Source organism: Kineococcus sp. NPDC059986 (assembly GCF_040702905.1).
Taxonomy (GTDB): Bacteria; Actinomycetota; Actinomycetes; order Actinomycetales; family Kineococcaceae; genus Kineococcus.
Genome location: NZ_JBFBND010000037.1, coordinates 1 through 44,601, shown reverse-complemented (window position 1 = coordinate 44,601; position 44,601 = coordinate 1). Strand labels below are relative to the sequence as shown.

Below are 44,601 nucleotides of genomic sequence, written 5' to 3'. Positions count from 1 at the left end.
ACCCTCGTCCCTACGTCTGGGTCAAGACCGCCGAGCAGATCCTGGAGTCGCTCGGCGACTACTGCCAACGAATCATCGACTCACGACACTAGCCGCGCACCCCCGCCGCCGCGACGGAGGCGGACTGCTCCAGCAGGACGGCGTTCACGAACTCCGTCGCCCACGAGAGGATCTCCGCGTCCCGCAGCGGTTTGCCGCCGATGTGGGCCGTCATGGGGGCCGGCACGAGCGCGACGTCGAGCGCGGGTTTGAGGATCGTCCCCGGGTAGAGGCGCTTGAGGCGCAGTTCGCGCGACTCGGGCAGGTTCACCGGGGCGAACCGCACCTGCTTGCCCAGGAGCGCGACCTCCCGCAACCCGCCCTGGCGGGCGGCGATGCGGAACTTCGCGACCTCCAGCAGGTTGAGGACGGGCTGCGGCGGGGTGCCGTAGCGGTCGACCAGCTCACCGTGCAGGTCCACGAGGTCCTGGGCGGAGTCGGCGGCCGCCAGTCGCCGGTAGGCCTCGAGGCGCAACCGCTCCGAGGGCACGTAGTCGTGCGGCAGGTGCGCGTCGACGGGCAGCTCGATCTTGACCTCGGTGGGTTCGGGTTCGGCGTCCTCGTTCGCCGCACCGGGCACCTTGTTGCGCACGTCCGCGACGGCGTCGGCGACCATCCGCATGTAGAGGTCGAAACCGACCCCGGCGATGTGCCCCGACTGCTCCCCGCCGAGCATGTTCCCCGCCCCGCGGATCTCGAGGTCCTTCATGGCGACGGCCATGCCGGAGCCGAGGTCGGTGTGCTGGGCGATCGTCGCGAGCCGGTCGTGCGCCGTCTCGGTGAGGGGCTTCTCCGGCGGGAAGAGGAAGTAGGCGTACGCCCGCTCGCGGCCGCGGCCGACCCGGCCGCGCAACTGGTGCAGCTGCGAGAGCCCCATGGTGTCGGCGCGTTCGACGATGAGGGTGTTCGCGTTGGAAATGTCCAGCCCCGTCTCGACGATCGTCGTGCAGACGAGGACATCGAACCGCTTCTCCCAGAAGTCGACGACGACCTGCTCGAGGCGGTGCTCCCCCATCTGTCCGTGCGCCGTCGCGATGCGCGCCTCGGGCACCAGCTCCTTGAGCCGGGCCGCGGTGCGCTCGATCGAGGACACCCGGTTGTGCACGTAGAACACCTGTCCCTCGCGCAGCAGTTCACGTCGGATCGCCGCCGTGATCTGCTTCTCCTCCTGGCCCCCGACGTACGTCAGGACGGGGTGGCGCTCCTCCGGCGGGGTCGCCAGCGTCGACATCTCGCGGATGCCCGTCACGGCCATCTCCAGGGTGCGCGGGATCGGCGTGGCGCTCATGGCGAGCACGTCGACGTTGGTGCGCAACGTCTTCAGCGCCTCCTTGTGCTCCACGCCGAAGCGCTGCTCCTCGTCGACGATGACGAGGCCGAGGTCCTTGAACTTCACCTCCCCGGAGATGAGGCGGTGCGTGCCGATGACGACGTCGACGGACCCGTCGGCCAGGCCCGCCATCGTCTCCTTCGCGTCGCCGCCGGGGGTGAACCGCGAGAGCGGCTTGACCGACACGGGGAACTGCGCGTACCGCTCGGCGAACGTCTTGAAGTGCTGCTGCACGAGCAGCGTCGTGGGCACGAGGACGGCGACCTGCTTGCCGTCCTGGACGGCCTTGAACGCTGCCCGCAGCGCGATCTCCGTCTTGCCGTAGCCGACGTCGCCGCAGATCAGCCGGTCCATGGGGATCGGCTTCATCATGTCGGCCTTGACCTCGTCGATGCTGGCGAGCTGGTCGGGCGTCTCGACGTACGGGAAGGCGTCCTCGAGTTCGCGCTGCCAGGGCGTGTCGTCGCCGAACTGGAACCCCTTGGTCGCCATCCGCGCGGAGTAGAGCCGGATGAGGTCGCCGGCGATCTCCTTGACCGCCTTGCGCGCCTTGCTCTTGGTCTTGGCCCAGTCCGAGCCGCCCATCTTCGACAGCGTCGGCGCCTCGCCCCCGGTGTACCGGGTGACCTGGTCGAGGGTGTCGCTCGGCACGAACAACCGGTCCCCCGGCTGACCGCGCTTGCTGGCGGCGTACTCCAGCACGAGGTACTCGCGCGTGGCGCCCTGGATCGTGCGCTGGACCATCTCGACGAACCGGCCGATGCCGTGCTGCTCGTGCACGACGAAGTCACCCGGACGCAGCGACAACGGGTCGACGGCGTTGCGGCGACGGCGCGGGGCCATGCGCCGCATGTCCTTCGTCGACTGCCCGCCGACGCCGGTGATGTCGGACTCGGTGACGAGGGCCGTCTGGAGCGACTCGGCGACGAACCCGTGCTCGACGCTCGCCGTCGTCACGGTGACGACCGCGGGGGCCGGTTCCTCGACGAGGTCGTCGACCAAGCGCGCCGGGACGTCCTCGCCGGCCAGCATCTCCACGAGCCGCTTGGCGGGTCCGTGGCCCTCGGTCGTGACGACGATGCGCCAGCCCGCCGAGGCGAGGTCGCGCAGTTCGTGCAGCGCCTTCTCGGTCTCGCCGCGGTACCCGGCCACGTCCCGGGCGCCGACGCGCAGGATGCGGACGTCCTCGAGGTCGCGCAGCTCCTCGTCCTCGACGAGGGAGGTGAGGGACCACCACGGCCGGCCGGTCACCTCCGCGTGCGCCCGCACCTCGGCCAGCGTGGCGAAGGAGGAGGCCCCGAGGTCGACGGGCGTCTGCCCGCCGGCGGCCGCGTTCATCCACGCGGCGTCGAGGAACTCCGCGCCCGTGGCGACGAGGTCGTGGGCGCGAGCGCGGACCTTCTCGGGGTCGGCCAGCACGACGTGGGCCCCGGCCGGCAGGACGTCCAGCAGCGGTTCCATGCCGTCGACGAGGGCGGGGGCCAGCGACTCCATCCCCTCGACCGCGATGCCCTCGGCGAGCTTGGCCAGGACGTCGACGGCCCCGGGCAGCGTGGCCTGCAGGGCCCGGGCGCGTTCGCGGACCTCGTCGGTGAGGAGCAGCTCGCGGCAGGGCGGGGCCCACACACCGTCGGGTTCGGTCTCCAGCGAGCGCTGGTCGGCGACGGAGAAGGAGCGGACCTCCTCGACCTCGTCGCCGAAGAACTCCACGCGCAGCGGGTGCGGACGGGTGGGCGGGAAGACGTCGAGGATGCCGCCGCGGACGGCGAACTCCCCGCGCCGCTCCACCATGTCGACGCGGGCGTAGGCCGCGGCGGCCAGGGCCTCGACGGTCGCGTCGAGCCCCACCTCGTCACCGGGGCGCAGGCGGACGGGTTCGAGGTCGGCCAGGCCCTTGACCAGGGGCTGCAGGACGGCCCGGACGGGTGCCACGACGACGCGGACCTCGCCCGTCGTCGGGTCGTCGGACGAGGGGTGGGCCAGCCGGCGCAGCACCGCGAGCCGCTGGGCGACCGTGTCGCTGCGCGGGGAGAGCCGCTCGTGCGGCAGCGTCTCCCACGCCGGGAACTCCGCCACCGCCTCGTGCGGCAGGTAGCAGCGCAACCACGTGACCATGTCCTCGCACTCGCGGCCCGTCGCCGTCACGACGAGCAGGGGACGCTCGGCGGCGAAGGCCGCCAGCAGCGCGGGACGGACACCCGTCGGCGCGACGACGTCCAGGCCGCTGCTGCCGCCCTCGTGGGCGGTCTGGACGGCCGCGCGGACGGCGGGTTCGGTGCGCAGGACGTCGAGCAGGCCGGTGAGGCTCACGAACACTCCGGGGTGAGGGTCGAGCGGGTGGATCGAGGGTGTGCGTCGGGGGGTTGCGCGGTGCGTCCAGCCTACGACCGCCCTCCGACACGGGCCCGGTCGCGGCGAGGCCCCGGGTCCGGGCGGGCCCGCTCGCTACTGTCGCGACGTGTCCGGCACCGCAGAGCAGCCCGCCCTCGAGCCCGCCCGTCGCCGCGGACGGCGGCGCACGGGTGGTCGTCCGCCCGTCCTGCGCATCCTGCTGAGCCTGCTGCTGCTCCTCCTGCTGGCCTGGGCCGCGGCGGTCGCGGTCGCCGGTGTCCAGGCCGGCCGGGCCCTGCAGCGCGTCGCCGCCGAGGCACCGCGCCTCGAGGGCCAGGTGCGCGCCAAGGACTACGCCGGGGCGCGTGAGGGCGCCGCTCGGCTGGCCGACGACTCCGCCGCCGCCGACCGCGCCACGTCCCAGCTGCCCTACCGCCTGGCCACCCACCTGCCCTGGGTCGGCGCCCAGCTGAAGGCCGTGGGCGGCGGCGCGCACGCGGCCGCGCTGCTCACCGAGCCGCTCCCGCAGGCCCTCGGCGTCGTCGACGAGGTGCTCGGCCAGGGACTGGTGTCCGCCGACCGGACGGTCAACGTCGCCGGCGTGCAGGAGCTGACGCCGATCGTCCTGGACTACCAGACCCGGATCGAGGCGGCCCGGACCGCGCTGCACGACGGGGAGGGCCCGGAGGTGCTGTCCGCCATCAGCACGCGCCTGGACCCCGTGACGGCGCAGCTGGACCAGGCCTCGGGGCCGCTGCAGACGGCCTCGCAGGTGCTCCCGCAGCTGCCGGCGCTGCTCGGCGCCGACGGCCCGCGCACCTACCTCGTGGCCTTCACCAACCCCGCCGAGGTCCGGCCCGTGCAGGGCATCGTCGGCGCCTACGCCTACCTCTCCGTCGAGGGCGGGCGCATCGCGCTCACACGGACGGGGACGGACAACGACCTCTACGCGGCGCGCGCCGACGTCTCCCTCGTCGGCCAGGAGTTCCTCGGGCTCTACGGCCAGGACGCCGCGCGCGTCCAGAACGTCACGATGGGCGGCAGCGCCGCCGAGGCCGGGGTGCTCACCTCCTCCCTCGTGACGGTCGCCGGGCTGCCCACCCCGGACGTCGTCGTCTTCGTCGACCCCGTGGGTCTGGGGCAGCTGCTGGGCAGCGCCCACCCGCCGCTGCAGCTCGGGCCCTTCGGCGACGTCGCCACGGCGGACCTGGCCCGCACCCTCATGTACGACGCGTACGTGCGGTTCGGCACCGACCAGGACGCGCGGAAGGCCTTCCTCGCGGTGACCTCGGCCGCGGCCTTCGAGGCCGTCCTGTCCGACGGTCTGTCGACGGCGGCCCTCGACGGCGCCCGGGAGGCCGTGGACAGCGGGCACCTGGCCGTCTGGTCGAGCCGGCCGCAGGAGCAGTCGGCGCTCGTCGCGGCCGGCGTCGCCGGCGTGCTCGGGCCGCCCCGCGACGGCGTCGCCCGCGTCGGCCTGACCGGGGTCGTCCCCTCCAAGCTGGACTACTGGGTCGCACCGACCTTCACGGTGGCGCCGCCGTGCGCGGGGACCGGGACGACGACGAGCTCGATGTCCTTGTCCCTGGCCAACTCCGTGCCGGCCGACGTCCCGGCGTACGTGTCGAACGCCGCGGCGCCGCGGGCCGCGGACCGGCGCACGGCGGTCGAGACGGTGTCACTGTGGGTAGCTCCCTGGGTGGGGTTGGACCAGGTGACCGTCGACGGCCGGCCCGTCGCGGCCGCCGTCGACAGCGAGGGCGGCTGGCGGCTCGTGCGCGTCACGGTGTCCGTGCGCCCCGGGACGTCGACGACGGTGGAGTGGCGCTTCTCCGGCGCGGCCGACGCGCTCCCCCGCACCGTCGACGGGCCGACGACGGCCACCGCACCGAGAGTCACCACGAGCAGCTGTACTCCGTAGGTGTTCACCCGAACGTGTTGAAGTCGTCACTCCTGTCACAGGACGCGCCGCGGATAGGGCCGATCGGCTGGACTCGGGGGTGACGTTCCGTCATCCTGGGGTCCGCCTCGCGATCACAGGGTTCGCTGGGCATTCGAAGTGGGGGGAAACCACCGTGCGCAAGACCACCGTCCGACTGGCTGCTGCCGGGGCTCTGACCGTCGCCGCTCTGGGCGCCACCTCCGGGGCGGCCCTCGCGAGCACCAGCTACGTCCCGTCGACCCCGACGCCCACCGTCTCCGACGTCGTCACCCCGTCGGCCAGCCCGACGACCGGCGGCTCGACCCCGGGCGCGTCCGTCTCCCGCACCACCACCCCGGCCGCCGTCGGCGGGTCGAACGGCGAGCTGGCCTACACCGGCGCCGACGTCCTGCCCTGGGCCGCGGCCGGCACCGTGCTCGTCCTCGGTGGTGCCGCCATGGTCATCGCGGGTCGCCGCAAGCCTGGTCGCTCGCACTGACCTGCTGAACCGCACCGCACGAACGACGAAGGGCCGCCGGGATCCCACCCGGCGGCCCTTCGTCGTTCCGGTGGCCGCGTCCGGTGTTCCCGGAGGGCACGTGGAGTTCCAGCCCAGCGGTCGCCTGGACGAACCGGACGTCACGGTGCACGCAGGCGGTTTCCGGCGGGACGGATCGCGTGTCCGGCGCCGCGCACCGGGAGGCCGGGGTTCTTCTGCGGTGAGGTCCGGAGCTCTCAGCCGGCGGGGGCGTGGAACTTCTGCTGCGCCGCCTCGAGCCCCTCGAGGAGGAGTCTCTCGACGGCGTCGGCGGCGTCCATGAGCAGGAAGGGCAGGTCCTTCTTCTCCGTGCTCGAGAACTCCTTGAGCACGAAGTCGGCGGGGTCCTGCCGACCCGGGGGGCGGCCGATGCCGACCCGCACCCGGGCGTACTCCTTTTCCCCCAACGACTTCGAGATCGAGCGGAGACCGTTGTGGCCCCCCTCGCCGCCGCCGCGCTTGAGGCGGACGGCGCCGAAGTCGATGTCGAGCTCGTCATGCAGGACGACGATCCGCTCGACGGGGACGTCGAAGTAGTTCGCCAGTCCGGCGACGGGGCCACCGGAGACGTTCATGTACGACGTGGGGGCCGCGAGGACGGTCCGCGGCCCGGGGGCACCGCCGGGCAGGACGCCGAGGCGGACCTCGGCGACCCTGGCCCCGGACCGGTGCTTCTTGAAGGAACCCCCCGTGCGCGACGCCAGCTCGTCGAGCACCATCTGGCCGACGTTGTGCCGGGTGCGCTCGTACTCGGCGCCGGGGTTTCCCAGGCCGACGACGAGCCAGGCGTCGCTCACGGGGTGCGGTCCTCCGTCAGGGGTGGGGCTCAGGACTCGTCGGACTCGGACTTCTCCTCGGCCGGGGTCTCGGCGGCCTCGGAGTCGGACTCCTCGCGCACGATGCCGGCCTCGGCCTCGGCGGCCTCGAGCTCGGCCTCGACCTGGGCGGCGGTGGCGGCGGCGCTGACGACGACGACGAGCTGCTCGGGGTCACCGGCGAGGGTGACACCGGAGGGCAGCTGCACGTCCGAGGCGGCGAGCTGGGCGCCGGCCTCGAGGCCCTCGACGGACGCGGTGAGGGAGGCGGGGATGTGCGTGGCCTCGGCCTCGACGGACAGGGTCGTCAGCTCCTGCTGGACGACGGTCTCCGGGCCCGCTTCGCCCTCGACGTGGACGGGCACGTCCACGACGACCTTCTCGCCGCGGCGCACGACGAGCAGGTCGACGTGCTCGATGAAGCCCTTGATCGGGTCGCGCTGGACGTCCTTGGGCAGCGTCAGGTGCGACACGCCGTCGACGTCGATGTCGAGCAGCGCGTTGGAGGCGCGCAGCGCGAGCAGCGTCTCGTGGCCCGGGAGGGTGATGTGCAGCGGCGCCTCACCGTGGCCGTAGACGACCGCGGGGATCTTCGCGGCGCGACGGATGGTGCGGGCGGCGCCCTTGCCGAAGCTGGTGCGCTTCTCGGCGGTGAGCTTGGTCTCGGCCATGGTGGTGGTCTCCTCGATCTCGGGACGGACGGCGTGCAAAGGCCCCGGGAGAGAACGACGACTCATCCACCGCGTCGATCACGGTGTCCGCTCGACCTGGACCGAGCGTCACCCTCGCCGAGGCAACCGGCGGTGAGTCTACCCGCTCCGCCGGTCACCTCCGTGCTCAGGCGGCGGTCAGCTGTGGCCGTCGAAGAGCGAGGTGACCGACCCGTCGTCGAAGACCTCACGGATGGCGCGCGCCAGCAGCGGGGCGATCGAGAGCACCGTCAGCTGCGGGAACTGCTGGGACTCCGAGATGGGCAGCGTGTTGGTCACGACCAGCTCGGAGATCGGCGAGTTCTTCAGGCGGTCGACGGCCGGACCGGACAGCACGGCGTGCGTGGCGGTCGCGATGACGTCGGCGGCGCCGTTGGCCTTGAGCGCCTCGGCGGCCTGGACGATCGTGCCGGCCGTGTCGATGAGGTCGTCGACGAGGACGCACGTGCGGCCCTCGACGTCACCGACGACCTCGTGCACCTTCACCTGGTTCGGCACGTTCGGGTCGCGGCGCTTGTGGATGATCGCCAGCGGGGCACCGAGGCGGTCCGACCACAGGTCGGCGACGCGCACGCGGCCCGCGTCGGGCGAGACGATGGTGATGTTGGAGCGGTCGACGCGCTTGCCGACGTGGTCGGCGAGCAGCGGCAGCGCCCACAGGTGGTCGACGGGACCGTCGAAGAACCCCTGGATCTGGGCGGTGTGCAGGTCGACCGACATGAGGCGGTCGGCCCCGGCCGTCTTGAACATGTCCGCGATGAGGCGGGCCGAGATCGGCTCGCGCCCACGGCCCTTCTTGTCCTGCCGCGCGTAGCCGTAGAACGGCGCGACGACCGTGATCCGCTTGGCGGACGCCCGCTTGAGGGCGTCGACCATGATGAGGTGCTCCATGATCCACTGGTTGACGTTCGCCGTGTGGCTCTGGATGACGAACGCGTCCGAACCGCGGACGCTCTCCTCGAACCGGACGTAGATCTCGGAGTTGGCGAAGTCGTAGGCGCTCGTCGGGACGAGCTCGGCCCCCAGCGCGGAGGAGACCTCCTCCGCCAGTTCCGGGTGCGCACGCCCGGAGATGAGGACCATCCGCTTCTCGCCCGTGGTGGTGATGCCGGTCATCGGTCGGTCTCCTGCCCTTCGGCCTCGCCCACGGTGGGGCCTTCGTCCACGGCCCGCTGCGCCGCCTGGGCCGCGGGAGTTCCTGCACGCTTCTCGACGGTCCAGCCCTCGAGGTTGCGCTGGGGGGCGACGCTGATCGCGAGCGCCCCGGGGGGCACGTCCTTGCGGATCACGGTGCCGGCCCCGGAGTAGGCGCCGTCGCCGACGGTGACCGGCGCGACGTACATGTTGTCGGACCCCATCCGGACGTGGTCGCCGATGGTGGTGTGCGACTTGGTGACGCCGTCGTAGTTCACGAAGACGGAGGCGGCCCCGATGTTGGAGTGCTCCCCGATCGTGGCGTCGCCCACGTAGGACAGGTGCGGCACCTTCGACCCGCGCCCGATGCGGGCGTTCTTGGTCTCCACGAAGGTGCCGATCTTGCCGTCGTCGCCGAGCCGGGTCCCGGGTCGCAGGTACGCGAACGGTCCGACGTGCGCCCCGGCGCCGAGGACGGCCGAGCTGCCGTGGGTGCGTTCGACGACCGCGCCCGCCCCGACCTCGACGTCGGTCAGGGTGGTGTCGGGGCCGACGACCGCCCCGGTCCCGACGCGCGTGGACCCGTGCAGCTGCACCCCGGGCCGCAGGGTCACGTCCTGGGCGAGCTCGACGTCGGCGTCGACCCACGTCGTGGCGGGGTCGAGGACGGTGACGCCGGCCAGCATCCAGCGGCGCAGCGTGCGGCGGTTGGCCTCGGCGGCGAGCTCGGCGAGCTGGGCGCGGTCGTTGACGCCGCGGATCTCCCACTCGTCGCTCAGGGCGAGGGCCTCGACGCGGCCGCCGTCGGCGCGCAGCAGGGCCAGGACGTCCGTCAGGTAGACCTCGCCCGCGGCGTTGTCGCGACCCACCCGGGCCAGGGCGCCCCGCAGCGCGGCCGCCTCGAAGGCGTAGATGCCGGAGTTGACCTCGCGCACGGCGCGCTGGTCCGCCGTCGCGTCCTTCTGCTCGACGATGGCGCTCACGCCGGCGTCGTCGCGCAGGACGCGGCCGTAGCCGGTGGGGTCCTCGAGCTCCGCGGTGAGGACGGTCATCGCGTTGCCGCCCTGCGTGTGGGCCTGCACGAGGCGGCTCAGCGTGGCCCCGGACAGCAGGGGGACGTCGCCGTAGGTGACCAGGACGGTGCCGATCAGGTCGGCGGGCAGGACGTCCAGCCCGCACTGGACGGCGCGGCCCGTCCCGGGGACGTCGTCCTGCAGGGCGGTGGTCACGGCGGGGTCGGTCTCGCGCACGGCGGCGGCGACGACCTCGGCCTGGTGCCGCAGGACGACGACCAGGTGGTCGGGGCCGACCTCGCCGGCCGCGCGCAGCGCGTGGGCGAGGAGGGGGCGGCCCCCGAGGGAGTGCAGCACCTTCGGCGTCGCGGACTTCATCCGGGTGCCCTCACCGGCCGCGAGCACGATGACGGCTGCGGGGGTCGGGGGTGGGAGGGCGGTGGCTGACGGTGCGGTGGTCACGCGGGGCGCGCTCCTCGCGGCTCGTCCAGTCGGCTCGTCCGGCTCCCTCGCGGGATCCCGGGCCTGCGCCGGCCGGTGGCGTCGACGGACAGGGGCGAGGATATCCGCCCCCGCGACCCCGCCGGGACCACCGCTCCCGGGAGAGGATTCGAACCCCTACTGGACGGGACCAAAACCCGCCGTGCTGCCGTTACACCACCCGGGACAGCGTCGTGCCCGACCATCCTGCCAGTTCCGGCGGCGCTCCCCCCGGAGGGGCCGGACCCCCGTCCGGCAGGATGGGACCGTGACCCCCGGCCGCCCCCGCTCCCGCATGACGGGTGGCGAACGCCGTGAGCAGCTCATCGGCGTGGGGCGCTCGCTGTTCGCGTCCAAGGGCGTCGAGGGGACGACCGTGGAGGAGATCGCCGCCGCGGCGGGGGTGTCCAAACCCGTGGTGTACGAGCACTTCGGCGGCAAGGAGGGGCTCTACGCGGTCGTCGTCGACCGGGAGATCGCGGCACTGCTCGGGGCCATCACGCGCTCGCTGTCCGGGCGCGGGTCACCGCGCACCCTGCTGGAGCGGGCCACGATCGCGCTGCTGGACTACATCGAGTTCTCGACCGAGGGGTTCCGCATCCTCGTGCGCGACTCCCCCGTCGCGCAGACGACGGGCACCTTCGCGAGCCTCATCTCCGACATCGCCCGGCAGGTCGAGCACCTGCTCGTCGACGCCTTCGCCGCACGCGGCTACGCCCCGGAGCGGTCCGGCATGTACGCGCAGATGCTCGTCGGGATGGTGGCGATGACGGGCCAGTGGTGGCTGGACACGCGCGAGCCCGCGAAGGAGGAGGTGGCCGCCCACCTCGTGAACCTCGCCTGGAACGGGCTCACCGGCCTCGAGGCCGAACCGCGGCTGTCGACGCGCGCCCGCCCCGCACCCACCGTGGGGCCCGCGCTGTGACCCTCCCCCGCGATGCCCGCGATGCCCGCGATGCCCGCGATGCCCGCGATCCCCTCGAACCGGTCGGGGACGCCCCCACGGACGAGGTCGACCTCATCGTGGCGGCGTGGCGCCGCGAGGCGCCCCAGCTCGACGTCGAGCCGCTCGAGGTCCTGTCCCGCGTCGCCCGCCTGGCCCGGCACCTGGACCGGCTGCGCCGCGGCGCCTTCAGCGCCCACGACCTCGAGACGTGGGAGTTCGACGTCCTCGCCGCCCTGCGCCGCGCCGGCGCGCCGCACGAGCTGTCGCCCGGTCAGCTCCTCGTGGAGACCCTCGTGACGAGCGGGACGATGACCAACCGGGTCGACCGGCTCGTCACGCGCGGGCTCGTGGAGCGCCGCCCGGACCCGGGTGACCGGCGCAGCGTGCGGGTCCGGCTCACGCCCGCGGGCTCCGCCGTCGTCGACGCGGCCCTGGCCGACCTCGTGGAGGCCGAGCACCGGATGCTGGACGTCCTGGGACGCGAAGAGCGCCGAGCACTCGCGACGCTGCTGCGTCGGGTGTCGGCGCCCTTCGAGGGGTGATCCCCGGGTCGTCGGGTGGGGCTCAGTAGGCCCCGCGACCGCGGAGCACGGCCCCGGCGGTCTTCCACAGGATCATGAAGTCGAACGTGAAGGACCAGTTCTCGACGTAGCGGACGTCGAGACGGACCGACTCGTCCCAGTCGAGGTCGCTGCGGCCGTTGATCTGCCACAGCCCGGTGAGACCGGGCTTGACGAGCAGGCGGCGACGCATGTCGTAGCCGTACTCGTCGACCTCCTTCTGCAGCGGCGGCCGCGGGCCGACGAGGGACATCTCGCCGCGGACCACGTTGATGAGCTGCGGCAGCTCGTCGATCGAGTAGCGGCGCAGGATGCGGCCGATGCGCGTGATGCGCGGATCGACCTTCATCTTGAACAGGACGCCGTTGCCGTCGGTGGACTCGCGCAGGTCGATGAGCAGCTTCTCCGCGTCGGTGACCATCGAGCGGAACTTCATCATCGGGAAGGTCTTGCCGTCCTTGCCGACGCGCTGCTGCTGGAAGAAGACGGGGCCCTTGCTGTCGACCTTGATCGCGATCGCCAGGGCCAGGAACAACGGGCTGAGGACCACGAGGGCCAGACCGGCGCTGACGCGGTCGACCGTCGTCTTGGCCAGGCGGCGGACGCCTTCGAGCTCGGGGCGCTCGACGTGCAGCAGCGGCAGACCGCAGACGGGCCGGATCGCCACGCGCGGACCGATGACCTCGGTGAGCGCCGGGGCGACGACGAGGTCGGCGCGGGTGGCCTCCAGCTCCCAGCCGAGCCGGCGCAGGCCGGGGCCGTCGAGCTCGGGGCAGGCGGTGACGGCCACGACGTCGGCGTCCACGCTCGTCACGGCGTGACGGACGTCGTCGAGGCTGCCGATGACGGGGATGCCGAGCTCGCGCAGCTCGGCGTCGTCCTCGGCGCTGCCGCGACCGCCGGGGACGCAGGCCCCGACGATCCGCATGCCGTGGTAGCTGGCGCGGTGCAGCTGGCGGGCCATGCCGGCGACGGCGGCGCGGTGGCCGACGGCGACGACGGTCTGGCTGGCCTCGCCGCGGGTGCGGCGGGCGTGCAGCTGCTGGCGCAGCGCGTACCGGCCGATGAGCGTGAAGAGGATCGCGATCGGGAAGGCGACGACGACGTAGCCGCGGGCGATCTCGAGCCCGAAGGCCCACGAGCTCGTGCCCACGAGGGCGACGACGGCGAGCCCGGCGGTCAGGACGCGGTGGAACTCCTCGGACCCGACCCCGAGGAAGCGCGGCTCGTAGGTGCGCAGGGCGCCCATGGCCACGACCCACAGGACCGGCAGCAGGACGGCGCACGCGACGACCGCGCGGCCGGAGGTGAGGTTGAGGTCGGCGGGCGAGCCGTTGAAGCGGGCGAAGAAGCCCACGAAGGCCGCGAGGGCGGCGGACAGGGCGTCCGTCGCGACGATCTTCTGGACGTAGGTGCGCTGCCACGCCGGGGTGCGCTCGGCGAACCCGAGGCTGCCGCGCTGGCGCGGGACGAGCAGACGTTCGCGACGCACGGCGTCAGCGGTTCCGTCTGCGGGTGAGGTGCCGAGCAGCTGGTCGTCGATCTCGCCTCGGGCCGTTCTGGCCCCAGGCACGTCGCTGATGCTCAAAGTCCCCCCTGGACTGGTGCGTCGCCCACCGGTCACCGGGGGCGGCACCGCGGAGCCGCCCCCACGGGACCAGCGGTGCGTGGCACAGAGTAGGGGAAGGCCACCCGAACGACGCAAGGGGTGACAGCCTCCGTGACCGCAGCCCTGCAGGAATCGACCGGATGGGCTCACCCGTTCGACGCAATGGTCATCGAAGATCGCAGAGAGTGATCGGACCGTTCAGGCGCCTACCCTGGTGGGGTGGCACACCTGCTCGGCGGCGAAGCGCTCCGTCTCGAACACCCCACCCGCGTCGTCTTCGACTCCCTCACCCTCGGCGTCGACGAGGGCGACCGCATCGGCGTCGTGGGCCGCAACGGCGACGGCAAGTCCAGCCTGCTCGGGCTCCTGGCCGGTCGCCAGGCCCCCGACGCCGGACGGGTGACCCGCCGCGGCGGTGTGCGGGTGGGGGTCCTGGACCAGACCGACGACCTCGACTCCGACGCGACCGTCGGCCACAGCGTCGTCGCCGACACCGACGAGCACGTCTGGGCCGGTGACCCGAAGGTCCGCGACGTCATCAGCGGCCTCGTCAGCGACATCGCGTGGGACGCCCGCGTCGGCGACCTCTCCGGTGGTCAGCGCCGTCGCGTGGCCCTCGCGGCCGTCCTCGTCGGCGACTGGGACGTCCTGCTGCTCGACGAGCCCACCAACCACCTCGACGTCGAGGGCATCGCCTGGCTCGCCGGGCACCTGAAGACCCGCTGGAGCCCGACCGACGGCGCCCTGCTCGTCGTGACGCACGACCGCTGGTTCCTCGACGAGGTGTGCACGACGACGTGGGAGGTCCACGACCGGATCGTCGAACCGTTCGAGGGCGGGTACGCCGCCTACGTCCTGCAGCGCGTCGAACGCGACCGGCAGGCCGCCTCGGCCGAGGCCAAGCGGCAGAACCTCATGACCAAGGAGCTGGCCTGGCTCCGCCGCGGTGCCCCGGCGCGCACGTCGAAGCCGAAGTTCCGCATCGACGCCGCCAACGCCCTCATCGCCGACGTCCCCCCGCCGCGCGACCGCGTGCAGCTGTCCCGCCTGGCCACCGCCCGCCTCGGCAAGGACGTCGTCGACCTGCTCGACGTGTCGGTCTCGTTCGGGGACAAGCACGTGCTGCGCGACGTCGAGTGGCGCATCGCCCCCGGCGAGCGGACGGGGATCCTGGGCGCCAACGGGTCCGGCAAGTCCACCCTGCTGTCGCTGGTCGCGGGTCTGCGGCAGCCGACGGAGGGCCGGGTCAAGACCGGGTCGACCGTGCGCATCGGCATCCTCGACCAGCAGTTCCGGGAACTGGCCGACATCGCCGACGATCGCGTCCGCGAGGTCCTCGCCCGGACGCAGACGACGTTCCAGGTCGACGGCAAGGAGATGACACCCGCGCAGCTGCTGGAGCGGCTCGGGTTCGCCCGCGAGCACCTGTCCGCCCGCGTCGGGGAGCTGTCCGGTGGCCAGGCGCGGCGCCTGCACCTGCTGCTCGTGCTGCTGTCCGAGCCGAACGTGCTCATCCTCGACGAACCCACCAACGACCTCGACGTCGACATGCTCGCCGCCATGGAGGACGTGCTCGACACCTGGCCGGGCACCCTCCTCGTCGTCTCGCACGACCGGTACTTCGTCGACCGGGTCACCGACCAGCAGTACGCCGTCCTCGAGGGCCGGCTGCGGCACCTCCCGGGCGGGTTCGAGGAGTACCTGCGGCTGCGCGCGGCGGGGGTGGGCGCGGCACCGACGGCGACCCCGGCGAGCGCGGCTCCCGCGTCCGAGCCGACCGCGGGTCTGAGCGGAGCGGACCTGCGCGCCGCGCAGAAGGAGATGACGGCCGCCGAACGCCGCCTCGACAAGCTCACGGGCCAGATCGCGGCGCTGCACGAGAAGATGGCCGCCGCCGACCCCTCCGACTACGCGGGGACCATGGAACTCGACGGCAAGCTCAAGGAGCTCGAGGCCGAGGTCGCGACGCTCGAGGAGCGCTGGCTGGAGCTGTCCGAACTCGTCGCCTGAGCGGGCGGTCGCCCGCCGGTGCGTTGCGGTTCAGCACCTCCTGGCGCCGGGGGCGTGTCGGAACGGCGCACACCGGATCGAGGGCTGGACCGGTACGTTCCGACCCGGTCCCGGCACACGAGCGGATCGGAACGTACCGGTCCAGCGCCGCTCGCCCACGACGCGAGCACGAGGTCACGCGTCCTGCCGAGGGCCTGACAACCCGCGCCCTCAGGCCACGGCCTCCAGGACGCGGGCGCCGACGGCGGGCCCGGAGGCGGTCCGCAGCCGCCCCTGGCCCACGGCCGGTGCCAGCGCGGCGGCGACGTCCCGCGCGGCGGTGGCCGACTCCGCGAGCAGCGCCACGGTCGGCCCGGAGCCCGACACGACGGCGCCGAGGGCCCCGGCGGCCCGACCGGCGTCCAGGGTGCGGGTCAGCTGCGGGGCGAGGGTGCAGGCGGCGTCGGCGAGGTCGTTCGACAGGGCGGCCGCGAGGACGGCCGGGTCGCCGTCGCGCAGCGCCGCCTCGACGGCCTCCAGCCGCCCGTCGGCCCCCGGCCCGGACCAGCCCGGTCCGCGCTGCCGGTCGCACTCGGCGAAGACGCGGGGCGTGGACAGACCGGTCGGGTCGAGGACGAACACCCAGTGGAACGCGCCGCGGGTGAGGACGGGGACGAGCTGCTCACCGCGGCCGGTGCCGACGGCGGTGCGCCCGTGCAGGCCGAAGGGCACGTCGGAGCCGAGTTCGGCCCCCAGGGCGGCGAGCCCGTCGAGGCCCGTGTGCAGCTGCCACAGCGCGTCGCACGCGACGAGGGCCGCGGCGGCGTCCGCGGACCCCCCGGCCATCCCGCCGGCGACGGGGACCTCCTTGCGCACGTGCAGGTGCACGGGGTCGTCGACGCCGGCGCGTTCGGCGAGCAGCCGGGCCGCGCGCAGGGCGAGGTTCGTGCCGTCCAGGGGGACGCCGGACACGTCGGTGCCGTCCGCACCCTCCACGGTGACGCCCCAGGTGTCGGCGGGCGTGGCGGTGACGTCCTCGTGCAGCGCCACGGCCTGGAACACCGTCACGAGGTCGTGGAACCCGTCGTCGCGCAGGGGACCCACCTGCAGCAGCAGGTTGACCTTGGCGGGGGCGCGTGCGGTGACGCCGGGACGGTTCGACGTGGGGACGGAGGGCGGCACGGGGACCGACCCTAGTGTCCCGCCTCGGCGATCCGCGCGAAGTCGCCGACGGTGAGCTGCTCCCCGCGCGACTGCGGGTCGACGCCGGCGGCGCGCAGCACCTCTTCGGCCCGGACCGGGGACCCCGCCCACGTCGCCAGGGCCGCGCGCAACGTCTTGCGGCGCTGGGCGAAGGCGGCGTCGACGACGGCGAAGACCTGCTCGCGCGTCGCGGTCGTCGGCGGTGCGGGACGGCGGGTGAAGGCGACGAGACCGGAGTCCACTCGCGGCACGGGCCAGAACACCGGCGGCGGGACGGACCCGGCGCGCCGGGCCTCGGCGTACCACGCCGTCTTGACGCTGGGGACGCCGTAGGTGCGGCTGCCCGGGCCGGCCACGAGCCGGTCGGCGACCTCGGACTGCACCATGACGACACCGCTGCGGAGGGAGTCGAACCGCTGCAGCATCGTCAGCAGCACGGGGACGGCGACGTTGTAGGGCAGGTTCGCGACGAGCGCCGTCGGCGGGGGGCCGGGCAGCTCCTGCACCTGGACGGCGTCGGCGAGCACGACGTCGAAGGACGTGCCCTCACGCGCCCGATCGCGGACGGTGCTCGGCAGCTCGGCCGCGAGCACGGGGTCGATCTCGACGGCGACGACGCGGTCGGCCACCTCGAGGAGGGCCAGGGTCAGCGAGCCGAGCCCGGGGCCGACCTCGACCACCACGTCGGTGGCGGTGAGGTCGGCGACCCGGACGATGCGGCGCACCGTGTTGGCGTCGACGACGAAGTTCTGGCCGAGCTGCTTCGTCGGGCGGACGCCGAGCTTGTCGGCCAGCTCCCGGACGTCGCGGGCCGAGAGGAGGGAACTGGTCAGAGGTTCTTGCCGCACACGGGCCATTGTCCGGCACCGGCGCGCTGGTACAGCAGCTTGGCGCGGTAGGTCTGCTCCGACGCCGAGGCCTGGCTCGGCAGGCCGCTGCCGCCGACGGCACGCCAGGTCTGGACCGAGAACTGGTACAGGCCGTGGTACTTGCCGCTGCCGGAGACGATCGACGGGTTGCCACCGGACTCGCAGCGGGCCAGCGCAGCCCAGTTGAGGGAGTCGACGCCGCCACCGACGGACCCGCCGCCACCGCCACCACCGCTGGAGGCGGGGGCCGGGGCGGGTGCCGGGGCCGGCTTGGCCTTCGTGCCGACCTGGACGACCTCGTCGACGGGGGCCGCGTCCACGACCTCGCCCGTCGCGGTGTGCTCGGCGCGGACGCCGTCGCGGAACAGGTCGTCGAAGGTCACGGTCTTCGAGCCGTCGACGCCCGGGGTGGTGACCTTCTTCTCACCGGTGAAGAGCTGGTCCGTCTGCTCGGTGCGGCTGCCGTGCGGGATCGCCACCGTCTCGGTGCTGGTGGAGCGGTCGACGCGCACGACGGTGACGGTCATGCCGGCGGCCAGCGGGTCCTTGCCGGCGTTGGACATCTCGTCACCGGGGCGCATCGTCACGCCGGCCTCGGCGAGCAGGGCGTCGACGTCGGCCGCGGTGCTGGTGAGCTGGCGCGTCTTTCCGTCGGCGACGAGGGTCACGGCCTTGGGGGTGGTGACGTCGACGGACAGGCCCTGGCGTCCCAGCGGTTCGGAGCGCGAGGCGGAGAGCTTGGCGCCGTCGGCGCGGACGTCGAGGTCGGCGAGGGCCGCGTCGACGGTCTGGGCGGTCGTCCAGTAGGTCTTCGTCTGGCCGTCGACGGTGAGGGTCAGCTGCCGGCCGAAGCGGACGACGATCGTCTGGCCGTCCTTCAGCTCGGTGTTCGCGGCGGGGGCCACGATGTCGTGCTCGCCGACGGTGATGCCCTTGTCGGCGAGGACGTCGCCGACGGTGCCCCCGAAGGCGCTGGCCTGGGTGCGCTGCCCGTCGGCGTCGATGACGACGTCCTTGTCGAGGGTCGTGAAGGCGACCGTGCCGCCGACCACCGCCGCGAGGCAGGTGCCGCCCGCGACGAGCCGGACCGTGCGGGAGGTGTTGCGGGCAGCGGAGACCAGGGGGAACGGCACGAGAGGTCCTTCGACGATGTGCCCGGGCACGAGGTCTGGACGCGAGCGCGCCCCTCGGGGGGACCCCCGTCCCCAGGTGCAGCGCGTGGTCCGGCCACCTCGATCCGGCCGACTGGAGCGGACCGTAACCGCTCCGAGACCTCTTCGACAAGCTCCCGTGATCCCTGAACACGCTCCGGCACCGTGGGCGGTGCTCCACCCGACTGGATCTGCACCCGTTGCGCCGATCGGGTGAACTCGGCGACCACGAGCCGTGACCAACGTCACCAGGGGCCGTAGACGGTCTCCGTCGTCGTCGCGATGCTCGCGCACAGCTCGTCGAGGTCGGCCCCGAGCGTCTGCGCCATCGAACGCACCGTGAGCGGCACGAGGTACCCGGCGTTGGGGCGCCCGCGGTGCGGCACCGGCGTCAGGTAGGGCGCGTCGGTCTCGACCATGACCCGGTCCCGCGGGGTCACGCGCAGCGCCTCCCGCAGGTCGTCCGCGTTCTTGAAGGTCACCGTCCCGGCGAAGGAGAGGTAGTAGCCGGCGTCGGCGCAGACGCGGGCCATCGCGGCGTCCCCGGAGAAGCAGTGGAAGACGGTCCGCTCCGGGGCGCCCTCCTCGGCCAGCACGCGCAGGACGTCGTCGTGGGCGTCCCGGTCGTGGATCTGCAGCGCCAGCCCGAGCTCCTTGGCGAGGGCGATGTGGGCGCGGAAGGACTCCTCCTGGAGGTGCCACTGCTCCGGCGGGGTGCGGAAGTGGTCCAGCCCGGTCTCCCCGACGACCCGGACGCGCGGGTGCCGGGCGAGCGCGGCGATCTCGGCCAGGGCGGCGTCGTACTCCCCCGCCGCGACGAGGTCGGGGACCTCGTTGGGGTGCAGTGCGACACCGCCGAGGAGCTGTGGGTACCGGTCGAGCGCCGCGACCGTCCACCGCGCGGCGGGCAGGTCGCAGCCGATCTGCACGCTGCGCGGGACGCCCGCCGCCGCGGCCGCCGCCAGCAGCGCCTCGACGTCCTGCTCGGTCTCGGAGTCGAGGTGCGTGTGGTTGTCGGCGACGGGGACGGCGAGCGGCTCGGGCGCCGGTGGGCGGCTGCGGGCCGTCACTGCGCCAACCGGGCCAGCTCCTCCTCGACGACCGCGGCGACGTCGAGCTTGGTGAAGATCGGCGTCGGGGCGGCGACGGGGGTGCCGGGCACGATCGGGGCCGAACCCCAGGCGGGCAGCGTCTCGCCGCGGCGGTAGTCCCCCGTGAGGATCGGGTAGGGCCGGCCGTCGTCGAGGTCGGTGACCTCCCGCAGTTCGGGCAGCGGGGAGACCGTCCCGGTGCCGCCGAACGCCTCGTGCACCTTCTGCGCCGAGTGCGGCAGGTACGGCGACAGCAGCGTCCGGCAGTCCGAGACCGCCTGCGCCGTCACGTGCAGGACGGTCCGCATCCGGTCGGGGTCGGAGTTCTTGATCTTCCAGGGTTCCTGGTCGGTGAGGTACTTGTTCACCTCGCCGACGACGCGCATGGCCTCACCGAGGCCGGCGCGCTGGCGGTGGTGCTCGATGAGGTCGCCCACGACGCCGAACCCGCCGCGGGTGGTGGCCAGCAGCGTGCGGTCGGCGTCCGTCAGCTCGCCCGCCGCCGGGATCTCCCCCACGTTCTTGGCGATGAGCGAGGCGGTCCGGTTCACGAGGTTGCCCCAGCCGGCGACGAGCTCGCTCGTGGCGCGGGTGGCGAACTCCTGCCAGGTGAAGTCGGAGTCGTTGGTCTCCGGGCCGGCCGCGGAGATGAAGTACCGCAACGCGTCCGGCTGGTAGCGGGCCAGGACGTCGCGGACGTGGATGACGACGCCGCGGCTGGAGGAGAACTGCTTGCCCTCCATCGTGAGGAACTCGCTCGCCACCACCTCGGTGGGCAGGTTGAGGTTCCCGAACGTCCCGGGCGAACCGCCCTTGGCGCCCCGGCCGTCGTAGGCCAGGAGTTCTGCGGGCCAGATCTGGGAGTGGAACGTGATGTTGTCCTTGCCCATGAAGTAGTACGACTCCGCGGACGGGTCGGTCCACCACGCGCGCCAGGCGTCGTCGTCGCCGGAGCGGCGGGCCCACTCGACCGAGGCCGAGAGGTAGCCGATGACGGCGTCGAACCAGACGTACAGGCGCTTGGCCGGGTTCTCCTCCCACCCCGCCAGCGGGACGGGGATCCCCCAGTCGATGTCGCGCGTCATGGCGCGCGGCTTCATGTCCTCGAGGAGGTTCTTGGAGAAGTTCAGGACGTTCGGCCGCCAGCGACCCGTGTCCGCGCGCGTCTGCAGCCAGGACCCGAGGGCGTCGGCCACGGCGGGCAGGTCGAGGTAGAAGTGCTCGGTCTCGACGAACACCGGCGTCTCGCCGTTGATGCGGCTGTGCGGGTTCTTCAGCTCGATCGCGTCGAGCTGGTTCCCGCAGTTGTCGCACTGGTCACCGCGGGCGCCGTCGAACCCGCAGATCGGGCAGGTGCCCTCGACGTAGCGGTCGGGCAGGGTGCGGCCGGTGGACGGGGAGATGGCGCCCATCCCCTTCTGCGCGACCATGTACCCGTTCTTGTGGACCGTGCGGAACATCTCCTGCACGACGGAGTGGTGGTTCGCCGTGGTGGTCCGGGTGAAGAGGTCGTAGGACAACCCCAGACCCTGCAGGTCCTCGGTGATGACGCGGTTGTAGCGGTCGGCCAGGCCCTGCGGGGACAGCCCCTCCTGCTCGGCCTGCACGAGGATCGGCGTCCCGTGCTCGTCGGTGCCCGAGACCATGAGGACGTCGTGACCCGCCATCCGCATGTAGCGGCTGAACACGTCGGAGGGGACGCCGAAGCCGGCGACGTGGCCGATGTGGCGGGGGCCGTTGGCGTAGGGCCAGGCCACCGCGGACAGGACGTGGGTCATGCCGCCGAGTCTAGGGGGCCGGACTGGCCACGGGCCGGGCCCCACCGGGCAGGGCGAACAGCCACCCCGCCCCGATCCGACGGCTCAGCGTGTGCGCGGCCAGGCACGCCCAGACCGTGCCCGCCGTGACGAGCAGCGGGTAGGCGACGACGGCGAGCAGGAGCGCCGGGTGCGGCAGCCGCCCGAAGGCCGGGTCGACGACGGCGGCGAGCGGACGCTGCACGAGGAGCAGGACGATGCCGTGGGCCACGTAGACGGGCAGGGTCCGCCGGCCCAGGCGCAGCAGGGGCTCGCTGAGCCGCGGCAGCCGCTGGGTCAGCAGCACGGCGAGGCAGACGCCGACCACCACGGCCGCCGCGCGCGTGGGGATCTCGACGAGGGCGTCGACCACGACGGAGGGGTGGACGAGCCGGACGGCGGCCAGGACGACCGCGAGCCCGCCGCCGACGACGAGGACGAGCAGCGGCCGCTGCCGCGCGGCCAGCGCCCGCAGCGCGCCGGGGAAGCGGGCGCCGAGGAGGAACCACACGAGGTTCTCCACGACGGAGTGCGTGTCGCCGGAGCCCGGCAGGACCCCGCAGAACGAGACGACCGCGAGCACGGCGGCCGCGGCGACGGGGACGGCGGCAGGCCAGGTGCGCGTGACCCGGGCCAGGACGAAGTACACCGCGAGCGCGTAGAGGTACCAGAGCCCCGTGGAGGCGGTGGCGGCGGCCGCGGGGACCTCGCTCAGCCGTTCGGGAGCCATGAACGTGGGGATGGCGACGGCCGCCGAGACCGCGAAGCCGACGAGCAGCCACAGGACGTGGAGGTAGAGGTTCTGCGCCACGCGCGGCCGCAGCGTGAGCCGCCACGGGCGGGCGAGGGCGGCCGCCGCGAACAGGCCGGAGATGGCGAAGAACAGCGGCATCCGCAACGGGCGCAGGAGCACGTCCAGGTCGTTCCACACCGGCGGGGCGCCCGCGGCCCAGGGCGCCTGGGCCAGGTCGAGGAGGATGTACGCGACGTGACCGAGGACGACCAGGAGGATGCAGACCGCCTTGGCGGCGTCCGGCCAGGCCGCGCGCGGACGCGTGGCGGTGGGTGGTGCTGCGGCCGGTGTCAGGGTGGTCGACGGTTCGTACCGTTCCACCCGTGCTGCGACGGCGTCCTCCGCCATGGGCCCCCCTCCGAAGGTTGCTGCGGCACACCGTAGCGATCCCCCGGGGTGCGCGACAGTCCCCCGCTCCGTGGTCCCCGGCCGTGCCGTGCCCCGTCGACGCGCGGTCCGTTCGAACGGGCCGTACGGTCGCCGGGTGAGCGAGCAGACGTCCGGTCGGGACGAGAACCAGGACCCCACCCAGAACGCCGAGAAGGACCCGGAGACGTGGGTCACCGGGGACGAGCCGATGACCGGCCCCCAGCGCAGCTACCTGCAGACGCTCGCCCGTGAGGCGGGCCGCGAGGTCCCCGAGGACCTCGACAAGGCGCGCGCGTCCGAACTCATCGACGAACTGCAGCAGGAGACCGGCCGCGGTCAGTCCTGACCCCCGGTAGCGTCCCGCGGGTGGACAGCCGGCTGGTGAACGTCGTCGTCGACGCGCTCGACCCCCTCGAGCTCGCGCACTGGTGGCGCCGGGCGCTGGAGTGGCGGCTCGGGTACGCCGACGAGCACGAGACGGACGTCGTCCCGCCCGAGGGCGAACCCGGCGTCGAGCTGGTGTTCGTCCCCGGCGGGGCACCCCGGCCCGCGGGGTCGCCGCCGAACCGGGTCCACCTGGACCTGGACTCCTCCTCCCCCTCCGAGCAGCGGGAGACGGTCGAGTTCCTCCTCGACCTCGGGGCGCGACGGGCCGACGTGGGTCAGGGGGACGTCCCGTGGGTCGTCCTCGAAGACCCCGAGGGCAACGAGTTCTGCGTCCTTGACCCGCGTCCGGAGTACGACGGCACCGGCCGGGTCGCGGCCGTCGTGTGCCTGGCCGAGGACCCGCGGGCGCTCGCGGAGTTCTGGGCCCCCCTGGCCGGGATGCCGCTGGTGCGCAGCACGTCCCGCATGGCCCAGCTGCGCGGGTCCGGTGGTCCGTTCCTGGAGTTCGTCGCCTCCCCCACCCCCCACACCGTGAAGAACCGGTGGCACCTCGACGTGCGGGCGACGCGGGCGGGCGCCGGTCGCGACCGCGTGATCGCCCGGGCACTGAAGACCGGCGCGAGGCACGCCGACGTCGGGCAGGGCCGCGGGGTCACCTGGACCGTGCTGGCCGACCCGGAGGGCAACGAGTTCTGCGTGCTGTCCGGTCCGGTGGACTGACCTCCGGGTCTCAGGGCAGCAGCAGCAGCTTCCCGGTGGTGCGCCGCCCCTGCAGGTCCTCGTGCGCGCGGCGCACGTCCGGCAGCGGGTAGGTGCCGCCCACCCGGACGTCGAGGCGGCCGGCGGCGATCCAGCCGAACAGCTCGTCGGTGCGCGACAGCAGTTCCTCACGGGTCTGCGTGTACGACGCGAGGGTCGGGCGGGTGAGGAAGAGCGACCCGAGCGCGTTGAGCCGCTGCACGTCGAAGGGCGGCACCTGGCCGCTCGACCCGCCGAACAACGCCATGAGCCCGCGCGGGCGCAGGGCGGTCAGGCTGTCCTCGAAGGTGTCCTTGCCGACGCTGTCGTAGACGACGTCGACGCCCCGACCGCCGGTGAGCTCGCGGGCCCGGGCGGACGCCTGCGCGTAGTCGACGACGTCGTCGGCACCGGCGGCGCGGGCCAGCTCGGCCTTCGCCGGGGTGGAGACGGTCGCCAGGACGTGAGCGCCCTTGAGCTTCAGCAGCTGCGTCAGCAGCAGCCCCACACCCCCCGCGCCGGCGTGCACGAGGGCCCAGGTCCCCGCCGTCACCGGGTAGGTGTCGGTCGCGAGGTAGTGGGCCGTCAGCCCCTGCAGCAGGACGGCCGCGGCCGTCGGCAGCTCGACGCCGTCCGGGACGGGGACGAGTTCGCCGGCCGGGACGAGGACCTGCTCGGCGTAGCTGCCCGGCGCCTCCTTCCAGGCGACCGCCTGGCCGGGGGCGAACCCCTCGACGCCCGGACCGAGGGCGGCGACGTGCCCGGCCCCCTCGCTGCCGAGCACGGCGGGCAGCGCGAGCGGGTAGACCCCGCTGCGCCGGTAGGTGTCGATGTAGTTGACGCCGGCCGCCACCACGTCGACGAGGACCTGGCCGGGTCCGGGGTCGGGGGTCGGGAGGTCGACGACGGTGAGGACCTCGGGTCCTCCGGTCCGTTCCACCTGGACTGCTCGCACGGGGGCAGCCTGCCAGCCCGGCGGCCGTCCGCACCCGCGGGTCAGCCGCCGGTGCTCTCCCGCGCGACGAGGCGGCCGGTCACCGTGAGCAGTCGTTCCGGACCGTCGTAGCCGGCGAGCCGGTCGGTGAGCAGCCGCAGCGACATCTCGGCCATCTCGGAGCGGTCGAGGGCGATGGACGTCAGCGTGGGCGCGGAGAACTGCGCCTGCTCGACGTCGTCGACGCCGAGGACGGCGACGTCCTGCGGCACCCGCAGCCCGAGGCGGCGCAGGGCGTGCAGGGCGCCGAAGGCGACGAGGTCGTTGGCGGCGAAGATCGCGTCGACGTCGGGGCGGGCCGCGAGCAGGGCGGTGGTGCCCTCGTACCCGTGCCCGCGCGTCCACTCCCCCAGCGGCCACAGCAGTTCGGGGTCGAAGCGGACCCGGGCGTGGCGCAGCGCGCGCCGGTACCCCTCGACGCGCTGGGCGACGACGGGGGGACGGACCATCCCCTGCCCCTTGTCGCCCACGAAGGCGACGGTCCGCCGGCCGAGGCCGAGCAGGTGCTGCACGGCACGGTCGCCGAGGTCCACGGAGTCGATGGTCACCCGGTCGAACCCGGACCCCTCGCCGTACTCCCCGACGAGGACGGCCGGGGTGGTGTCCCGCCGCAGCTTGAACTCGTCGACGGGCAGGCTCTGCGGGGCGAAGATCAGGCCGTCGACGAGGCGCACGGGGAACCCGGCCGCGACCTCGCGCTCGCGGTCGAGGTCACCGTCGGTCTGCTCGACGAGGAGGGTGAGCCCGCGCTCGCGGGCCGCGTTGACGAGGGTGGAGGCGAGCTCGCCGTAGTAGGGGCTCGTCACGTCCGGCAGCGCGAGCGCCACCATGCCCGTCCGGCCCTGCCGGAGCTGACGGCCGATCCCGTTGGGGCGGTAGTCGAGCTGGGCGATGAAGGCCTTGACCTTCTCGCGCATCTCCGGCCGCACGTGCGGGTGGTCGTTGACGACGTTGGAGACCGTCTTGATCGAGACGCCCGCGGCCTCGGCGACGTCCCGCAGCGTCGTGGGGCGCTGGGTCGCGCGCGACGGCACGGGAGGGGAGGGCACGGCCGCATTGTGCCACCGGGCGTCTTGACGCCGCTGCCGCTTTCGCGTTGACTGCCTTCCAACGTTGCAAGCCGTGCTTGCGACACCGCAGGACCCGCCAACACACCGACGTGACGCGAAACCCAGGAGAGCCACCCGTGCGCACCGCCCGACTCGCCCTCGACCCCGCCTTCACCGTGGGTCCGGTCCCCCGCCGGCTGTTCGGCTCGTTCGTCGAGCACATGGGCCGCTGCGTCTACACGGGGATCTTCGAACCCGACCACCCGAGCGCCGACGAGGACGGTCTGCGCACCGACGTCCTCGAACTCACGAAGGAACTCGGCCCGACCGTCGTGCGCTACCCCGGCGGGAACTTCGTCTCCGGGTTCGACTGGGAGGACTCCGTCGGACCGCGCGACGAGCGGCCCCGCCGCATCGACCGGGCGTGGCGCTCGGTGGAGACCAACCAGTTCGGCCTCGCCGAGTTCGACTCGTGGGCCCGCAAGGTCGGCACCGAACCGATGATGGCCGTCAACCTCGGGACCCGCGGTCTGCAGGAGGCCTGCGACCTCCTCGAGTACAGCAACCACACCTCGGGCACGAAGTTCTCCGACCTGCGCATCCAGCACGGGTCCAAGGACCCGTTCGGCATCAAGCTCTGGTGCCTCGGCAACGAACTCGACGGCCCGTGGCAGACCGGCCACAAGACGGCGGCCGAGTACGGTCGCCTCGCGGCCGAGACCGGCATGGCCATGCGGACCATCGACCCCGACATCGAACTCGTGGCCGTCGGTTCCTCGAGCCGGGCGATGCCGACGTTCGGCGAGTGGGAGCAGACCGTCCTGGAACTGTCGTACCACGCGGTCGACTACGTCTCGCTGCACGCCTACTACCAGGAGCACGACGGCGACGCGGCGAGCTTCCTCGCCTCCGCCGTCGACATGGACCTGTTCATCGACCAGGTCGTCGCCACCGCGGACGCCGTGCGCGCCAAGGGCAAGCACTCCAAGCGGATCAACCTGAGCTTCGACGAGTGGAACGTCTGGTACCAGTCCAAGCCGCACCACGGCCCGGGCGTGGAACCGTGGGACGTCGCCCCGCGCGTCATCGAGGACGAGTACTCGATCACCGACGCCGTCGTCGTGGGCACCCTGCTGAACTCGCTGCTGCGGCACGCCGACCGCGTGCACATCGGCGCGCAGGCCCAGCTCGTCAACGTCATCGGCCTGCTGCGCAGCGAACCGGGCGGGGAGGCGTGGAAGCAGACCATCGCCCACCCCTTCGAGCAGGTCCGCCGCCTCGCGACGGGGAACGTCCTGCAGGTCGTCACCTCCTCGGAGAAGTACGAGACCGCGAAGTTCGACGCGGTCGACGTCGTCGACGCCTCCGCGACCTACGACGACGAGTTCCTCACGGTGTTCCTCGCCAACCGCGACCAGGAGCAGCCCGCCTCGGTCGAGGTCCCGCTGCGGGCCTTCGACGTGGACCGCGTCGCCACCGCGAAGGTCCTCGCCGCGGCACCGGGCCAGGACCGGCACACGACGAACCTCGAGGGCGACCACGCGGCCGTCGGTCTGCGCGCGCTCGAGGACGTCACCGTGACCGAGGGCCTCGCGACGGTCGTGCTGCCGCCGCTGTCCTGGGCCGTCGTGCAGTTCCGCAAGGGCTGAGGCCCCCGCCGGCGATCAGGGCTCGGACAGCCTGCGGCGCACCAGCTCCGCGAGTTCGACCGACTCGCCGTCGCGCGCGCCGCGGCCGACCTGCAGGGGTGGTTCCGCGGGGTCCAGGTGGACCCCGCGGAACCGCGCCCGCACGCTGGGCGCCACGTCCAGCACGTAGTACTCCCCCCGCTCGCCCACCCCGAGGGAGCCGTCGGCGCGCAGGTACCACCCGACGACGTCGGTGCGGTAGCGCGCCGACCCCGCCCGCGCACGCAACGGTTCCGGGGCGACGCCACGGCGCCGGAGCTCGGCGACGAGACCGCGCAGGAGCTCCTGCGCCCGGGCCGTCTCGGCGGCCCGCGCCCGCTCCCACCACTCCGCCGTCATCCCGCCGTCACGCCCCCATGACAGCAGCCGGTCTAGAGGACGAGGTCGCCCACCCCGCCCAGCGGGCGCCAGGCGGGCACCTCCTCACCCGCTGCGGCCGGGACGAGCACCGGCAGCCGGTCGGCGGCGACGAGCGGCCCGAGGTCGAGGGCCGTGAGCTCCTCGACGTCCGCCACCGGCACCTGGAAGGTCCGGAAGCCACCGAGCTCGGGGGCGTCCTGCGTCCGCGGCGTCCCCACGATCTGCTCCACCAGCGGCGTCTGGTCCAGCACGAACCCCGCGCTCGCGAGGACCGGGGCTCCCCCGTCCGAGGCGGGCAGCAGGTACGCGGCCACCTTGTAGAACCGTCGTGGCACGCGCACCCCCCGGTACTCGGGGTCGGGGTCGACGGCGGGGTCGCCGAAGACCGGACCCGTGACGACGACGAGCCGGGTCCCCCACCGCCGCGCGTAGGCCAGGACGTGGTCCTCGAGCCCCAGCCACAGCTCCAGCGACTGGTTGAACCGCGAGGCCTGCGGGGCGGCGTTGGTGTAGGAGAACGTGTCGGCGTCGGCGCTCGCGGCCTCCGGACCCCAGCCGGGATCGCGGCGGCGCACCAGGTGACCGCGGTCGAAGTCGTTGCGGGCGTAGAGCTGTGCTCCCGCCTGCTCGTCCGGGGCCAGGCGCGGGTCGAGGAACCAGGAGTCCCCCGACCGCGGGACGTCCACGAGGGCGGCGCCGTCGACGGCGACCACGGTCGCGGCCGCGAGGCGCCGGTCGGGCCGGTGCACGACGGAGAAGTGCGTGTACGGCAGGACGACGACCTCGGCGCCGTCCCGGGGCACGGGCAGCGGGACGGCAGGACCCGGGCCGAGGAAGTGCGGGTCGAACCCGGCGCGGCCGGACAGGTCCGGAACGGTGGCGGTGTGGTTCACACGGGCCACCCTGCACCCGGCCTCCGACACGACCCGGCCCTGCGGGTGACGGGCGGGCGACGGGCGGGCGACGGCTGGACGACGACCGCGGTGCCGGACCGCGACCCGCCGGCCTTGACCGGACTGATCACCGTGAGTAGACAGGAGTTCACATCCTGTCGAGAGGGCGGTCCCACGTGCGCGTGACCCGGGCGGTCGCCCTGCTCCCCGTGCTGCCCGGCGACCTCACGTCGCTCGAGGACTGCCTCGAGCACCTCATCGAGGCCGCCGACGAGGCCTCGGCCGCGGGCATCGCGACGACCCTGCTGCTGACGACGTCGGCCCCCGCGTCGTCGACGCGGCCGGTCCTGGCGAGCTGGGCCCCCCTCGTGGACCTGCTCGACGACGTCTCGCTCGAGGTCGAGCACCACGCGGTCCCGGACGGCACGCCCACGGCGGTCGCCGACGAGGTGGCCCTCCTGCTCGCGCGGGCGTCGGACGGCCTGCGCGGGCGGCTGGAGGACCCCGCCGCCACGGTCGTGCTGACGAGCACCCCGGACGTCGCGGTCGGCGCGGACTGGATCACCGAGCACGTCCGCCACCACCGCGCCGGCGCGACGGCCAGCACGGGGCCCGTCCGCCGGCCGGGCGCGCTCCGCGGCGGGGACGGGACCGGACCGGACCGGCACGACCCCCTGGCCAACCTGGCCGTGCGGGCCGACCTCCTCCCCGCCGGGGTCCTGGCCGCGCTCGGCCGCGTCCCCCTCGTGCACGCCCTGACCCCCGTCGTGGCCGGTCTCCCGGTCACGATCCGGACGGCGCCCTGAGGTCCTGGGCCAGGATCGCGAGCAGGTCGCGCCGCGCCTTCTCCAGGACGTCCCCGGCCCGCCGGACGTCGTCGGGCCCACCCGTCAGCTCGATCTGCTGGTAGGTCATCGCCAGCGCGCCGAGCTGGCGCCGGAACTGGTGCCGCTTCTCGCGGTCGGAGTCGCCGTCGAGCGTCTCCCACGGCGGCGGGGTGTCGCCGTACTCCTCCTCCACGTAGCCGCGGCCCGTGTCGGTGAGGGTGAACTGCTTGGGGTCCGCGGGATCGGCGACCACGAGCCCCTCGTCCTGCAACTGCTGCAGGATCGGGTAGACCGACCCCGGACTGGGCTTCCAGACCCCGTCGCTGCGGCGGGCCACCTCACCGATGATGCGGTAGCCGTTGCTGGGGCCCTCCGCGAGCAGGACCAGGACGGCCGCGCGGACGTCGCCCCGCGGCCGCCGTCCCCGGCCTCCCCCGCGCCCCCCGGGACCGCCGGGACCGAACCCGCCGCGTCCCCCCGGACCGAAACCCGGGACGTCGAAGGGGAAACCGGGCCCGAACGCACCGAACGGCCCGCCGCCGGGGCGGTGCCGTCGCACCTGTTCGCCACGGCCCCCCCAGGGACCGCCGAACCTCTTGCTGAACTCGTCGCCTCGCACGTCGTGTCCTCACTGCCTGGCGAGGCCGACTGCCTCGCGATGGGTCAACGATATATCGGAATGCATCGGATGGGAAGACCCCGTGTCTGACGACCCCTGGGCAGCTCCCGGCAGCGGTGCTAGCGTTCCGGCAAGCGCTTACCAACTCCGACGGTGGAGGTCCCGGTGACCAGCGGTCTGGACGAGAGGGGCCTCGCGCAGCGCGGCGCCCACGGTCACGACGTCGAACCCTGGCGGTTCCGGCACGAGGCGACGCCAGAGCAGCGCGCGGACCAGGCCCGGTTCGTCGCCGGTCACGCCTGGCGGCTGGCCGCCGACGCGTTCGTCAGCCCCCTGGCCGCCGTCGAGACCGAGGACCTCACCCTGGGAGCGCGCAGCTACGTCGCCGCCCACGCCTACGTCAGCGGGTCGGTGACCCTCGGCGCCGACTGCACGGTGAACCTCGGCGCCGTCGTGCGCGGGACGGTCCGCGGCGGTTCCGGCGTGCGCATCGGCGCGCACAGCTCCCTGCTGGGGTTCAACCACGGCATGGAGGCGGGCACCGAGGTGTTCCGCCAGCCCCTGACCTCGCGCGGGATCACCGTGGGGGACGACGTGTGGATCGGGTCGCACGTCGTCGTCCTCGACGGGGTCCACGTGGGCGACCACGCCGTCCTCGCGGCCGGTGCCGTGGTGACGAAGGACGTGCCGGCGGGAGCCGTCGTCGGCGGGAACCCCGCCCGCCGCATCCGCTGGAGGGTTCCTCCGGCCACCGCGCCGACCCAGCCGGCGGACGACCTCGTGACCGCCCTGCAGGAGTTCGAGCGGCGCGCCCGGGAGCAGGCCCCGGACCTGCTCGCCCGGTGCTGGGACCCGGGCTTGCCGGGCGGGCAGTTCCTCGACCGCCCCGGCGCCCCACCCACGGTCCGGGCCCAGTGCGACGCCCTCGAGGTCGCGGCACTCCTGCTCGACGACGCCCCCGGACCGCTGCCGCCGGAGGAGCAGCTGGACCGGCTGGAAGCATTGCAGGACAGCGGCAACGGGCTCGTCCGCCGGTTCGACGCGACGGGTTCCCCGGTCCCGGGAACTCCCGACCCGGCCGACGGCGACGTGCTCTACCACGTCCTGTGCGTCGGGTACGCGCTCGACCTGCACGGCCGCCGGTTCCCCCACCCCGTGCACCACGTGGCGCGGACGACCCCCGCCGAACTCCTCGCCTCCCTGCGGGCGCTGCCGTGGAGCACGCGCGCCTGGGGTGCCGGCGCGTGGGTCGACGCGGTCGGCACCGCGCTGCGCTGGAACCTGGACCGGGGAGTTCCCGGGGAACCCGGGACCGTCGAGACCCTGTTCGGCTGGCTCACGCTGAACGCCGACCCGCGGACGGGGACGTGGGGCACCGCCCCCGCCGGCGAGGGCGCCCTGCAGGTGGTGAACGGGTTCTACCGCGCCTCGCGCGGGACGTTCGCCCAGTTCGACGTCCCCCTGCCCCACCACGACCGCGTCGTCGACACCGTCCTCGCCCACCTCGGCGACCAGCGGTTCTTCGCCCCCGACCGGCGCAACGCCTGCAACGTGCTCGACGTCGCGCACCCGCTGTGGCTCGCCGGCCGGCAGACCGGGCACCGCCGCGAGGAGGTCGTCGCGGCCGCCAGGAGGTTGCTGACCGAGGCGCTGCGGACCTGGCGGGACGGGCAGGGGTTCTCCTTCGCCGTCGGCCGGGAACCGGGGCTGCAGGGCACCGAGATGTGGCTGGCGATCGTGTGGCTGCTGGCGGACCTGTGCGGTGTCGCCGACGAGCTGGGGTTCCGGCCGCGCGGGGTGCACCGGCCCGAACCCGCCCTCGTCCTGCACCCCTGACCCGCCCGCCGCACGGGCCGCCGTGGACTGAGTTCAGGCGCCCCCGCCGGGCTGGGCGCGGGCGCGGACCTGCGCGGGCGGGGGCCAGCCGGCCCGGGTGCCGTCGACGTGCACGACCTGCTCCTCCCACGGCAGCCGGTAGGAACCCGCCGCCAGGTCCCGCACCCACGTGTAGGGGTTGTCCCGGGCACCACCCTCCACCGCGACGTACCCGCGGTGGCCGAGCTGGTAGACGTTGTTCTCCACCCCCCAGCCGCGCCGGGCGTCGTCGGCGCGGGACGGCACGACCTCCGCCGTGACGAGCCGGTCGGGGGTCGCGTCCCCCTCGACCAGGACGGTCCCGTCGACGTCGCAGACCATCGCCGCCCCCTGCGACCAGACCCCGTTCGGGTCGGGACCGGCCATGCACACCGAGACGGTGTAGGAGAGGTTGTGGAAGGCGTTGGCCTGGTTGGTGATCCGCCACGACTGGGCGATGGGGTGGGTGTACCCGGCGGTCCGCAGGATGACGTTGGCCCCGCGGTAGGCCGCCTCGCGGGCCACCTCGGGCAGCATCCCGTCGTGGCAGATGACCAGGGCCAGCCGGGAACCGGCCGGTCCGTCGCAGACCGGGATCCCGAGGTCGCCCGGGTGCCAGGGTTCCATCGGCACCCAGGGGTGCAGTTTGCGGTAGTACAGCTGGTCCACCCCGTGGTCGTCGACGATGATCCCCGCGTTCCACGGCGCTCCCCCGGGGTTGCGTTCCATGAGGGAGAAGCACCCCCACACCCCGGCCTCGGCGCACGCGGTGCGCAGCGTCGAGACCTCCGGACCGTCCCGGTCGAGCAGGAGGTCGTCGTCGAGGAACGTCGCCGGGTCCAGACCGTTGAGGCTGTACTCGGGGAACACGACGAGGTCGAGCGTCGGCATGCCCCGTTTCGCCCGGCGCAGCAGGTCGGCGAGCCGGTCGGCCTGGGCCTGCAGGTCGGCGGTCCGGCCGATGGTCGGGATGCGGGCCTGGACCATCCCCACCACCAGGGCGCCCGGCGAGGGGTTCAACCCGTCCAGCCCCGTCACGAGGGGCCTCCGGGAGCCCCGGCCAGTGCGCCGGCCCGTCCCACCAGCGCGGGCCAGTGCTGCGCCCACGGCGCGGCGGCCTCGAGGGCGGCCGATGCGCGCAGCACCGCCGCGTCGCCCAGGTGCGGGCCGACGACCTGCAGACCGACCGGCAGACCGTCGGACGTGAAACCCGCCGGGACGCTGGCGGCGGGCTGGCCCGTCATGTTCAGGGGGTTGACGAAACCCAGCCAGGCGTTGTCGGCGACCGCGCGCCCGTCGACCACCGTGGGGCCCTGCACGCCCAGGCCGAACGGCGGGACGGCCAGGGTGGGGGTGAGCAGCAGGTCGTAGCCGGACATGAAGCGCCACATGCGGTTCGCCACGCGCTTGCGGGTCAGGAGGGCGTCGGTGAAGTCCTCCGCCGTCCACGCCCGGTCCAGCAGGTCCCGCAGGTGCGGGGACATGTCGGGGTGCTGCCGGGCCAGCGCGCGCATGCCGCGCAGGTCGGTCTCGGCGGCGACCATCGTCCAGAACGCCTCGCCGAGGTCGCCCAGGTCGGGATCGGCGCGTTCGACGTGGGCCCCCAGACCGGCGACGACCTCGACCGCGTGGTCGACGACCTCCCGCACCCGCGGGTCGACGGCCAGGTGACCGAGGTCCGCGCTGTAGGCCACCCGCACCCCCGCGAGGCCCTCGGCGGCACCGGCGGCCGCGGCCGCCGTCCAGTCGACGTCGAGGCACGGGATGGAGTGCCGGTCGCGCGGGTCGGGGCCGGCGACGACCGAGAGCAGCAGGGCGGCGTCGGCGACGGTGCGCGTCAGCGGTCCGACGTGCTCGAGGTTCTCCCAACTGGAGATCCCCGGGTAGCGCTCGTCGCGGGTGCCCGGGTAGAGCGGAACCCGGCCCATCGACGCCTTCATCCCGTACAGCCCGCAGTGCGCGGCCGGGATGCGGATGGACCCCCCGCCGTCGCTGCCGAACGCGAGCGGGGCCATGCCGGTGGCGACCGCGACGGCCGACCCCGCGCTGGAACCCCCGGGGGTCAGTTCAGGGTTCCACGGGTTGCGCGCGGTGGGGCTGACGGGGCTGTGCCCCACGGCGCTGTAGCCGAACTCCGGGACCGTCGTCTGTCCCAGCAGGACCGCTCCGGCCGCTCGGGCCCGCTCCACGACGATGTCGTCCTCGTCGGGGACGAAGTCCAGGTAGGCCGGGGACCCGTTGCGGTTGCGCACCCCCTTGGTGGCGATGAGGTCCTTGACGGCCAACGGCACCCCGGCGAGCGGACCGACCTCCTCCCCCCGGGCCAGGGCCGCGTCGACGGCGGCCGCCTGGGCCCGCGCGCTGTCGGCGGTGAGCTCGACGAACGCGTGCAACGTGCCGTCGAGGGCCTCGACGCGGTCGAGGGCGGCCTCGGTCACCTCCGCCGCCGAGACGGTGCGCTCGCGCACGAGGCGCGCCACCTCCGTGGCGGGCAGGCGCGTGAGGTCGTCCGGCACGGACGCCGGACCCGTCACGAGGGGTCCTTCGCCGTCGTGCCGGCCGTCTGCTCCGGGCTGCGCGGGCTCACGACCGGGGTTCCGGCCGGCTCCTGCGACAACTCCCGCCGCCCGGTGACCAGGTCCAGCAGCAGGTACGCGAGCGCGCCGACGACGATGCCCGCGACGGCCTCGGACAGGTGCGGCGCCCGGTAGTGCACGAGCGCCGCGCCCACCGCGCCGACCGCCCAGGCGACGAAGGGCCGGACCCGGAAGGACGTCAGCGGCCGGCGCGCCGACCGGCGCAGGACGACCTGGTCGAGGATGAGCACGGCACCGATCGGCGGGACGAAGATCCCCAGGAGGTTCAGCCAGGCCGCGAAGTGGCTCCAGACCCCGGCCAGGGCCGCCACGAGCCCGACGCCGCCCAGGACGAGGGTCAGCACCCGCATGCGGCCACCGGTCAGCTGGCTCCAGCCCACCGCGCCGTTGTAGAGGCAGTGGGTGCACACCGACCCGAGGTTGATGAAGACGAACACGACCGCCAGCGCCGACAGCACCCAGCCGTGGGAGGTGAGGATCGGCAGGAAGTCGCCGCCGTTGGCCGCCGGGGCCGCGGCCGCCCCCGCCGCCACGATGAGCCCGCCGACCATGAGGGAGACGACGTTGGCGACGGGGAACGCGGTGAACGTCGCCAGGACCGCCTCGCGGCCCGACCGCGACCAGCGGGTGAAGTCGGCGGTCATCGTCCCGGAGTCGGCGAAACCCGCGACGACGATGGTGATGGCCGCCCCCACGCTGAGGACGCCCGCGTCGGGCGCGCCGCCCTGGTAGGAGGTGATGCCGGACAACCCGCCGTCGCGGGCGGCGAAGACGAGGGCGACGACCGCCAGGACCACGAACAGCGGGGCGGCCACGAGACCGATCACGGTGAGCGCGCGGATGCCGATGAACGTGATCGCGATGTAGAGGACGCCGGCCACCGCGATCATCAGCGGCTCGTTCCACCCCAGGGAGGAGTTCAGCGTGGCGCCGGTCAGGCCGGTCTGGAAGGCGAACCAGCCGATGACGACGGTGGACAGGAACCCGGCGGCGACCGGTGCCCCCTTGCGCCCGAACGTCTCGGCGGCCGTGAGGGCGAAGTTCTTGCCCGTCCGGCCGGCGACGAAGCTGAGGGCCCCGACGTAGGCGAAGAGCACCGCGTTCCCGGCGAGGATGGCGGCCGTCCCGCGCCAGAACCCCAGGCCGTAGACGATGGTGCCGCCGAAGATGGCGTTGGTGATGATCATCGGGAAGCCGAACCAGACGGCCGACACCGACCCCAGCGAACGCCGGCGGGAGGCGGGGACGGGTTCGTGCTCGAACTCGGACTCGAGGCCGTGGTGCTCGACGGCGACGCCGTCACGGGTGCTGGTGCTCACGATCGGTTCCTCTCGAGGGTGGAGGCGGGGAGCAGGTGGATCGGGTGGAGGGACTCCAGCGCAGCGGCGGGGTCCGGTCGCCGCGGCGGGGCGACCGTCCAGCCCTCCCCCGCGAACCGGGTCCGCAGGGCGGACAGGCGGTCCGCGGCGGCCGGGCTGTCGCTGTGCACGCAGACGGTGCCGACGCCTGCGAAGGCGGCGGTCGACAACTGCTGGACGGTGCGTTCGGCGGCGGTGGTGGGGGTTCCGAGGTCGTCGGGTCCCCAGCCGAACATCCGGACGCGCCCCTGCTCGTACGGGCGGTCGGCGAAGAACTCCTCGACGACGGCCAGTCCGGCGGCCCGGGCGGCGTGGACGAGGGCGGAACCGGGCAGCGCGTACAGGGCCAGGGCGGGGTCGAAGGCGGTCACCGCGGCGCACACCGCCCGGGCCAGGTCGGGGCGGTCGTTGACCACCACGTAGAGCGCACCGTGGGGTTTGACGTGCGCCATCCGCTGCCCGGCAGCGCGCACGAACGCGTCCAGCGCGCCGATCTGGGCCAGGCACAGGTCGTGGACGTCCTGCGCACCGACCTCGATCGCGCGCCGACCGAAACCCTCCCGGTCGGCGAACCCCACGTGGGCGCCGATCGCGACCCCGTGCCGGGCGGCCAGGTCGACGCTCTCGCGCATGGTGCGGGGATCCCCGGCGTGGGCGCCGCAGGCGATGTTCGCCGAGGTGATGAGGGGCATCACCTCCGCGTCCGCGCCGTGGCGGTAGACGCCGAAGCTCTCGCCCAGGTCGCAGTTCAGGTCCAGGGCCCGGGCGCCCGTCCGGTTCACCCCACGACCGCGGCGACGGGCACGTCGCGGTCGGCGAACCGCGGGGCCCGACGCGGGGACGCCACCCGTTCCCAGGCCCGGGCGAAGCGCAGCAGCAGCCGCTCGCTCATGACGGGTCCGACGACCTCCATCCCGACGGGCAGTCCCCCGTCGGTGAAACCGACCGGGACGCTGGCCGCGGGAAGCGAGGACTGCGAGGCCAGCACGGTGTTGGTGGGGAACGTCAGCGCCGTCCAGCGCTTGGCCGCCAGTTCCTCGCGCGTGGGGGCGGGCACCTGGACGGTGGGGAAGACGAGGACGTCGACGCCCGCGGCCGCCATGAGCGCGGACAGCTTGCGGCACAGCTGCTCCTGGCGCAGGCGGCGGGTGAGGTACTCGGGGTCGTCGTGGGGGTCCGCGGGCCCGGCCGCGATGTCGACGACGAGGTCGGTGAGCGGGTGGAAGGCGCCCGCGGCGACGATGTCGTCCCACGAGCGCGCCGGTGCGTCGGGCCGGTCGGCCAGGAACGCGGTGAGGTCCTGCTTGGACTGCGTGGTGTAGAGCGAGGTCCCGGTGACCCACTCGCGCAGGTCGCCCAGTTCCAGCCCGTCCACCACCGTGCAGCCCTGCTCCCGCAACCGGTCCACGGCCGCCCGCACGACCGCGTTCGTGCCGGCCGACTCCGGTCCCGCGCCGAACGCGTCCTCGAGCACCCCCACGCGGAAGGTGTCCAGCCCCCGGGAGTCCAGGTCCTGCGCGAACGCACCGGTGTGCTCGTGCGCGGCGGCCACGGCGGTGAACTCGTCCTGCGGGTCCCAGCCGGCGATGACGTCGAGCAGGACGGCGGCGTCGGCCACCGTGCGGGCGATCGGGCCCGGGGTGTCCTGGAAGTGCACGAGCGGGGAGAAACCCGTGCGGCTGACCAGGCCCGTGGTGGGGCGCAGGCCGAACAGGTTGGTGAAGGAGGCCGGCAGGCGGATCGAGCCACCCGTGTCCTCCCCCAGCCCGAGGAGGGCGAGGTCGGCCGCGACGGCGGCGGCGGTGCCGGCGCTGGAACCGCCGGTCTCGCGGTCCAGGTCGTAGGGGTTGCGGGTGAAACCGGTGCGGGAGGAGAAGGAGAACCACCCCGCGGCGAAGTCGCACATGGCCGTCTTGCCCAGGACGACGGCCCCCGCGGCGCGCAACCTCGTGATGACGGTGGCGTCCTGCGCCGGGACGTAGTCGGCGAACAGGGAACAGCCGAAGGCGGTGGGGATCCCGGCCGTCTCGGCCTGGTCCTTCACCACGACGGGGACGCCGTGCAGGGGGCCCAGCAGGCGCCCGGTCCGGGCGAGGTGGGCGTCCGCGGCGCGGGCGTCGTCGAGGGCGGCGGGGTTGACCGTGACCAGGGCGCCGATGCGGGGTCCGTCGCGGTCCAGGTCCTCGATGCGCTGCAGGTACCAGGCCGTGAGGTCGGCGCTGGTCGCCTCCTGCGCGCGCAGCATGTCGTGGAAGCGGGCGACGGTGAGTTCGGCGAAGCGGTCGGGTTCGCGCGGTTCCATGCGGTGTCCTCCGGTCGCGTCCCCGGGAACGGGGATCGTGGGGCGGTCTCAGGTCGGTGGTCGTCGCGCCCGGGACAGGGCGTCGGCGACCGTGCGGCGGGTGTGTTCGAGGTGTCCGTCGTTCTCGGTCAGCAGGGCCGGCAGGTCCCTGGCCTCGATGAGGTCGAGCATGCGCAGGTGCTGCCGGTGCGCCTCGCCGAAGTCCTCCACGCTCGAGGCGTAGACGGTCATGTAGGGCTCGACCTTGTCCCACACCCCGCGCAGGAGGTCCAGGAGGTAGGGACTGCCGGCGCACTCGTAGAAGCGTTGGTGGAAGCGCCGGTTCAGGGCGCGCCACCGGCCGGTCTCGAGGTGCTCGTCGGCCATCTGCGCCAGCACCGCCCGCAGGTCCTGCACGTCGGCGGGGGTCAGCCGGAGCAGAGCCCACTCGGTGGCCAGCTGCTCCAGCCGCGAGCGGACGGCGAACACCTGCTGGAGTTCCTCGGCGGTCAGCGAGACCACGCTGATGCTGCGGCGCTCGAAGACGACGAACCCCTCGGCCTGCAGGCGTTTGAGCGCCTCCCGGACCGGCATGGCGCTCACGGACAGCTGGGCGGCCAGGGCCCGGATCGAGACCCGGCTGCCCGGCGCCAGGGTGCCGGTGGTGATGCCGGACCGGACACGGTCGTACACCTCCTCCGCGAGCGTGGGAACGGTGATGGCGCTGACGTCCACGATGCTGACCTCCGTGATGTGTGATCACACTCGCACCGCTGTGTTGCGAACGTGTTTCCGACGGTTACGACGACGTCAATTCTGACCCTTCCGCGACCGGCCGGACGGACGCCCTGTCCGTCGCACCCCGGACGGCGTCGGCGGGGCTCGGACGCGCTCTCACAGTTCTCGTGCAGCCGACCGGGAGGCGGTCCGCAGCCGCACGGTCGACGCTCGTCCGCGGGCCGAACCCGTCCGGGGTGGAGCAGCCGAGACTGGACGTGAGCTCGTGCCCCACCGCAGGAAGACCGTCCTCACCACCGCGGTCGTCGCCGTCGCCGCGGCCGTGGTCGCCGGGGGCGCCGTGCACACGATCGACACCGCGTCGTCGGCGTCGGCGGGCACCGGATCGGGCACCCCGCGCTACCGGGACGTGCAGGTCACCGTCGGCCCGCTGACGAACACCGTCACCGCGACCGGGACCTTCGCACCCCAGCAGCGCGCGGACCTGGGGTTCACCTCCTCGGGAACCGTCACCTCGGTCCCCGTGGCCGTCGGGCAGCAGGTCCAGGCGGGCCAGGTGCTCGCGACGATCGACCCGACGGCGCTGCAGGCGCAGGTCGACAGCGCACAGGCCGCGGTGACGGCCGACGAGAGCACCGTGGACGCGGACTCCGCCGCGGCCTCAGGTGTCAGCGCTCAGCAGCTCGCCGCCGCCCAGGCGCAACTCGCCGCGGCGCAGGCGAACCTCGCCCAGGCCACCACCGCGCTGCACGCCGCGACCCTCACCGCACCCTTCGCCGGAACGGTCGCGGCCGTCGGGTTCACCGTCGGGCAGTCCACGGGAGGTTCGGGGACCACGGCGGTCGTCACCGTCGTCGGCACGGGCGGGTGGCTGGTGGACGCCGACGTGCCGAGCAGCAGCCTCGGGCAGCTGCACGACGGGCAGAGCGCGACCGTCGTCCCCACCGGGGCGAGCACGAAGCTCCCGGCGACGGTCACCTCGGTGGGGGTCGTCGCGGACCCGTCCACGGCGGGTTCCGGCGACGGCGCGCAGTTCCCGGTGGTGCTGCAGCTCAGCGGAACCCCGACGGGGTTGTACACGGGGGCGAGCGCGGACGTGACGGTGACGACGGGGTCGAGCCCGTCGGTCCTGACGGTGCCCACGGCGGCCCTGTCGACGTCCGGGGGACGCACGACGGTGCAACGCGTCGTCGCCGGGCACCCCGAGGCGACCCCCGTGACGCTGGGGACCGTCGAGGGTTCCCGGACGCAGGTCACCGCCGGTCTGTCCGCCGGGGACACCGTGCGCGTCACGGTTCCCGACGTCGCCCGGCTCGGAACCACCACGGGGTCCGGCGGCTTCGGGGGTGGCGGGGGTTTCGGCGGGGGTTCCGGTGGGGGTGCCGGCGGGGGTGCCGGCGGGGGTTCCGGTGGTGGCGGTTTCGGGGGCGGCGGGTTCGGGGGTGGTCGCTCCGGCGGCGGGGGTACCGGCGGTCCGGCCGGGTCGGGGGCCGGGCGGTGACCGCCGTGGGACCGGAGGGGACCGGTCGGACCGTGCTGGACCTGCGGGACGCGGTGAAGACGTACACGACCGGATCGGGACTGACCGTGCGGGCGCTCGTCGGCGTCGACCTCACGGTCCGCGAGGGGGCCTACCTGGCGATCACGGGACCGTCGGGATCCGGGAAGTCGACGCTCATGCACGTCCTCGGCTGCCTCGACGCGCTGACGACGGGCAGCTACCGGCTCGACGGCGTCGAGGTCGGCGCCATGGACGAGTACGGCCTGGCCGCGGCCCGGAACCGGCTCATCGGCTTCGTGTTCCAGCAGTTCCACCTGCTGCCGGGGTTGTCCGCCGTCCGCAACGTCGAACTGCCGCTGGCCTACGCCGGGGTGGGCCGGGCCGACCGTCGGGCCCGGGCCGTCGCAGCGCTGGAACGCGTCGGTCTCGGAGACCGCACCGACCACCGGCCGGGGGAACTCTCCGGCGGGCAGCAGCAGCGGGTCGCGGTCGCCCGCGCGCTCGTCACCGAACCCGCCCTGCTGCTGGCCGACGAACCCACCGGCAACCTCGACTCCGCCTCCACCGAGGACGTCCTGGACCTGTTCGACGAACTCCACGCCGCGGGACGGACCATCGTCGTCATCACGCACGAACAGGACGTCGCCGCCCGGGCCCAGGACCGCCTCCACCTGCGGGACGGGCGGTTCACCCCTCCCCCGGTGATCGCCGGAGCCACCGGGGTGGCGCGGTGAACCTCCTCGACACCGCCCACAGTGCCGTCGAGGCGGTCGCCGGGCACCGGCTGCGGTCGTTGCTGACGACCCTCGGCATCCTCATCGGCATCGCGGCCGTCACCCTCACCGTCGGCCTCGGCCAGGGTGCGCAGGAACGGGTCAGCGAACAGATCAGCGCCCTCGGCAGCAACCTGCTCATCGTGCTGCCGGGCAGTTCCACCTCGACGACGGGGGTGCGCGGCGGGGCGGGTTCGGCGTCCACGTTGACGACCCGGGACGCGGCCGCCCTCACCGACCGCACCGACGCCCCCGACGTCGCCGCCGTGGCCCCGGTGACCTCCGGCAGCGCCACGCTCGTGGCGGGGACGACGAACTGGCGGACCACGCTGGCGGGGACGACCCCGTCCTGGACGGCCGTCCGCGACCGCACGCTCGTGACGGGGCGGTTCTTCACGCAGGCCGAGGTCGACGCGGCCGCACCCGTCGTCGTCCTCGGCCCCCTCACCGCCCAGGACCTGTTCCCGAGCGCCGCCTCGGCCGTCGGGCGCACGGTCCAGGTGGACGGGACCCCGCTGACGGTCGTCGGGGTGCTCGCCCCCGAAGGGACGTCGGCGAGCGGAACGAGCCAGGACGACACGGCCGTGCTGCCGCAGACGACGGCGGCCGCGCTCCTCGGCGGCGGCGCCCGCACGCGGATCTCGACGTTGTACGTCGAGGCGACCGGACCGGCCGCCCTGTCCGCGGCCTACCAGGAGGTCGACCGCACCCTGCTGACGCTGCACGGCGTCACGCCGGCCACCGCCGACTTCACGCTCACCAGCCAGCAGGCGCTCGTCTCGACGGCGACGGCCACGGCGCACACGTTGACCGTCCTGCTCGGCGGAGTGGCAGGACTGTCGCTGCTCGTCGGCGGGATCGGCGTCATGAACATCATGCTCGTCAGCGTCACCGAACGGGTGCGGGAGATCGGGTTGCGCAAGGCCATCGGCGCCTCGCCCTCGGCCATCCGCCGGCAGTTCGTCCTCGAGGCAGGGCTGCTCGGAGTGGGCGGTGGGGTCCTCGGCGTCGCCCTCGGCGTCACGGGAGCCGAACTCCTGCCCCGGGTCATCGGTCAACCCGTCGACCTGTCCGCGACCGCCACGGTCGCCGCGGTCGGGGTTTCGCTCGTCGTCGGTCTCGTCGCCGGCGTCTACCCCGCGCACCGCGCCGCCCGGCTCGCGCCCATCGACGCGCTGCGCAGCCAGTGAACTCCCCCGACCCCCGGAGGTCCCCCGTGCCGACCCCGCCACCCGCGTTCCTGCTGCCCCGTCGGCGCCGGTGGAGCTGGCGCCGTCGCCTCCTCGTCTCCGGCGTGGCCCTCGGCGTCACGGTCGGTGGGGCGCTGACGGCCGCAGCCGCGGAACGACCCTCTCCGGGTGCGCGGTACGTCACGGGGCGGGTGGAACTCGGCTCCGTGGCGCAGACCACCGACTTCCTCGGCACGGTGGGGGCCGCGTCGCCCACGTCCGTGGGGTTCCCCGTCGGCGGTGAGGTCACGACGGTGTCCGTGGCGCCCGGACAGCGGGTGACCGCCGGGCAGGTGCTGGCGACGATCGACCCCGCGACCCTGCAGACCGCCCTCACGCAGGCGAAGGCGTCCCTGGCGAGTGCGCAGGCGAACCTCGCGGCGGTCGACGCGGCCGCCGCGACGCCCGCCCCGGCGGCGACCGGGACCGGGAGTTCGGGGTCGGGTGCCGCCGTCGCGGCGGTGCAGGCGGCGCAGCAGGCGTGCGCTCCGGTGCTGTCCGGCGGCACGCCCGCGGGGACGAACGGTCACGGCCGCACCACGGCTGCGGCGAGGTCCTCGGCGGCAACTCCCACCACGACGGCCACCACCGCCGCCACGAGTGCGCCCACGGAGGAACCCACGGGAACACCCACCGGAACTCTCACGGGAACTCCCACGGGAACACCGACCGGAACACCGACCGGGACACCCACTCTGGCCCCCACGGCCGGACCCTCGGCAACCGCGTCGAGCACCGCCCCCGCCGGCCCGGCGCCCAGCGCCGTGGCGGCCTGTCTCCAGGCGTTGTCGACCTCCCTGCAGGCCGAGCAGCACGCCGCCGCCGCCGCGAACCACCCGACCGGGAACAGCGCGGGCGGCACCCCGGGCGCCGGCACGAGGAACCCCACGACCCCGGACCAGGCGCAGGCGGCCGTGACCGAGGCGCAGGCGCAGGTCACCGCCGCCGAGCACGCGCTCGCGGGGGCGACCCTGACGTCCCCCGTCGCCGGTGAGGTCGCCTCCGTCCCGTTCGCCGTCGGGGCGGCGGAGAACTCCTCGGCATCGGTGCTCGTCGTGGATCCCGGGGCGGTGTCGGTGACCGTGCAGGTGCCCGTGACCCAGCTGGCCGGGCTGGGCGTCGGTGGGACGGCCCAGGTCGTGCCCTCGGGGTCGAGCACCGCCCTCACGGGTCGGGTGACGTCGATCGCGGTCCTGCCGACGACCGCCACCGGATCGGGTGCAACGGGATCGGACGCGACCGGATCGACTGCCGCGGACGGCAGTTCCTCGCCGACGGACGCGGTCGAGGTCGTCGTGACCTCGCCCCCGCCGTCGTTGGCGATCGGGAGTTCCGCCGGCGTGACGGTCACGACGGGACACGCGGACCGGGTGCTCACGGTGCCGGACTCCGCGCTCACCCCGCTCGGCGGGAACCGTGCGGACGTCACCGTCCTCGGGTCCGGCGGCAGCACGCGGGTGGTGCAGGTGGCGACCGGAACCGTCGGCGACGGACGGACGCAGGTGACGTCCGGAGTGAGCGCCGGCGAGCAGGTCGTGCTCGCCGACTCCTCCCAGCCCCTGCCCGACGCGGTCCCGACCGGCGGCGGGAGGGGTTTCGGGAACGCCACGGGGACGGGTTCTGGACGCCGGGGAGGTTCGTCGGGACTCTGACCGGACGCCCTGTGGACAACTTGTCGTGGATGTCAGGGACGGCTGGTAGAACTGGGGCGGGGGATCGCGCGGCCCGATGAATACGTTGCGGTGCAACGACTTCGGTCTTGTCGGCGGGGTCGTCGGACGCTAGGGTCCTGCCATGTCGTCGACCGTCGCACCCCCCGAGGACCCCCTGGAGGACCCCGCGGAGGAGTTGGGGGAGGACCTCGCGGAGGACCTGAGCCCCGCCCAGCTCATCGACGTCATCACCGAGACCGAACGGCAGATCCGGGCCCTGGCCGCCCGCCAGGTCCAGGCCACCGCCCGCTACGACACCCTCCTGCGCGGCCGCGCCGGCGGGGACGGCGCCACCGCCCGCGAGATCGCCCTGGCC

At 73.9% G+C, this 44,601-nt stretch carries 38 protein-coding genes and 1 tRNA gene; 15 read left to right on the top strand and 24 right to left on the bottom strand.

Features of this window, described 5'->3' with window-relative positions; translation table 11 throughout:
• Positions 1–88: 88 nt before the first annotated feature.
• Positions 89–3,679 carry a transcription-repair coupling factor gene (gene mfd, locus AB0637_RS20925; RefSeq protein ID WP_366174622.1) on the bottom strand — a complete coding sequence of 1,197 codons (3,591 nt, stop codon included), beginning with the start codon at positions 3,677–3,679 and terminating at the stop codon, positions 89–91.
• A 148-nt stretch (positions 3,680–3,827) separates the two neighbouring features.
• Here mfd and AB0637_RS20920 point away from each other — a divergent pair, with 148 nt between their 5' ends.
• Together AB0637_RS20920 and AB0637_RS20915 are read left to right on the top strand one after the other, a co-directional pair.
• Positions 3,828–5,621, top strand: coding sequence for a DUF4012 domain-containing protein (locus tag AB0637_RS20920; protein ID WP_366174621.1), 1,794 nt, complete (start codon positions 3,828–3,830; stop codon positions 5,619–5,621).
• A gap of 154 nt (positions 5,622–5,775) precedes the next feature.
• Entirely contained in the window at positions 5,776–6,120 is a 345-nt protein-coding gene (locus AB0637_RS20915; protein ID WP_366174620.1) for a hypothetical protein, read from the top strand.
• Between the two features lie 236 nt (positions 6,121–6,356).
• On the opposite strand, the gene pth is transcribed toward AB0637_RS20915, so the two are convergent.
• From pth to AB0637_RS20890, 5 genes are all read right to left on the bottom strand, one after another.
• Positions 6,357–6,956, bottom strand: coding sequence for an aminoacyl-tRNA hydrolase (pth, locus tag AB0637_RS20910; protein ID WP_366174619.1), 600 nt, complete (start codon positions 6,954–6,956; stop codon positions 6,357–6,359).
• Between the two features lie 29 nt (positions 6,957–6,985).
• On the bottom strand, positions 6,986–7,645 hold the full coding sequence (locus tag AB0637_RS20905; protein WP_366174618.1) for a 50S ribosomal protein L25/general stress protein Ctc: 660 nt from the start codon (positions 7,643–7,645) through the stop codon (positions 6,986–6,988).
• A 177-nt stretch (positions 7,646–7,822) separates the two neighbouring features.
• On the bottom strand, positions 7,823–8,800 hold the full coding sequence (locus AB0637_RS20900) for a ribose-phosphate diphosphokinase (RefSeq protein ID WP_366174617.1): 978 nt from the start codon (positions 8,798–8,800) through the stop codon (positions 7,823–7,825).
• Entirely contained in the window at positions 8,797–10,293 is a 1,497-nt protein-coding gene (gene glmU, locus AB0637_RS20895) for a bifunctional UDP-N-acetylglucosamine diphosphorylase/glucosamine-1-phosphate N-acetyltransferase GlmU (RefSeq protein ID WP_366174616.1), read from the bottom strand. Before glmU ends, AB0637_RS20900 begins: the two co-directional genes overlap by 4 nt.
• 133 nt (positions 10,294–10,426) lie before the next feature.
• Positions 10,427–10,498 (bottom strand) — tRNA-Gln (locus AB0637_RS20890).
• Positions 10,499–10,606: 108 nt separating this feature from the next.
• On the opposite strand from AB0637_RS20890, the gene AB0637_RS20885 reads away from it, so the two are divergent.
• Both AB0637_RS20885 and AB0637_RS20880 read left to right on the top strand, forming a co-directional pair.
• Positions 10,607–11,236 (top strand): TetR/AcrR family transcriptional regulator, encoded by a 630-nt coding sequence (locus tag AB0637_RS20885; RefSeq protein ID WP_366174624.1) that lies wholly within the window; start codon positions 10,607–10,609, stop codon positions 11,234–11,236.
• Positions 11,237–11,331: 95 nt separating this feature from the next.
• On the top strand, positions 11,332–11,799 hold the full coding sequence (locus AB0637_RS20880; protein WP_366174623.1) for a MarR family transcriptional regulator: 468 nt from the start codon (positions 11,332–11,334) through the stop codon (positions 11,797–11,799).
• Between the two features lie 22 nt (positions 11,800–11,821).
• Here the strand turns inward: AB0637_RS20880 and AB0637_RS20875 are convergent, their stop codons facing one another.
• Positions 11,822–13,390 (bottom strand): sugar transferase, encoded by a 1,569-nt coding sequence (locus tag AB0637_RS20875; protein WP_366174615.1) that lies wholly within the window; start codon positions 13,388–13,390, stop codon positions 11,822–11,824.
• A 255-nt stretch (positions 13,391–13,645) separates the two neighbouring features.
• On the opposite strand from AB0637_RS20875, the gene AB0637_RS20870 reads away from it, so the two are divergent.
• Positions 13,646–15,436: an ABC-F family ATP-binding cassette domain-containing protein gene (locus AB0637_RS20870; protein ID WP_366174614.1), complete on the top strand. Its 1,791-nt coding sequence runs from the start codon at positions 13,646–13,648 to the stop codon at positions 15,434–15,436.
• Positions 15,437–15,646: 210 nt separating this feature from the next.
• Here the strand turns inward: AB0637_RS20870 and AB0637_RS20865 are convergent, their stop codons facing one another.
• From AB0637_RS20865 to AB0637_RS20840, 6 genes are all read right to left on the bottom strand, one after another.
• Entirely contained in the window at positions 15,647–16,597 is a 951-nt protein-coding gene (locus tag AB0637_RS20865) for a 4-(cytidine 5'-diphospho)-2-C-methyl-D-erythritol kinase (protein ID WP_366174613.1), read from the bottom strand.
• A gap of 11 nt (positions 16,598–16,608) precedes the next feature.
• On the bottom strand, positions 16,609–17,475 hold the full coding sequence (rsmA, locus tag AB0637_RS20860) for a 16S rRNA (adenine(1518)-N(6)/adenine(1519)-N(6))-dimethyltransferase RsmA (protein ID WP_366174612.1): 867 nt from the start codon (positions 17,473–17,475) through the stop codon (positions 16,609–16,611).
• Complete coding sequence (locus AB0637_RS20855) at positions 17,448–18,620, bottom strand: ubiquitin-like domain-containing protein (RefSeq protein ID WP_366174611.1); 1,173 nt, start codon at positions 18,618–18,620, stop codon at positions 17,448–17,450. The genes rsmA and AB0637_RS20855 overlap by 28 nt, the downstream gene beginning before the upstream one ends.
• Positions 18,621–18,883: 263 nt before the next feature.
• Entirely contained in the window at positions 18,884–19,708 is an 825-nt protein-coding gene (locus AB0637_RS20850) for a TatD family hydrolase (protein WP_366174610.1), read from the bottom strand.
• Positions 19,705–21,507, bottom strand: coding sequence for a methionine--tRNA ligase (gene metG, locus AB0637_RS20845; protein WP_366174609.1), 1,803 nt, complete (start codon positions 21,505–21,507; stop codon positions 19,705–19,707). The genes AB0637_RS20850 and metG overlap by 4 nt, the downstream gene beginning before the upstream one ends.
• A gap of 10 nt (positions 21,508–21,517) precedes the next feature.
• Positions 21,518–22,666 (bottom strand): acyltransferase family protein, encoded by a 1,149-nt coding sequence (locus tag AB0637_RS20840; RefSeq protein ID WP_366174608.1) that lies wholly within the window; start codon positions 22,664–22,666, stop codon positions 21,518–21,520.
• A 136-nt stretch (positions 22,667–22,802) separates the two neighbouring features.
• On the opposite strand from AB0637_RS20840, the gene AB0637_RS20835 reads away from it, so the two are divergent.
• Positions 22,803–23,033 (top strand): DUF3072 domain-containing protein, encoded by a 231-nt coding sequence (locus AB0637_RS20835; RefSeq protein WP_366174607.1) that lies wholly within the window; start codon positions 22,803–22,805, stop codon positions 23,031–23,033.
• A 20-nt stretch (positions 23,034–23,053) separates the two neighbouring features.
• Positions 23,054–23,794 carry a VOC family protein gene (locus tag AB0637_RS20830; protein WP_366174606.1) on the top strand — a complete coding sequence of 247 codons (741 nt, stop codon included), beginning with the start codon at positions 23,054–23,056 and terminating at the stop codon, positions 23,792–23,794.
• A 10-nt stretch (positions 23,795–23,804) separates the two neighbouring features.
• Here AB0637_RS20830 and AB0637_RS20825 read toward each other — a convergent pair whose 3' ends face one another.
• Both AB0637_RS20825 and AB0637_RS20820 read right to left on the bottom strand, forming a co-directional pair.
• On the bottom strand, positions 23,805–24,767 hold the full coding sequence (locus AB0637_RS20825) for a quinone oxidoreductase (protein WP_366174605.1): 963 nt from the start codon (positions 24,765–24,767) through the stop codon (positions 23,805–23,807).
• 41 nt (positions 24,768–24,808) lie between these two features.
• Positions 24,809–25,855: a LacI family DNA-binding transcriptional regulator gene (locus AB0637_RS20820; RefSeq protein WP_366174604.1), complete on the bottom strand. Its 1,047-nt coding sequence runs from the start codon at positions 25,853–25,855 to the stop codon at positions 24,809–24,811.
• A gap of 137 nt (positions 25,856–25,992) precedes the next feature.
• Here AB0637_RS20820 and AB0637_RS20815 point away from each other — a divergent pair, with 137 nt between their 5' ends.
• Positions 25,993–27,504 carry an alpha-N-arabinofuranosidase gene (locus AB0637_RS20815; RefSeq protein WP_366174603.1) on the top strand — a complete coding sequence of 504 codons (1,512 nt, stop codon included), beginning with the start codon at positions 25,993–25,995 and terminating at the stop codon, positions 27,502–27,504.
• Positions 27,505–27,519: 15 nt separating this feature from the next.
• Here the strand turns inward: AB0637_RS20815 and AB0637_RS20810 are convergent, their stop codons facing one another.
• Together AB0637_RS20810 and AB0637_RS20805 are read right to left on the bottom strand one after the other, a co-directional pair.
• Entirely contained in the window at positions 27,520–27,882 is a 363-nt protein-coding gene (locus AB0637_RS20810) for a hypothetical protein (RefSeq protein WP_366174602.1), read from the bottom strand.
• 32 nt (positions 27,883–27,914) lie between these two features.
• Positions 27,915–28,796, bottom strand: coding sequence for a DNA/RNA non-specific endonuclease (locus AB0637_RS20805; protein WP_366174601.1), 882 nt, complete (start codon positions 28,794–28,796; stop codon positions 27,915–27,917).
• 176 nt (positions 28,797–28,972) lie between these two features.
• On the opposite strand from AB0637_RS20805, the gene AB0637_RS20800 reads away from it, so the two are divergent.
• The gene (locus tag AB0637_RS20800) at positions 28,973–29,602 is read left to right on the top strand and encodes a hypothetical protein (RefSeq protein WP_366174600.1); all 630 of its coding nucleotides are present in this window, start codon (positions 28,973–28,975) and stop codon (positions 29,600–29,602) included.
• Here AB0637_RS20800 and AB0637_RS20795 read toward each other — a convergent pair.
• Positions 29,580–30,242, bottom strand: a complete 663-nt coding sequence (locus AB0637_RS20795) for a helix-turn-helix transcriptional regulator (RefSeq protein WP_366174599.1) — start codon at positions 30,240–30,242, stop codon at positions 29,580–29,582. The genes AB0637_RS20800 and AB0637_RS20795 overlap by 23 nt on opposite strands.
• 165 nt (positions 30,243–30,407) lie before the next feature.
• Here AB0637_RS20795 and AB0637_RS20790 point away from each other — a divergent pair, with 165 nt between their 5' ends.
• Positions 30,408–32,078 (top strand): acyltransferase, encoded by a 1,671-nt coding sequence (locus AB0637_RS20790; RefSeq protein ID WP_366174598.1) that lies wholly within the window; start codon positions 30,408–30,410, stop codon positions 32,076–32,078.
• Positions 32,079–32,111: 33 nt separating this feature from the next.
• On the opposite strand, the gene AB0637_RS20785 is transcribed toward AB0637_RS20790, so the two are convergent.
• The 6 genes from AB0637_RS20785 to AB0637_RS20760 are packed head-to-tail and all read right to left on the bottom strand — an operon-like array spanning position 32,112 to position 39,067.
• Positions 32,112–33,134: a formamidase gene (locus AB0637_RS20785; protein WP_366174597.1), complete on the bottom strand. Its 1,023-nt coding sequence runs from the start codon at positions 33,132–33,134 to the stop codon at positions 32,112–32,114.
• On the bottom strand, positions 33,131–34,630 hold the full coding sequence (locus tag AB0637_RS20780; RefSeq protein ID WP_366174596.1) for an amidase family protein: 1,500 nt from the start codon (positions 34,628–34,630) through the stop codon (positions 33,131–33,133). Before AB0637_RS20780 ends, AB0637_RS20785 begins: the two co-directional genes overlap by 4 nt.
• The gene (locus AB0637_RS20775) at positions 34,627–36,012 is read right to left on the bottom strand and encodes a cytosine permease (protein WP_366174595.1); all 1,386 of its coding nucleotides are present in this window, start codon (positions 36,010–36,012) and stop codon (positions 34,627–34,629) included. The genes AB0637_RS20780 and AB0637_RS20775 overlap by 4 nt, the downstream gene beginning before the upstream one ends.
• Complete coding sequence (locus tag AB0637_RS20770; RefSeq protein ID WP_366174594.1) at positions 36,009–36,833, bottom strand: 5-oxoprolinase subunit PxpA; 825 nt, start codon at positions 36,831–36,833, stop codon at positions 36,009–36,011. The genes AB0637_RS20775 and AB0637_RS20770 overlap by 4 nt, the downstream gene beginning before the upstream one ends.
• Positions 36,830–38,353 carry an amidase gene (locus AB0637_RS20765; RefSeq protein WP_366174593.1) on the bottom strand — a complete coding sequence of 508 codons (1,524 nt, stop codon included), beginning with the start codon at positions 38,351–38,353 and terminating at the stop codon, positions 36,830–36,832. The genes AB0637_RS20770 and AB0637_RS20765 overlap by 4 nt, the downstream gene beginning before the upstream one ends.
• A gap of 48 nt (positions 38,354–38,401) precedes the next feature.
• Positions 38,402–39,067: a GntR family transcriptional regulator gene (locus AB0637_RS20760; RefSeq protein ID WP_366174592.1), complete on the bottom strand. Its 666-nt coding sequence runs from the start codon at positions 39,065–39,067 to the stop codon at positions 38,402–38,404.
• A 268-nt stretch (positions 39,068–39,335) separates the two neighbouring features.
• Between AB0637_RS20760 and AB0637_RS20755 the strand changes: the two genes are divergently transcribed.
• From AB0637_RS20755 to AB0637_RS20735, 5 genes are all read left to right on the top strand, one after another.
• Positions 39,336–40,571, top strand: coding sequence for an efflux RND transporter periplasmic adaptor subunit (locus AB0637_RS20755; RefSeq protein ID WP_366174591.1), 1,236 nt, complete (start codon positions 39,336–39,338; stop codon positions 40,569–40,571).
• 5 nt (positions 40,572–40,576) lie between these two features.
• Positions 40,577–41,305, top strand: coding sequence for an ABC transporter ATP-binding protein (locus AB0637_RS20750; protein ID WP_366174590.1), 729 nt, complete (start codon positions 40,577–40,579; stop codon positions 41,303–41,305).
• Complete coding sequence (locus AB0637_RS20745; protein WP_366174589.1) at positions 41,302–42,534, top strand: ABC transporter permease; 1,233 nt, start codon at positions 41,302–41,304, stop codon at positions 42,532–42,534. The genes AB0637_RS20750 and AB0637_RS20745 overlap by 4 nt, the downstream gene beginning before the upstream one ends.
• Before the next feature lie 26 nt (positions 42,535–42,560).
• Complete coding sequence (locus AB0637_RS20740) at positions 42,561–44,225, top strand: biotin/lipoyl-binding protein (protein WP_366174588.1); 1,665 nt, start codon at positions 42,561–42,563, stop codon at positions 44,223–44,225.
• A gap of 142 nt (positions 44,226–44,367) precedes the next feature.
• The coding region (locus AB0637_RS20735) for a hypothetical protein (RefSeq protein ID WP_366174587.1) at positions 44,368–44,601 on the top strand (234 nt) is incomplete at its 3' end.

Bases quoted from the DNA above. Each gene is read 5' to 3' on its own strand.
- AB0637_RS20765 (WP_366174593.1), bottom strand. From the start codon at position 38,353: ATGGAACCGCGCGAACCCGACCGCTTCGCCGAACTCACCGTCGCCCGC.
- AB0637_RS20810 (WP_366174602.1), bottom strand. From the start codon at position 27,882: ATGACGGCGGAGTGGTGGGAGCGGGCGCGGGCCGCCGAGACGGCCCGG.
- AB0637_RS20885 (WP_366174624.1), top strand. From the start codon at position 10,607: ATGACGGGTGGCGAACGCCGTGAGCAGCTCATCGGCGTGGGGCGCTCG.
- metG (WP_366174609.1), bottom strand. From the start codon at position 21,507: ATGACCCACGTCCTGTCCGCGGTGGCCTGGCCCTACGCCAACGGCCCC.
- rsmA (WP_366174612.1), bottom strand. From the start codon at position 17,475: ATGGCCCGTGTGCGGCAAGAACCTCTGACCAGTTCCCTCCTCTCGGCC.
- AB0637_RS20905 (WP_366174618.1), bottom strand. From the start codon at position 7,645: ATGGCCGAGACCAAGCTCACCGCCGAGAAGCGCACCAGCTTCGGCAAG.
- AB0637_RS20900 (WP_366174617.1), bottom strand. From the start codon at position 8,800: ATGACCGGCATCACCACCACGGGCGAGAAGCGGATGGTCCTCATCTCC.
- AB0637_RS20840 (WP_366174608.1), bottom strand. From the start codon at position 22,666: ATGGCGGAGGACGCCGTCGCAGCACGGGTGGAACGGTACGAACCGTCG.